At 60.9% G+C, this 54782-nt stretch carries 57 protein-coding genes and 3 pseudogenes (2 of these 60 running past the window's edge); 34 read left to right on the top strand and 26 right to left on the bottom strand.

The annotated features are described in order from the left end of the window. Positions 1-560: the 5' portion of a hypothetical protein gene (locus tag PSJE_RS24460; RefSeq protein WP_090456826.1), read on the bottom strand. 520 nt of this gene lie to the left of the window's left edge; only the first 560 of its 1080 coding nucleotides appear in the window; the start codon lies at positions 558-560; its stop codon lies beyond the left edge, outside the window. Between the two features lie 234 nt (positions 561-794). Here PSJE_RS24460 and PSJE_RS24455 point away from each other — a divergent pair, with 234 nt between their 5' ends. Genes PSJE_RS24455 through PSJE_RS24440 form a run of 4 tightly spaced genes read left to right on the top strand, consistent with a single transcriptional unit; the run spans position 795 to position 3408 of the window. Continuing rightward, the gene (locus PSJE_RS24455; protein ID WP_090456824.1) at positions 795-1103 is read left to right on the top strand and encodes a PepSY domain-containing protein; all 309 of its coding nucleotides are present in this window, start codon (positions 795-797) and stop codon (positions 1101-1103) included. Further along, positions 1103-1423: a PepSY domain-containing protein gene (locus PSJE_RS24450; protein ID WP_090456822.1), complete on the top strand. Its 321-nt coding sequence runs from the start codon at positions 1103-1105 to the stop codon at positions 1421-1423. The genes PSJE_RS24455 and PSJE_RS24450 overlap by 1 nt, the downstream gene beginning before the upstream one ends. Before the next feature lie 3 nt (positions 1424-1426). Next, positions 1427-2095: a response regulator transcription factor gene (locus PSJE_RS24445; protein ID WP_057714001.1), complete on the top strand. Its 669-nt coding sequence runs from the start codon at positions 1427-1429 to the stop codon at positions 2093-2095. Then, complete coding sequence (locus PSJE_RS24440) at positions 2092-3408, top strand: sensor histidine kinase (RefSeq protein ID WP_090456820.1); 1317 nt, start codon at positions 2092-2094, stop codon at positions 3406-3408. The genes PSJE_RS24445 and PSJE_RS24440 overlap by 4 nt, the downstream gene beginning before the upstream one ends. 180 nt (positions 3409-3588) lie before the next feature. On the opposite strand, the gene PSJE_RS24435 is transcribed toward PSJE_RS24440, so the two are convergent. The 3 genes and pseudogenes from PSJE_RS24435 to PSJE_RS32310 form a co-directional block, all read right to left on the bottom strand. Next, positions 3589-5265 carry an MFS transporter gene (locus PSJE_RS24435; protein ID WP_090456818.1) on the bottom strand — a complete coding sequence of 559 codons (1677 nt, stop codon included), beginning with the start codon at positions 5263-5265 and terminating at the stop codon, positions 3589-3591. A gap of 315 nt (positions 5266-5580) precedes the next feature. Next, a pseudogene (locus PSJE_RS32315) lies at positions 5581-6174 on the bottom strand (methyl-accepting chemotaxis protein); the annotation flags it as partial. Between the two features lie 264 nt (positions 6175-6438). Beyond that, positions 6439-7509, bottom strand: a pseudogene (locus PSJE_RS32310) (methyl-accepting chemotaxis protein); the annotation flags it as partial. A gap of 580 nt (positions 7510-8089) precedes the next feature. Here PSJE_RS32310 and PSJE_RS24420 point away from each other — a divergent pair. From PSJE_RS24420 to PSJE_RS24405, 5 genes and pseudogenes are all read left to right on the top strand, one after another. Further along, the gene (locus PSJE_RS24420) at positions 8090-9406 is read left to right on the top strand and encodes a Na+/H+ antiporter family protein (protein ID WP_056722503.1); all 1317 of its coding nucleotides are present in this window, start codon (positions 8090-8092) and stop codon (positions 9404-9406) included. After that, positions 9306-10400, top strand: a pseudogene (locus PSJE_RS32305) (cache domain-containing protein); the annotation flags it as partial. The gene PSJE_RS24420 and the pseudogene PSJE_RS32305, both read left to right, overlap by 101 nt. Positions 10401-10484: 84 nt before the next feature. Then, entirely contained in the window at positions 10485-11306 is an 822-nt protein-coding gene (locus tag PSJE_RS32300) for a methyl-accepting chemotaxis protein (RefSeq protein ID WP_372884022.1), read from the top strand. A 154-nt stretch (positions 11307-11460) separates the two neighbouring features. After that, positions 11461-12213, top strand: a complete 753-nt coding sequence (locus PSJE_RS24410; protein WP_090456813.1) for a C1 family peptidase — start codon at positions 11461-11463, stop codon at positions 12211-12213. Positions 12214-12316: 103 nt separating this feature from the next. Next, positions 12317-12472 (top strand): metallothionein, encoded by a 156-nt coding sequence (locus PSJE_RS24405; protein ID WP_079246731.1) that lies wholly within the window; start codon positions 12317-12319, stop codon positions 12470-12472. A 27-nt stretch (positions 12473-12499) separates the two neighbouring features. On the opposite strand, the gene PSJE_RS24400 is transcribed toward PSJE_RS24405, so the two are convergent. Continuing rightward, entirely contained in the window at positions 12500-12778 is a 279-nt protein-coding gene (locus PSJE_RS24400) for a hypothetical protein (RefSeq protein ID WP_090456811.1), read from the bottom strand. A gap of 33 nt (positions 12779-12811) precedes the next feature. Further along, positions 12812-13039 (bottom strand): DUF6555 family protein, encoded by a 228-nt coding sequence (locus PSJE_RS24395; RefSeq protein ID WP_057714008.1) that lies wholly within the window; start codon positions 13037-13039, stop codon positions 12812-12814. Positions 13040-13184: 145 nt separating this feature from the next. Here PSJE_RS24395 and PSJE_RS24390 point away from each other — a divergent pair, with 145 nt between their 5' ends. The 5 genes from PSJE_RS24390 (at position 13185) to mnmH (ending at position 17540) form a co-directional block, all read left to right on the top strand. Then, entirely contained in the window at positions 13185-13964 is a 780-nt protein-coding gene (locus PSJE_RS24390) for an AraC family transcriptional regulator (RefSeq protein WP_057714009.1), read from the top strand. A 105-nt stretch (positions 13965-14069) separates the two neighbouring features. Continuing rightward, a complete protein-coding gene (locus PSJE_RS24385) occupies positions 14070-14243 on the top strand; it encodes a DUF1427 family protein (RefSeq protein ID WP_079246732.1) in 174 nt (57 codons plus the stop codon). A gap of 27 nt (positions 14244-14270) precedes the next feature. Next, positions 14271-15227, top strand: a complete 957-nt coding sequence (locus PSJE_RS24380; protein ID WP_090456809.1) for a quinone oxidoreductase family protein — start codon at positions 14271-14273, stop codon at positions 15225-15227. A gap of 175 nt (positions 15228-15402) precedes the next feature. Further along, positions 15403-16437 (top strand): selenide, water dikinase SelD, encoded by a 1035-nt coding sequence (gene selD, locus PSJE_RS24375; RefSeq protein WP_057714011.1) that lies wholly within the window; start codon positions 15403-15405, stop codon positions 16435-16437. Continuing rightward, positions 16437-17540 carry a tRNA 2-selenouridine(34) synthase MnmH gene (gene mnmH, locus PSJE_RS24370; RefSeq protein ID WP_057714012.1) on the top strand — a complete coding sequence of 368 codons (1104 nt, stop codon included), beginning with the start codon at positions 16437-16439 and terminating at the stop codon, positions 17538-17540. Before selD ends, mnmH begins: the two co-directional genes overlap by 1 nt. A gap of 137 nt (positions 17541-17677) precedes the next feature. On the opposite strand, the gene PSJE_RS24365 is transcribed toward mnmH, so the two are convergent. Further along, positions 17678-18349: a hypothetical protein gene (locus PSJE_RS24365; protein WP_057714013.1), complete on the bottom strand. Its 672-nt coding sequence runs from the start codon at positions 18347-18349 to the stop codon at positions 17678-17680. A 367-nt stretch (positions 18350-18716) separates the two neighbouring features. On the opposite strand from PSJE_RS24365, the gene PSJE_RS24360 reads away from it, so the two are divergent. Together PSJE_RS24360 and hemB are read left to right on the top strand one after the other, a co-directional pair. Further along, the gene (locus PSJE_RS24360) at positions 18717-19427 is read left to right on the top strand and encodes a glutathione S-transferase family protein (protein ID WP_090456807.1); all 711 of its coding nucleotides are present in this window, start codon (positions 18717-18719) and stop codon (positions 19425-19427) included. 152 nt (positions 19428-19579) lie between these two features. Continuing rightward, a complete protein-coding gene (gene hemB, locus PSJE_RS24355; RefSeq protein ID WP_090456805.1) occupies positions 19580-20554 on the top strand; it encodes a porphobilinogen synthase in 975 nt (324 codons plus the stop codon). Between the two features lie 136 nt (positions 20555-20690). Here the strand turns inward: hemB and PSJE_RS24350 are convergent, their stop codons facing one another. Continuing rightward, a complete protein-coding gene (locus PSJE_RS24350; protein WP_090456803.1) occupies positions 20691-22226 on the bottom strand; it encodes an FAD-dependent oxidoreductase in 1536 nt (511 codons plus the stop codon). 137 nt (positions 22227-22363) lie between these two features. Here PSJE_RS24350 and PSJE_RS24345 point away from each other — a divergent pair, with 137 nt between their 5' ends. After that, a complete protein-coding gene (locus tag PSJE_RS24345) occupies positions 22364-23455 on the top strand; it encodes a DUF1615 domain-containing protein (RefSeq protein ID WP_090456802.1) in 1092 nt (363 codons plus the stop codon). A gap of 77 nt (positions 23456-23532) precedes the next feature. On the opposite strand, the gene PSJE_RS24340 is transcribed toward PSJE_RS24345, so the two are convergent. Next, on the bottom strand, positions 23533-23973 hold the full coding sequence (locus PSJE_RS24340; RefSeq protein ID WP_090456801.1) for a phage infection protein: 441 nt from the start codon (positions 23971-23973) through the stop codon (positions 23533-23535). Positions 23974-24234: 261 nt separating this feature from the next. Between PSJE_RS24340 and PSJE_RS24335 the strand changes: the two genes are divergently transcribed. Further along, a complete protein-coding gene (locus PSJE_RS24335; protein ID WP_057714019.1) occupies positions 24235-24858 on the top strand; it encodes a glutathione S-transferase family protein in 624 nt (207 codons plus the stop codon). A gap of 133 nt (positions 24859-24991) precedes the next feature. On the opposite strand, the gene PSJE_RS24330 is transcribed toward PSJE_RS24335, so the two are convergent. Next, positions 24992-25432 (bottom strand): CBS domain-containing protein, encoded by a 441-nt coding sequence (locus PSJE_RS24330; protein WP_007976812.1) that lies wholly within the window; start codon positions 25430-25432, stop codon positions 24992-24994. Positions 25433-25676: 244 nt separating this feature from the next. Between PSJE_RS24330 and PSJE_RS24325 the strand changes: the two genes are divergently transcribed. Further along, a complete protein-coding gene (locus PSJE_RS24325; protein ID WP_167362874.1) occupies positions 25677-28037 on the top strand; it encodes a DNA polymerase II in 2361 nt (786 codons plus the stop codon). On the opposite strand, the gene PSJE_RS24320 is transcribed toward PSJE_RS24325, so the two are convergent. Together PSJE_RS24320 and PSJE_RS24315 are read right to left on the bottom strand one after the other, a co-directional pair. Beyond that, positions 28002-28472: a DUF1810 domain-containing protein gene (locus tag PSJE_RS24320; protein ID WP_090456797.1), complete on the bottom strand. Its 471-nt coding sequence runs from the start codon at positions 28470-28472 to the stop codon at positions 28002-28004. The two genes, PSJE_RS24325 and PSJE_RS24320, sit on opposite strands and share 36 nt — an antisense overlap. Positions 28473-28501: 29 nt before the next feature. Continuing rightward, positions 28502-29323, bottom strand: coding sequence for an aldo/keto reductase (locus tag PSJE_RS24315; protein ID WP_090456795.1), 822 nt, complete (start codon positions 29321-29323; stop codon positions 28502-28504). 207 nt (positions 29324-29530) lie between these two features. On the opposite strand from PSJE_RS24315, the gene PSJE_RS24310 reads away from it, so the two are divergent. Beyond that, positions 29531-30280: a hypothetical protein gene (locus PSJE_RS24310; protein ID WP_057716584.1), complete on the top strand. Its 750-nt coding sequence runs from the start codon at positions 29531-29533 to the stop codon at positions 30278-30280. 216 nt (positions 30281-30496) lie between these two features. After that, the gene (locus PSJE_RS24305; RefSeq protein ID WP_090456794.1) at positions 30497-31282 is read left to right on the top strand and encodes a sulfite exporter TauE/SafE family protein; all 786 of its coding nucleotides are present in this window, start codon (positions 30497-30499) and stop codon (positions 31280-31282) included. A gap of 20 nt (positions 31283-31302) precedes the next feature. Here the strand turns inward: PSJE_RS24305 and PSJE_RS24300 are convergent, their stop codons facing one another. Next, the gene (locus PSJE_RS24300) at positions 31303-31671 is read right to left on the bottom strand and encodes a VOC family protein (RefSeq protein WP_057714024.1); all 369 of its coding nucleotides are present in this window, start codon (positions 31669-31671) and stop codon (positions 31303-31305) included. 180 nt (positions 31672-31851) lie between these two features. Between PSJE_RS24300 and PSJE_RS24295 the strand changes: the two genes are divergently transcribed. Next, entirely contained in the window at positions 31852-32403 is a 552-nt protein-coding gene (locus tag PSJE_RS24295) for a DUF4174 domain-containing protein (RefSeq protein WP_057714025.1), read from the top strand. Positions 32404-32551: 148 nt separating this feature from the next. Here the strand turns inward: PSJE_RS24295 and ampC are convergent, their stop codons facing one another. From ampC to PSJE_RS24280, 3 genes are all read right to left on the bottom strand, one after another. Further along, a complete protein-coding gene (gene ampC / locus PSJE_RS24290) occupies positions 32552-33691 on the bottom strand; it encodes a class C beta-lactamase (protein ID WP_090456793.1) in 1140 nt (379 codons plus the stop codon). Positions 33692-33821: 130 nt separating this feature from the next. After that, positions 33822-35165, bottom strand: coding sequence for a glucarate dehydratase (gudD, locus tag PSJE_RS24285; protein WP_090456791.1), 1344 nt, complete (start codon positions 35163-35165; stop codon positions 33822-33824). 24 nt (positions 35166-35189) lie between these two features. Continuing rightward, positions 35190-36536 (bottom strand): MFS transporter, encoded by a 1347-nt coding sequence (locus PSJE_RS24280; RefSeq protein WP_090456789.1) that lies wholly within the window; start codon positions 36534-36536, stop codon positions 35190-35192. Between the two features lie 278 nt (positions 36537-36814). Between PSJE_RS24280 and PSJE_RS24275 the strand changes: the two genes are divergently transcribed. After that, positions 36815-37525, top strand: coding sequence for a FadR/GntR family transcriptional regulator (locus tag PSJE_RS24275; protein WP_090456787.1), 711 nt, complete (start codon positions 36815-36817; stop codon positions 37523-37525). A gap of 132 nt (positions 37526-37657) precedes the next feature. On the opposite strand, the gene PSJE_RS24270 is transcribed toward PSJE_RS24275, so the two are convergent. Continuing rightward, positions 37658-38569 carry a DMT family transporter gene (locus PSJE_RS24270; protein ID WP_057714030.1) on the bottom strand — a complete coding sequence of 304 codons (912 nt, stop codon included), beginning with the start codon at positions 38567-38569 and terminating at the stop codon, positions 37658-37660. Positions 38570-38665: 96 nt separating this feature from the next. Between PSJE_RS24270 and PSJE_RS24265 the strand changes: the two genes are divergently transcribed. Further along, complete coding sequence (locus PSJE_RS24265; protein ID WP_090456785.1) at positions 38666-39529, top strand: LysR family transcriptional regulator; 864 nt, start codon at positions 38666-38668, stop codon at positions 39527-39529. Positions 39530-39724: 195 nt separating this feature from the next. On the opposite strand, the gene trhP is transcribed toward PSJE_RS24265, so the two are convergent. Next, the gene (gene trhP / locus PSJE_RS24255; protein WP_090456784.1) at positions 39725-41047 is read right to left on the bottom strand and encodes a prephenate-dependent tRNA uridine(34) hydroxylase TrhP; all 1323 of its coding nucleotides are present in this window, start codon (positions 41045-41047) and stop codon (positions 39725-39727) included. 164 nt (positions 41048-41211) lie between these two features. On the opposite strand from trhP, the gene PSJE_RS24250 reads away from it, so the two are divergent. Further along, positions 41212-42273 (top strand): AI-2E family transporter, encoded by a 1062-nt coding sequence (locus PSJE_RS24250; protein WP_090456782.1) that lies wholly within the window; start codon positions 41212-41214, stop codon positions 42271-42273. Here PSJE_RS24250 and PSJE_RS24245 read toward each other — a convergent pair. The 3 genes from PSJE_RS24245 to PSJE_RS24235 all read right to left on the bottom strand — a co-directional run bounded on the left by PSJE_RS24245 (position 42270) and on the right by PSJE_RS24235 (position 43481). Next, positions 42270-42461 (bottom strand): hypothetical protein, encoded by a 192-nt coding sequence (locus PSJE_RS24245; protein ID WP_057714034.1) that lies wholly within the window; start codon positions 42459-42461, stop codon positions 42270-42272. The two genes, PSJE_RS24250 and PSJE_RS24245, sit on opposite strands and share 4 nt — an antisense overlap. A gap of 115 nt (positions 42462-42576) precedes the next feature. Continuing rightward, positions 42577-42771 (bottom strand): hypothetical protein, encoded by a 195-nt coding sequence (locus tag PSJE_RS24240; RefSeq protein WP_008052996.1) that lies wholly within the window; start codon positions 42769-42771, stop codon positions 42577-42579. Positions 42772-43127: 356 nt separating this feature from the next. Further along, the gene (locus tag PSJE_RS24235; RefSeq protein WP_057714035.1) at positions 43128-43481 is read right to left on the bottom strand and encodes a hypothetical protein; all 354 of its coding nucleotides are present in this window, start codon (positions 43479-43481) and stop codon (positions 43128-43130) included. 246 nt (positions 43482-43727) lie between these two features. On the opposite strand from PSJE_RS24235, the gene PSJE_RS24230 reads away from it, so the two are divergent. Then, positions 43728-44519, top strand: coding sequence for a shikimate 5-dehydrogenase (locus PSJE_RS24230; RefSeq protein WP_090456780.1), 792 nt, complete (start codon positions 43728-43730; stop codon positions 44517-44519). Between the two features lie 9 nt (positions 44520-44528). Continuing rightward, positions 44529-45047 carry a cupin domain-containing protein gene (locus PSJE_RS24225; RefSeq protein WP_090456778.1) on the top strand — a complete coding sequence of 173 codons (519 nt, stop codon included), beginning with the start codon at positions 44529-44531 and terminating at the stop codon, positions 45045-45047. A gap of 195 nt (positions 45048-45242) precedes the next feature. On the opposite strand, the gene PSJE_RS24220 is transcribed toward PSJE_RS24225, so the two are convergent. Then, positions 45243-45887, bottom strand: coding sequence for a YceH family protein (locus PSJE_RS24220; RefSeq protein ID WP_057714038.1), 645 nt, complete (start codon positions 45885-45887; stop codon positions 45243-45245). 172 nt (positions 45888-46059) lie between these two features. Between PSJE_RS24220 and PSJE_RS24215 the strand changes: the two genes are divergently transcribed. The 7 genes from PSJE_RS24215 to PSJE_RS24185 are packed head-to-tail and all read left to right on the top strand — an operon-like array spanning position 46060 to position 51732. Next, on the top strand, positions 46060-47232 hold the full coding sequence (locus tag PSJE_RS24215) for an acyl-CoA dehydrogenase family protein (protein WP_090456776.1): 1173 nt from the start codon (positions 46060-46062) through the stop codon (positions 47230-47232). Beyond that, the gene (locus PSJE_RS24210; protein WP_090456774.1) at positions 47229-48422 is read left to right on the top strand and encodes an acyl-CoA dehydrogenase family protein; all 1194 of its coding nucleotides are present in this window, start codon (positions 47229-47231) and stop codon (positions 48420-48422) included. Before PSJE_RS24215 ends, PSJE_RS24210 begins: the two co-directional genes overlap by 4 nt. A gap of 13 nt (positions 48423-48435) precedes the next feature. After that, positions 48436-49218, top strand: a complete 783-nt coding sequence (locus PSJE_RS24205) for an SDR family oxidoreductase (RefSeq protein ID WP_090456772.1) — start codon at positions 48436-48438, stop codon at positions 49216-49218. 2 nt (positions 49219-49220) lie between these two features. Further along, positions 49221-49679, top strand: a complete 459-nt coding sequence (locus PSJE_RS24200) for a MaoC family dehydratase (RefSeq protein WP_057714042.1) — start codon at positions 49221-49223, stop codon at positions 49677-49679. A gap of 29 nt (positions 49680-49708) precedes the next feature. Further along, a complete protein-coding gene (locus PSJE_RS24195) occupies positions 49709-50911 on the top strand; it encodes an acetyl-CoA C-acyltransferase (RefSeq protein WP_090456770.1) in 1203 nt (400 codons plus the stop codon). Beyond that, positions 50912-51301: a steroid Delta-isomerase gene (locus PSJE_RS24190; RefSeq protein ID WP_090456768.1), complete on the top strand. Its 390-nt coding sequence runs from the start codon at positions 50912-50914 to the stop codon at positions 51299-51301. Next, the gene (locus PSJE_RS24185; RefSeq protein WP_090456766.1) at positions 51298-51732 is read left to right on the top strand and encodes a nuclear transport factor 2 family protein; all 435 of its coding nucleotides are present in this window, start codon (positions 51298-51300) and stop codon (positions 51730-51732) included. Before PSJE_RS24190 ends, PSJE_RS24185 begins: the two co-directional genes overlap by 4 nt. A 673-nt stretch (positions 51733-52405) precedes the next feature. Here the strand turns inward: PSJE_RS24185 and PSJE_RS24180 are convergent. The 4 genes from PSJE_RS24180 to PSJE_RS24165 form a co-directional block, all read right to left on the bottom strand. Beyond that, entirely contained in the window at positions 52406-53242 is an 837-nt protein-coding gene (locus PSJE_RS24180; RefSeq protein WP_235863926.1) for an IS3 family transposase, read from the bottom strand. Then, on the bottom strand, positions 53239-53544 hold the full coding sequence (locus PSJE_RS31755) for an IS3 family transposase (protein ID WP_008047186.1): 306 nt from the start codon (positions 53542-53544) through the stop codon (positions 53239-53241). Before PSJE_RS31755 ends, PSJE_RS24180 begins: the two co-directional genes overlap by 4 nt. 284 nt (positions 53545-53828) lie before the next feature. Continuing rightward, complete coding sequence (locus tag PSJE_RS24170; RefSeq protein WP_090456764.1) at positions 53829-54323, bottom strand: SRPBCC family protein; 495 nt, start codon at positions 54321-54323, stop codon at positions 53829-53831. A 13-nt stretch (positions 54324-54336) separates the two neighbouring features. Further along, a protein-coding gene (locus PSJE_RS24165) for an SDR family oxidoreductase (RefSeq protein ID WP_090456762.1) crosses the window boundary here: on the bottom strand, positions 54337-54782 show its 3' portion. 331 nt of this gene lie beyond the right edge of the window; the window shows 446 of its 777 coding nt (coding positions 332-777); its start codon lies off the right edge, out of view — the gene reads right to left on this strand; the stop codon is at positions 54337-54339.

Here is a 54782-nt window from a genome sequence, read left to right as displayed (position 1 = left end):
TCGTGGATGATCAGGCGTTCGAAGTGTCGTGCCAGCCGCGCCCGGCCGCGCAGGTTGTCGGCGATGACCGACGACAGGCCCAGCCCGAGGCGGCCGCGATGATCGTCGGCCAGCAGGCCGTGGCTTTTGACCACCATGATGTTCAGGCGGTAATGGTTGTTGTCGAGGATCGAGGCATCGCGCCCGTCGAGCAGGTCATTGAGCATGCGCTGTGAGCTCTGGCTGATCTGCGCCATGGTCACGCCCTTGGCAAAGTGTTGCTCGGTGTAGAGCTGTCCGAGACGCCGGATGCCCTCGGCGGCGTCCGGCAGGCAGGCGCTGGCGAAGCGCCAGGAACCCACCGATGCGCCAATCAGCGAGCGTTCCCGCGGTGCCGCCGGCAGCCACTCGCCGAACAGCGCCAGGTCCAGCCCCTGAATCCCCAGCGCCTTCGGACCGCCAGCCGCGCCAGGCAAGGTGCCGACGTCGGCGGCGTTCAAGCCGCTGTCACGAATGCGCGCAAAGGCACCTGGACCGGCCTTGAGGGTCAGGGAGGGGAACTTGATGTGGATGGCGGTCATTAAAGTCTCGATGTCGGGCCGACAGAAATTATAAACACGATCACTGTAGGAGCGAGCCTGCTCGCGATAGCGGTGTTGCAGTCACATCATTGTTGGATGTGCCGCCGCCATCGCGAGCAAGCTCGCTCCCACAAAGGAGGGCGGTGTTGCCAATGATGGCAATTCAGTTTCAATTAAGTTCATCCGGTTAAGGTGGCGCCCACAGGCAGTACCTGAAGAAATACGGAGACACCCATGAAAACCCTGACCGCCCTGTTCACCGCGTCGATCCTCGGCATGACCGCAAGCCTCGCCCACGCCCGGGAACTTGGCCCGGATGAAGCGCTGAGATTGCGCGACGCTGGTACCATTGTGTCGTTCGAGACACTCAATGCCAACGCGGTGGCCAGGCATCCGGGTTCCACCGTCAGTGAAACCGAGCTGGAACAGCGTTATGGCAAATACCTGTACAAGGTCGAGCTGCGCGATCCTCAGGGCATCGACTGGGATGTGGAATTAGACGCTGTCAGCGGGCAGGTTCTCAAGGATCATCAGGATTCGTAATGAAGGTGTTTTTATTCAAGCGATGCACCGGTAGCCGGATGGCGCTGTTGCTTCTGGCGTTTTGCTCGGCAGTGTTGGCCCGCGACCTGGATCAGGATGAGGCCTTGAGCCTGCGTCAACAGGGCGTGATCCTGCCGCTGGAGCAACTGCTGCAGCAGGCGATGGATCACTACCCCGGTGCGAAGCTGCTGGAAGCCGAGCTCGAAGAAAAACACGACGTCTACATTTATGAAGTCGAGCTGCTGACCCCTGAGGGCGTGGTCCGCGAACTGGGCATCGACGCCACCACCGGCCGTTTACTCAAAGACAAGGAAGACTGATCCATGCGTTTGCTCCTGGTGGAAGACCATGTGCCCCTGGCCGACGAACTGCTGGCCGGCCTCAATCGCCAGGGGTATGCGGTGGACTGGCTGGCCGATGGTCGCGATGCGGTACATCAGGGCAGCACCGAGCCTTACGACCTGATCATCCTCGATCTCGGTTTGCCCGGCGTGCCGGGGCTTGAGGTGCTGGCGCAATGGCGCGCGGCGGGGCTGGCCACGCCGGTGCTGATCCTGACGGCCCGAGACTCCTGGGCCGAACGCATCGAAGGCCTCAAGGCCGGCGCCGACGACTACCTGACCAAGCCATTCCATCCCGAAGAGTTGTTTTTGCGCATCCAGGCGTTGTTGCGCCGCTCCCATGGCCAGGTCAACCAGCCAACGCTCAAGGCTGCCGGGTTGCATCTGGACGAAGGTCGCCAGTGCGTTGTGCGCGACGGTGCGGACATTCAACTGACCGCCGCGGAGTTTCGCCTGTTGCGTTATTTCATGCTGCACCCCGAGCAGATCCTCTCCAAAAGCCACCTCGCCGAACACCTCTACGACGGTGAAACCGAACGCGATTCCAATGTGCTGGAAGTCCACGTCAACCACTTGCGCCGCAAGCTCGGCAAAAGTGTGATTGAAACCCGTCGCGGCCAGGGTTATCTGTTCGGCGGGCAAGCCCGGTGAGATCGATCCAGCGCCGCTTGAGCCTGGGCCTGATCAGCGTGATGGTGGTCGTTGGCCTGGTGCTGGCGCAAACCAGCCTGTGGCTGTTCGAATTGGGGTTGCAGCGCTACCTCGAAGCCGGGTTGCGCAATGACAGCGAGAACCTGCTGGCGGCACTGGTGCGCGGGCCGCAAGGCTTGCAACTGGATGAGCGACGCCTGTCACCGGCTTATCAACGGCCGTTCTCCGGGCATTATTTCCGCATCGATTTCGCCGACGGCCATTGGCGTTCCCGTTCTTTATGGGATCAGGAACTGCCGGTGCTCGATCACCCCGGCCTGCATGGCAACTTGCAACTGGGTCCGGAAGGGCAACAGTTACTGGTGCTGCGTACGGACTATCGACGTTCGGGGTTGCCGATCTCCATCAGCGTCGCCGAGGACTACACGCCAATTCGCGAAAGCTTCCGGCGCATGCAACAGCTCGGGTTTGGCCTCGGTTTGACGGCGTTGCTGCTGATTCTGCTGCTGCAACGGATTACCGTGCGCCGGGCCTTGCGTCCGCTGGAGCAGGCCCGCGAGCAGATTGCGCAGCTTCAACAGGGCCAGCGTTCGCAACTCGATGATCAGGTGCCGGTGGAACTGGAACCACTGGTGGCGCAGATCAACCATTTGCTGGCCCACACCGAGGACAGCCTCAAGCGCTCACGCAATGCCCTGGGCAACCTCGGCCACGCCTTGAAAACTCCGCTGGCGGTGCTGTTGAGCCTGGCTTCAAGCGAGCAACTCGACGCGCACCCGCAATTGCGCAAGGTCCTCAAGGAGCAACTGGAGCAAGTCCAGCAACGGCTCAATCGGGAACTCAATCGTGCGCGGTTGTCCGGCGATGCGTTGCCGGGGGCACTGTTTGATTGCGATGCGCAACTCCCCGGGTTGCTGGCCACCCTGAACATGATCCATGGCGAACACCTGGTGCTGAGCTACCGCGCACCCACCGGCCTGCAATTGCCCTGGGATCGCGAAGACCTGCTGGAACTGTTGGGCAATCTGCTGGATAACGCCTGCAAGTGGGCGGATGCCGAGGTTCGCCTGAGTGTGGCCGAGACTGCAGAGGGCTTTGAACTCAACATGGAAGATGACGGCCCGGGCATTCCCGAAGAGCGTCGCGATCAGGTGTTCGGCCGAGGAACGCGGCTGGATGAGCAAACCCATGGGCATGGTTTGGGGCTGGGCATCGTGCGCGACATTGTCGATAGCTGGGGCGGCAAACTGTCGTTGCTGGAAAGCGAATGGGGCGGGCTGAAGGTCGTCATCGAGTTGCCTAAACATACTTGAAGTCACACCAGGAATCCTGTGGGAGCGAGCTTGCTCGCGATGGCAATCTGTCTGACACATTGATGTTGAATGTGCTGACGCTATCGTCGGATCGCCGCCCGGAGCAAGCTCGCTCCCACAGTGGTTTTTCATGGCCGCCGATTATGAGTACACCCGGTTCCACAGGGTGAGGTGTCAGGTTTATGTGTGATGAATCTCCCGATCCTTGGTTTCCGGCATGAAGAAAATACCCAGCACCGCCGTCATCACCGCGATGACAATCGGATACCACAGCCCGTAGTAGATATCCCCCGTGGCCGCCACCATGGCGAACGCCACCGTCGGCAGGAAGCCACCAAACCAGCCATTGCCGATGTGGTAGGGAAGCGACATCGAGGTGTAGCGGATGCGTGCCGGGAACAGTTCCACCAGCCAGGCGGCAATCGGCCCGTAGACCATGGTCACGTAGATCACCAGGATCGTCAGCAGTAGCAACACCATTGGGTAGTTGGTCTTGGCCGGGTCGGCCTTTTCGGGGTAGCCGGCGTCCTTGAGGGCGGTGGCGAGGGTGGTGGCAAAGGCGTCGTTCCTGGCCTTGAAGTCGGCGGCTGGCATGCCGGTGCCCTCGAAGCTCTCGATCACTTTATCGCCAATGCGCACCTGCGCAACGGCGTCTGGCTCGGCGTCCGCGTTCTTGTAGGGGATGGCCCTTTTGGCCAGCACGGTCTTGGCCAAGTCACAGGAACTGGTGAATTTGGCCTTGCCCACCGGGTCGAACTGGAACGAACACTGGGCGGGATTGGCGACGACCGTGACCGGATTCTTCTCCTGCGCGATGAACACGTCGGGGTTACCGTATTGGGTCAGCGCGTGGAAGATCGGGAAGTAAGTCAGTGCCGCGATGATACAGCCCGCCATGATGATGCCCTTGCGCCCGATACGGTCGGACAGGCTGCCGAAAATGACGAAGAACGGCGTGCCGATCAACAGGGAGCCGGCAATCAGCAGGTTCGCGGTTTGCGGTTCGATCTTCAGCGTCTGCAACAGGAAGAACAGCGCATAGAATTGCCCGGTGTACCAGACCACCGCCTGGCCGGCGGTGCCGCCGAGCAGGGCCATGATCACGATCTTCAGGTTCTCCCAGCGTGCGAAAGATTCAGTCAGCGGCGCCTTGGAAGACTTGCCTTCGGCCTTCATTTTCACAAACACCGGCGACTCGTTGAGCTGCAAGCGGATGTACACCGAGATAATCAGCAGCAGGATCGACAGCAGGAACGGAATCCGCCAGCCCCAGGCTTCGAAGGCTTCAGTGCCCAGCGCGGTACGGCAGGCGAGGATCACCAGCAGTGACAGAAACAGGCCGAGGGTTGCGGTGGTCTGAATCCACGAGGTGAAGTAGCCGCGCTTGCCCTTGGGGGCATGTTCGGCCACGTAGGTCGCGGCGCCGCCGTACTCACCGCCCAGCGCCAGGCCTTGCAGCAGGCGCAGGCTGATCAGGATGATCGGGGCGGCCACGCCGATGGTCGCGTAGCCGGGCAGCAAACCCACCACGGCCGTGGAAATACCCATGATCACGATGGTGATGAGAAACGTGTGCTTGCGCCCGATCATGTCGCCCAACCGGCCGAACACGATGGCGCCGAAGGGCCGCACGGCGAAGCCGGCGGCAAAGGCGAGCAGGGCGAAGATGAAGGACGTCGTTTCGTTGACACCGGCGAAGAAGTGCTTGGCGATGATCGCCGCGAGGGAGCCGTACAGGTAGAAGTCATACCATTCGAACACGGTGCCCAGGGACGAGGCAAAAATGACCTTGCGTTCCTCCTTGGTGAGCCCGTGATGGGGCGCGCTGCCCGTGGTTGCATTGTCGATTGCTGCCATGAGTATTCTCCGTCTTGCTTTTGTTGTAGGCCGGAGTTCCCACCAACACTTACCGTACCCAGGCCCTGGGGCTGAAGTCATTGGATTACGTGGCTTGCATTCAGATTGACGCCCGAAGGCGCTGCAAGGTTCCATGAAGCATAATCGGCATGCGGCAGATATCCACTTGCCATCATTTGATTGAGCAGCACGGAAGAATAAATGTGGGAGCGAGCTTGCTCGCGCTGGCGGTGGCACATTCAATATCAATGTGTCTGATAATCCGCCATCGCGAGCAAGCTCGCTCCCACAGGTATTTTGTTCGGCCAGCAGGGTTTAAACGCGGAACTGATCCATCAGGCTCTGCTGCTGGTTCGCCAGGCTATTGAGCGACTGGCTGACCCGCGCCGATTCATTGGCCTGGCCCGACAGCGACTCGGTCACGTCGCGGATGGTCGCCACGTTGTTGTTGATCTCCTCGGCCACCGCGCTTTGCTCTTCGGCGGCACTGGCGATCTGCATATTCATGTCGTTGATCACGGTCACCGCGTCACCGATCTGGCGCAGCGCCGTCACGGCCTGGCCAACCTGCTCGACACTGCCCTGGGCCTGACGATGGCTGTTGTTCATCGAACCCACCACCTCCTGGGTGCCGTTTTGCAGTTGTTCGATCACCAGACGGGTTTCTTCCACGGACTCCTGGGTACGTCGCGCCAGGTTGCGCACTTCATCAGCCACCACGGCAAACCCGCGCCCGGCCTCACCGGCACGGGCCGCTTCGATCGCGGCGTTGAGGGCCAGCAGGTTGGTCTGCTCGGCAATCGCACGGATCACTTCCAGTACGGTGCCGATCTTCTCGCTGTTGGCGGCCAGACCTTCGACCTGAACCATGGCCGCGCTCATGTCGGCGGCGAGGTTGTCGATGCTGGCGGTGGTGCGGTCGATCACGGTCAGGCCCTGACGGGTTGCCTGATCGGCATCGCGGGCGGCGTGGGCCGCCTGCGCGGCGCTGCGGGCGACGTCCTGGGCGGTGGCGCTCATTTCGTGGGAGGCGGTCGCCACCTGGTCCACCTGGCGGTACTGCTGCTCCATGCCGGCGCTGGTCTGTGCGGCGATGGCGGACGACTGATCCGCGGTGCTGCGGGCGTCCTGCACCGAGCGCTTCACTTCGGCAATGATCGGTTGCAGCTTGTCGAGGAAACGGTTGAACCAGCCGGCCAACTGGCCCAGTTCATCCTGCTTGTCGTAGGCCAGGCGGCGGGTGAGGTCACCTTCGCCGCTGGCGATGTCTTCGAGCATGTGCGCCACGCCGAGGATCGGTCGGGTGACGCTGCGGGCCATCAGCCACACCAGCAGCAGGCCGAGCAGCGCGGCGAGCCCCCCCAGGCCGAGCTCGACCAGGGTACCGGCGGTATTGCTGTCATCGAGTTGCTTTTTCAGGGCTTCGGCCGGGCCGACCAGGACTTTCTCCGGCACGTCGAGCAGCACGCCCCAGGATTTACCGTCGGGAATCGGCTGGAAGGGTGCCAGCACTTTCAGTTGCTGATGGCTGTGCAGGCTGGCGGTTTTGCTGCTGGCGGCGAGCATGCGCAGCAGTTCGGCGCCATTGGCCTTATCCACGGCCTCCAGGCGCTGGCTGAGTTTGCCGGCGTCCGGGCTGTAGCCGGCGAGCAGGCCGGCCGGGCTGATGATGCTGACGCTGGTCTGGCCGTCATAGAGCTTCTTGCTCGCGCCCAGGCTGACCGCTTGCAGGCTGTTGAGGTTGATGTCCACGGACAGCGAGGCGATCACCTTGCCGTTGACCATCAGTGGGAAAACGATGCTGGTCATCAGCACGTTCTGACCGTCGATTTCATAGAAGTAAGGTTCGATCACGCACGGCTTGAGCGTGGTGCGCGGGCAGGTGAACCAGGCGTTGGCCGCTTCGCCGCTGGGGCCGGTGCTGGTGTCGGCCATGTCCCTTTCCGGCAACGCCATGGAGGTTACCTTGCCCGGCGTCGGCTGCGACCAGTAGAGGGCGAAACGACCCTTGTCGTTGCTGCCAAGCTCGGCCTGACCGGCGAACAGTTCGTCCTTGCCGTCCAGCCCATTGGGTTCGAACACCAGGGACAGGCCGAGCAGGTCCGGGTTGGCTTGCAGGGCCGACTTGACCTGGCGGGTCAGGTCTTCGCGCAGGTCGAAGGCATCGAGAAAGCGCTTCTCGGCCTGGTCACGCAGGAACAGCACCTGCCGGGAGAAGCCGTGGCCGTACTGATAGGCGTCCATGAACTGCTGGCGTATCCCCAGCGCCTGGTTTTCGCCCTGGGACTCGATCCGGGCCTGGGCCGCCTCTGTCAGCATCTCCATACTCGAGGCTTTCACCAGCTCGGAGCTGTGCTCCATGCGGTACAGCGAAAGACCCACCAGCAGGGTCACGATGCCCGCCAGGCACAGCCCGGCCAGCAGGGTGATTTTCCATTGAATGGAAAGTTGTCTGAGCGACATGGAGACGTCCTTATTCGATAAATATCTGAGACTTTGCACTGTAACGGCCGGGATTTTGGTTTCTTTATCCCGTCTATCGGCGATCAACCACTTCCCCCTTGTAGGAGCGAGCATGCTCGCGATGGTCGTCAACGATGACGATGGAAACCTGATCCCCCCCGGTGCTCTCAGGTGCATCGCGAGCTAGCTCGCTCCTACAGGTCATGACATGTCGTTACATATCGACAGCGTCGAGGTGCTTTGACAAGGAGGTGACGCTGCGGCACAGTGCGCGCCCTCTAATAAAACCCATTCCTTAATCCGCTGGTGGCTCTTCGCAGACTGCCGGACGGAGTCTTTTCGTTTGTATCGAGGTAATGAAATGAATGCAGTAATTGCCGCGGTCGGCATCATGCTGATCCTCAGCCTGTCCCGCGTGCATGTGGTGATCGCCCTGATCGTCGGTGCGCTGGTCGGTGGCTTGACCGGTGGCCTGGGAATCGAGGCGACGCTCAAGGCTTTCAACAGCGGCCTCGGTGGCGGGGCGACGGTGGCGTTGTCCTACGCCTTGCTCGGTGCTTTCGCCGTGGCCATTGCCAAGTCCGGCATGGCCCATGCGCTGGCCGACAAGGCCCTGGCCATGGTCGATCGCCAGCACGCCAGCGGCGGTGGCCAGGTCAAGTGGCTGCTGATTGGCCTGCTCTGGGTCGTGGCCATCGCCTCGCAGAACATCTTGCCGATACATATCGCGTTTATTCCGTTGCTGGTGCCGCCGCTTCTTTATGTGCTGACCAAGCTGCAACTGGACCGTCGACTGATCGCCTGCGTCATGACCTTCGGCCTGATCACGCCCTACATGTTCCTGCCGGTGGGCTTCGGCAACATCTTCCTCAATGAGATCCTGCTGGCCAACGTCGCCCGCAGCGGCGTGGACATCAGCGGCATCAACGTGACCCACGCCATGGGCATTCCGGCCCTGGGCATGGTGGCGGGCCTGCTGATCGCGTTTGTCAGCTACCGCAAGAAGCGTGTCTACGACCTGGCGAAGATCGAACAGGTCGAGCAAGTGGCGGTGCAATACAACCCGCTGAGCCTGATGGTGGCCGGCGTGGCCATCGCGGCGGCGTTCATCATTCAGTTGTTGCTCGATTCGATGATCATCGGTGCGCTGGTCGGCTTCCTGATCTTCTCGGTGTCGGGCATTGTCAAATGGCGTGACACCGACGACCTGTTCACCGAAGGCATGAAAATGATGGCGATGATCGGCTTCATCATGATCGCCGCCTCGGGGTTTGCCGAAGTGATGAAGGCCACCGGTGAGGTGCAGACGCTGGTCGAGTCGTCGGCGTCGTACATCGATCACAGCAAAGGCATTGGCGCCTTGCTGATGTTGCTGGTGGGGTTGCTGGTGACCATGGGCATCGGCTCATCGTTCTCCACCGTGCCGATCCTGGCGGCGATCTTCGTGCCGCTGTGCGTGCAACTGGGCTTCAGCCCGTTGGCGATCGTGTGCATCGTCGGCACGGCCGGTGCCCTGGGCGACGCCGGTTCACCGGCTTCCGACTCGACCCTGGGCCCGACTTCCGGCCTGAACATCGATGGCCAGCACCATCACATCTGGGACACCGTGGTCCCGACCTTCCTGCATTACAACCTGCCGTTGCTGGCGTTCGGCTGGGTGGCTGCGATGGTCCTGTAACCAATTCCCTTCTGATTACCCTGGATCAAAATGTGGGAGCGAGCTTGCTCGCGATGGCGGTGAAACAGTCAACATCTATTTGGCTGACAGTCCGCTATCGCGAGCAATCTCGCTCCCACAGGGGGCTCTACTGTTCCGATTGACTGCGTTCAACTTTTGCCCTGGCGTGCCGTTAAAGCTTTTAACCACGCCAACAAAAATCAAAGGAGTGAACGTCATGCGCATGAGCCTCAAGGCCAAAGTCCTGTCCCTTGCCGTCCTCCCGGTGTTGCTGTTTGCGCTGGTCATCAGCCTGACCACGCTGTTCATTCTTCAGGATCAGGCGCGCAAGGAAGTCGAGCAGACCCGCGAGCGCCTGCTCAGCGATGCCAAGGCAACCTTGCAAAGCTACGTGGCCGTGGCCATGACCACGATCAAACCGCTCTACGACGCCGCCGCCCCCGGCGATGAGGCGGCGCGGGCCCAAGTGATCAAGCTGCTGTCGAGCATCACCTACGGCAAGGACGGTTACTTCTTCGGTTACGACTCCAACACCGTGCGCCTGTTCAAGGCCAACAGCCCCGAGGGCGTGGGCCAGAGCTTCAAGGACAACCGCGACCCGAACGGTGTCTACGTCAACCGCGACCTGGTGAAAGTCGCCAAGGACGGTACGCACTACCTGCAATACAGCTCGCCATTGCCTGGCAACACCCAGGTGCTGGTGCCCAAGCTCGGCTACACCGAATACCTGCCGAAGTGGGACATGGCGGTCGGCACCGCGGTCAACCTCGACGGCATCGAAGCACAAGTGGCCGTGGTCGAAGCCAAGGTCCAGGAGCGCATGCAAGGCATGGTGCTGAGTATCGTTGGCGTAGCAGTCGTGGTGCTGTTGGTGATCGCTGCTGCCGGGATGTTGTTGGCCAACACCATTCTGCGTCCGCTGCATCTGATGAAAGCCAACCTCGACGACATCGCGGCGGGCGAGGGCGATCTGACCCGCCGCCTGACCATCACCAGTCAGGACGAGCTCGGTGAACTGGCCGGCTCGTTCAACCGTTTCGTCGACAAGATCCACGGCCTGGTACGGCAGATCACCGAAATGACCTCGCAACTGACCGGACTGGTGAACCAGGTGTCCGACCAGGCCAACCGTTCGGACCAGGCCATGGAACGCCAGCGTCACGAAACCGATCAGGTGGCCACAGCGATCAACGAAATGTCGGCGGCGGCCCAGGAAGTGGCCAAGAGCGCGCAGAACGCCGCGGTAGCAGCCCAGCAGACCGACGAAGAAGGGCAGGCGGCCAAGCGTGTTGTGGCCGGCAGCATCGAGAAGATCCATGCCCTGGTGGACGACATCCGCAGCAGCGGCGTGTCCCTGGACAGCCTGCAAAAAGACGTGTCGTCGATTGTCAGCGTGCTCGGGGTGATCCGCTCGATTGCCGAGCAGACCAACCTGCTGGCGCTCAACGCGGCCATCGAAGCCGCCCGCGCCGGCGAGGCCGGGCGCGGCTTTGCGGTGGTGGCCGATGAAGTGCGGGCGCTGGCCAGCCGCACGCAAATCAGCACCCAGGAAATCCAGGGCATGATCGACCGTTTGCAGGCCGGCACCCAGTCGGCGGTGGAGGCGATGCGTCGCTCCAGCGAGGCCGGCGACGGCACCTCGGCCCAGGCCAACGAGGCGGGGGCTTCGCTGGACACCATGGCTCAGCTGATCGCGACCATCAACTCGATGAACGCACAGATTGCCAGTGCCGCCGAAGAGCAGACCGCCGTGGCCGAAGAGATCAATCGCAGCGTGCACCAGATTGCCGTGGCGGTGGACAGCGTCGCCGACGAAACCCAACTCGGCGCGCAAACCTCTCGCAGCCTGGCCGACCTCGGTCAGCGCCTGGGTAGCCTGGTCGGGCAGTTCCGTATTTGACAGTTATGGTTAACAACGCGAAATGGTGTGGTTTTTATAACTAAACAGTATTGAACAACTGTCATATTTGACAGTTGTTGCCGTTGGCTTATTGGTCTTTCATTTCAATGACATAGCGAGGTAACTGCAAACCATATAGAAACAGGGGCTAAGTATGAGGTTTTGGCAACTCTCATGTTTCATCCTGGTTGGCGGCTGTGCCGTTACCGTGACGGCACAGGCTCTGGATATACCAAGCTCAGTGGACTGGCGTACCCAGGGAGCTGTTACCAGAGTCAAGCAATTGGGGACTTGTGGCTCCGGTTATGCTTTTTCAGCGGTGGGTGCCCTGGAGGGCGCATTGTTTTTGCAAACCGAAAGACTGGTCGAGCTTTCCGAGCAGCAGATTCTTGATTGCAGCAGTGAGCAAGGTAATCAAGGATGTGATGGCGGGCTGATGGATTACACCTATGACTACGTCAAGCAACACGGTATTCAGTCAGAAGAATATTACCCTTACACAGGCGGCGGGGGACGCTGTGATGCAGGCATGATCAAGGCTGTCGCCGCCAATACGGTGACCTATACGAATATTCCTCGTGGCGACGAGGAGGCACTGCGCCAGGCCGTAGCCAAAGGGCCGGTATCGGCGGCGATTGACGCTTCCGACAACTTTAAAAAATACTCCGGCGGGGTATTGAATGATGAAGATTGCGATGAAAATGATTTGAATTACGCCGTGCTTATTGTTGGTTATGGCACCGAAGATGGCGAGGATTATTGGCTGGTGAAAAATAGCAGGGGGCCGGAGTGGGGGGAGGCCGGGTATATAAGGATGTCCAGAAACAAAGATAATCAGTGTGGCATCGCCTCTTACGCGTCATTCCCAGTCCTCGCGAAACGGATAATTCATCAAGGACTCAAGTAGTGCGCGATTCGCGCTGTTGCGGTGTTGCAGTCGACCCCTACACTGAAAAGCACGGGTTGTTTTCATCTCCCCCCGACGACCACTACCCACAGGAGTCAAACCCATGACTGAGCGTATATGCGATTGTCCGAAGTGTTCCTGCAAACTCGGCGAGCACCCGATCGTGCGTCACGGCAAGCACTATTGCTGTGAAGCCTGTGCCAAGCATCACGAGCACGGCGAGGAGTGCGCCTCCCAAGGCTGCAAGTGTGCCCACTGAAAACCACGGCATACGCAAAAGTGGAGCCTAGTCCGGCTCCACTTCCAGCCTGAGGCTGTCATCTTCCAGGCGTTCGCTGTGGCGGACGGTGCCTTGCAAGCGCCGCCCTTCGACCCGCAGCACCAGGGTCTTGGCTTGCTCCAGATCTTCCGGCAGAGGCACCGGGACGCGTATGGCGAAGCAGAATGGGTCATTTTCGACCTGTTCCAGTCCGATTCGGCACTCGGTGCTCCTGGTGATGCGGCCGCTCGGCGTGTCCAGATCGTAGTCCAGTTGCACAGGGCTGTTGACGGGTGTTGCGCTCATATCCCTTCCCCCGAACCTGATGGTTACCGGATATTAGTTCGCCGGCCGCCACTTGACGTTTTCCACGCCGAATTTTTCAGCCATCGGCTTGCTGGTTTTTTGCACCTTCTCGCGTCCGAATCGGGGGATTCGCCCCACCCCCGCGTCACAACTCGCCCAATGCCAGGCTTCTGCGTTATCCATTTTTTCCAGTCGGATGATGAATGATTTCGGAGCACCATGGAGGGTGTACTCGATGACGAATAATTTTGCACTGTTCATAAAGCCCCGGTTCCTCCCTGTTGTACATAAAAGGATCGCGCGCCATCAGAAAAATTCACTCGGATTGTCAGATACCGGCGGTTGCTGGCGACACGTTCGGCGCCTCGTTACCATGAAGCCTTCCCGTACCCAATGAACATAGACCATGGCCCTCGCCGCACCACCTGACCTGAGTGACACCGATGTGCCTGTGCAACCGCTGGCCCGCACCTATCCGCGCGGGTTGTACATCGAGCCCCATGAGCACGTCTGGGGCCAGTTGCTGTATGCGATGAGCGGGGTGATGTGGGTCGAGACGCCGCATGAGGCGCTGGTGGTGCCTCCGCAACGGGCGGTGTGGTTGCCGCCCGGCGTGCCGCATGGCATCCGTGTGGTATCGGACCTGCAAATGCGCAATATCTACCTGCGGCCGTCCCTGGCGGCGACCCTGGATGACAGCGTTCAGGTGATCGAGGTCGGCGGTTTGCTGCGCGAACTGATCGTCGGGCTGGTGGAGCAGGGTAACGACGGGGCGCCCGAGTATTACGACGCGCTGGTGGGCCTGGCGCTGCTGGAACTCAAGCGGGCCAGGCGTTCGCTGCTGAAAATTCCGCTGCCGGACGATTCCGACCGACGGCTGATGAACCTGTGTCAGGCGGTCATGGCCGCGCCATCACTGGACATTCCTTTCGAACAACATGCGGATAATGCCGGAGCCAGCGTGCGCACCCTCGCGCGGCTGTTCAAGGACGGTTTGGGCATGGGCTTCGCCGAGTGGCGGCGTCAGGTGCAATTGGCGACGGCGGTGGCCGAGCTGATCCAGGGCGTACCGGTCAGCGCGATTGCCCGGGAGCTGGGATATTCGCCGAGCAGCTTCAGCGACATGTTTCGTCGTGAGCTGGGCGTTGCCCCTTCGCAGTTTCCTGCGGCGCAACGCCAGGACTGATTTCGTCGAAGCCAGGCTTTGGCCGAAATTCAGAAGCACTTGACCGATGGTCAAAGGCGTCGCCCCCTAGACTTGGCGCATACCTCAATTGCCCCGGAGTCTGCGATGAACTACCTCGTGTCATTGGCCATCGGTCTGGGCGTCGGTCTGCTCTACGGCGCCCTGGATTTTCGTTCCCCCGCACCCCCGGCCATCGCCCTGGTGGGCCTGCTCGGCATGCTCGCTGGCGAAAAGCTCTGGCCGATGGGGCGGGGGCTGGTGGCTGGCTGGATCTCCTGAACCCTTTTCGACTCGATGGATACGCCCATGAAAGCTCTGCAATTCGATAAAACCGGTGATCTCTCGGCCCTGCGCTACGTTGAGGTGCCTACCCCCGTTCCCGGCGCCGATGAAGTGCTGGTCGAGATCAAGGCCGCTGGCCTCAACCCCAGCGATGTGAAGAATGTGCTGGGACGTTTTCCCTACACCACCTTGCCGCGGATTCCCGGTCGTGACTTTGCCGGTGTTGTCGTGGCCGGCCCGCTGGCGATGATCGGTCGGGAAGTCTGGGGCACGGGCAAGGAACTGGGCTTTTTCGCCGACGGTTCCCACGCGCAGTTCGTCAAGCTGCCGGCCAACGGCGTGGCGCTCAAACCTACGCATCTGAGCTTTGCCCAGGCCGCCAGCCTTGGCGTGCCGTACACCACGGCGTGGGATGCGCTGGAGCGCAGTCTGGTGACGGCCGAAACCCGATTGCTGGTCATCGGTGGCGGGGCAGTCGGCAGTGCCGCGCTGGCCTTGGCCAAGGTGCGCGGTGCCCGGGTGTTGGCGGCCGCGCGGCGTCCGGAGCAGGTCAAGGATTTGCAGGACCAGGGCTACCAGACCCTGCAACTGGATAAACCCGAAGACCTGGGCGCACAGGTCAACGCGGTGTATGCCGGCGGCGCCGACGTGATTTTCGACACCACCGGTTTCTGGCTGCCGGCCTCGGTAGCGGCCCTGGCCACGTTCGGCCGCATCGCGATCATCGCGGCACCCGTGGACGGTCACGTGCAGTTGCCGGCCCTGGCGTTGTATCGCAAGGGTGGCTCGGTTGTGGGGATCAACTCGTTGCTGTACGGGGTGCAGGCGTGTGCGGCGATGCTCGAACAGTTCGGCCGGTTCTTCGATCAAGACCTGTTGCCGTTGCCCCAGGGCTTGTTCGAGTCGCCATTGGCCGAAGGCCTGGAGCGTTATGCCGAGGTGAATCAGGGCAGTGGTGACAAAGTGATTTTGCTGCCGTAACCGCAATCAATGTGGGAGCGAGCCTGCTCGCGAAGGCGATGGCACATCCAGCATGGATGTGCCTGACACACCGCTTTCGCGAGCAGGCTCGCTCCCACAAGGTCCATGGCCACGCAACGCCTTGCGCATGCCTCGCTCTGCTAGAATCGGCCCATTGACCCAATGAGGTACCCCTATGAGCGAGCCGATTCGCCTGACTCAGTACAGCCACGGCGCTGGATGCGGTTGCAAGATTTCTCCCCAGGTGCTGGAAGTGATCCTGGCCGGCAGTGGGGCGCAGAACCTCGACCCGAAACTTTGGGTCGGCAATGCCTCGCGCGATGATGCGGCGGTGTATGCAATCGATGATGAACGCGGCGTGGTCTCGACCACCGACTTTTTCATGCCGATCGTCGACGATCCCTTCGATTTCGGTCGAATTGCCGCCACCAATGCCATCAGCGACATCTATGCGATGGGCGGCGATCCGTTGATGGCGATTGCGATTCTGGGCTGGCCGGTGAACGTGCTGGCCCCGGAAGTTGCCCGGGAAGTGATACGCGGCGGTCGTTCGGTGTGTGACGCGGCGGGCATCCCGTTGGCGGGTGGGCACTCCATCGACGCGCCAGAACCGATCTTTGGCCTGGCCGTCACCGGTCTGGTGGAAAAGCGCCACATGAAGCGCAACGACACCGCCACGGCCGGTTGCCTGCTCTACCTCACCAAGCCCTTGGGGATCGGCATCCTTACCACGGCCGAGAAAAAGGGCAAATTGCGCAACGCCGACATCGGCCTGGCCCGGGACTGGATGTGCACCCTGAACAAACCCGGCAGCCGTTTCGGCAAGCTCGACGGTGTGACCGCGATGACTGACGTCACCGGTTTCGGCCTGCTCGGGCACCTGGTGGAAATGGCCGACGGCAGCCAGCTCACGGCGCGCATTGAGTATGACCGCGTACCGCGCCTGCCGGGGGTGGAGTATTACCTGGAACAAGGCTGCGTACCGGGCGGGACTCTGCGCAATTTCGACAGCTACGCCAGCAAGCTCGGACGCCTTCAGGAGCTGCACAAACGTGTGCTTTGCGACCCGCAGACCAGCGGTGGCCTGCTGATTGCCGTGACGCCTCAAGGCAACGAGCAATTCCTCTCGGTGGCCGCCGAACTGGGCCTGAGCCTGGAACCGATCGGTGAACTGGTCGAGCGACAGAGCAACGCAGTCGAGGTGTTTTGATGTTCGTCGACTGCACTGATTACCGCGACATCTTCCTCAACGACCGGCCAATGATGGATGCCCGCGCGCCGGTCGAATTCAACAAGGGGGCGTTTCCCGGCGTGATCAACCTGCCGTTGATGAATGACCATGAACGCCAGCGGGTCGGCACCTGCTACAAGCAGCACGGCCAGCAAGCGGCCATCGTGCTGGGGCATCAACTGGTGTCGGGCGCGGTCAAGGCCGAACGCATCCAGGCCTGGGCCGATTTTGCCCGGGCGCATCCGGATGGCCTGCTGTATTGCTTTCGCGGCGGCCTGCGCTCGCAGATTGTCCAGCAATGGCTCAAGGACGAGGCCGGCATCGACTATCCACGGGTGGGCGGTGGCTACAAGGCTATGCGAACCTTCCTGCTGGACACCCTCGATCAAGCCGTGACCCAGTGCAATTTCGTCTTGCTGGGCGGGATGACCGGCACGGGCAAAACCGAGGTGCTCACGCAACTCGACAATGCCGTGGACCTTGAAGGTCATGCCAACCATCGCGGCTCCAGTTTCGGCAAGCGCGCCACGGGCCAACCCTCGAATATCGACTTCGAAAACCGCTTGGCCGTAGACGTACTGAAAAAACGCGCCCGGGGCATCGAGCAGTTCGTACTGGAAGACGAAAGCCGTGCGGTGGGCAGTTGTGCCTTGCCGTTGCCGCTTTACCAGGGCATGCAGCAGTTTCCGATGGTGTGGCTTGAAGACAGCCTGGAAGGGCGGGTCGAGCGGATCCTGCGCGATTACGTGGTGGATCTGTGCGCCGAATTCATCGACGTGCATGGCGAGGAGGGCTTTGCGCTGTTTTCCGAACGCTTGCTGGCAAGCCTGAACAATGTGCAGAAGCGCCTGGGTGGCGAACGTCATCGGCGCATGCTGGTTTTGATGGAGGATGCGTTGGCCGAGCAGGCCCGCAGTGGCGCGGTGGATCTGCACCGGGGCTGGATCGAAGGCCTGCTGTGCGAGTATTACGATCCGATGTATGCGTTTCAGCGGGAGAAGAAAGACGCGCGGATCGAGTTTGTCGGGGAGCGGGGGGCGGTTCTCGAGTATCTGCGTGAGCGAGTGAATCAACGAAAGTGATGTAGGTTTAACTGGCCCTATCGCGAGCAAGCTCGCTCCCACAGGGTTCAGTAGTGCTCATGCCTTCGTGATCACACTGCAAATCCAATGTGGGAGCGAGCTTGCTCGCGATGAGGCCGGATCAGGCATTACAGGTTTCAGGTCGGACAGGTTTCGGCACCATTATCCAGGCCTTGCTTGTACACATGGCTCTGCAAGCTGGCCTTGCCGTTGTGCCAGGTCAGGGTGAGTACATACAGCGAGTCGTAGTCGCTGGACTCCCAGTCATCCGTGATGGTCATTTTTTTGCCGGTGGCGTCGCCGGCAACCTTGTTGATCAGCTCCGGCAGATAGCCGTGGGACCAGGCCGTGTAGATGACCGCATTGTGGTACTTGTCGTGCAGCAGTTCATCGGCCAGGTCACTGGTGTCATTGGCGGAAAAGTTGATGTTCACCGGCAGACCAAGCTTGATGGCGCTGGGGCTGATGGTCATCAGTGGGCGGATGTAACTGTAGGAATTGTCGAGCTCGCCTTCCTCGACGTTACGCGTCGGGTTCGCCGCAAACACATAGTTGGCCTTGCCGAACTTTTCCGGCAGCAGCGTGGCCAGGTCGATGGCGCGGTTCAGTCCCTGGCAATTGAGCTGGCCCAGGCCTCCGGCGGGTTTTTCCCCGTGGCGCAGGAAGACCAGCGTCTGGGTGCCATCCATCGGTTGGGCGCGACTCAGGCCGGACTCCAGCGTCAGGCACACCGCGCTAACCACCAATAAGGCGGGCAACAAAAGGTAAGCGCGATGTTTGAAGCGTTTGGCAAAATTAAACAGATTCATGTGTAAAGGGTCTTCAGCGCAATTCGGTTAAGGCTGACAAACCTCTACACCACGATTGTCCTGCGTCGGGTGTTTTCCATGTCATTGAAGCCGGTCCGTCATCAAAGAGGTGGTTCTCAGAGTCCCCTGAGCCCGTTTGGTTCGATTCCGGCCGAGTGGGCGGCAATGTACCGGTAACCTTCACGGGTTTGCAGCGAAGGTTATCGACAGGATGTTGCACAATTGTGGACACGCTACACCGGATGGCGTTGAAACCGTCGTGATTTCTTTTGATCTCGCCTATCAGCGAGATCGATGGCTTCAAGGGATCGCTGAGCCGATATCTACATTATGATCGTCACTCTCAATGTCTTCGTGGATCGTGCCCATGACCGATTTGTCCGCATTCCCCATCACCCGCAAATGGCCTGCCCAGTATCCGGAGTGGATTCAGCTGTACTCCTTGCCGACCCCCAACGGCGTCAAGGTCTCGATCATGCTCGAAGAGATCGGCCTGCCGTATGAACCTCACCGGGTAGGCTTCGACACCAACGACCAGATGTCCCCGGAATTTCTTTCCCTGAATCCCAACAACAAGATTCCGGCGATCCTCGACCCCCACGGTCCGGACGACCGGCCGCTGGCGCTGTTCGAGTCGGGCGCGATTTTGATCTATCTGGCCGACAAGAGCGGGCAACTGCTGGCCCAGGAATCGGCACCGCGCTATGAAACGATTCAGTGGCTGATGTTCCAGATGGGCGGTATTGGTCCGATGTTCGGCCAGCTCGGGTTTTTCAACAAATTCGCCGGCAAGGACTACGAAGACAAGCGTCCCCGTGACCGCTACGTCGAGGAAAGCAGGCGCCTGCTCAAGGTGCTGGACGATCGTCTGCAAGGGCGTGAATGGATCATGGGCGAGCGCTACACCATCGCGGACATTGCCATTTTCCCGTGGGTGCGCAACCTGATCGGCTTCTATGAAGCCGGCGATCTGGTGGGCATCCAGAACTTCCCTAACGTCACGCGGGTGCTGGAACGCTTCCTGGCGCGACCGGCGGTGGTGCGCGGGCTGGAAATCCCGAAACCAATCTCGAATTAAACCTCTTGCCTGTAGGAGCGAGCGTGCTCGCGAAAAACGTAAGGGCAACGCGAACATTCAGACAATGCGCGTTATCGTTTACGACCATCGTCGGAACGCCGCCCGGAGCAAGCTCGCTCCTACATCTTGTCCTCTGAAATTCAGGAAAACCCATGTCCAGTCAGTTCCCCGAAGCACGCCCACGCCGTCTGCGCCGCAATGCGAGCCTGCGCAGCCTGTTCCAGGAGACCGAGTTCAGCCTGAACGACCTGGTACTACCGATTTTCGTCGAAGAAGAAATCGACGACTTCGTGCCGATCAACAGCATGCCCGGCGTGATGCGCATTCCCGAGTCGAAGCTGGCCGGCGAGATCGAGCGCTACGCCCGTGCCGGGATCAAGTCAGTGATGACCTTCGGCGTCTCCCACCACCTGGACAGCAGCGGCAGCGACACCTGGCGCGAGGATGGCCTGGTTTCGCGCATGTCGCGCATCGCCAAGGACGCGGTGCCGGAAATGATCGTAATGTCAGACACCTGCTTTTGCGAGTACACCGACCACGGCCATTGCGGCGTACTGCACAACCATGAAGTCGACAACGACCAGACCCTGATCAACCTCGGCAGGCAAGCCGTCGCGGCGGCCCGGGCCGGTGCCGACGTGATCGCCCCCTCGGCGGCCATGGACGGGCAAGTCCAGGCGATTCGCCGGGCGCTCGATGATGCCGGGTTTACCCAGACGGCGATCATGGCCTATTCGACCAAATTTGCTTCGGCGCTCTATGGCCCGTTCCGCGAGGCCGGCGGCAGTGCGCTCAAGGGCGACCGTAAAAGCTACCAGATGAACCCGATGAACCGCCGCGAAGCGATACGCGAATCGTTGCTCGACGAACAGGAAGGCGCTGATGCGCTGATGGTCAAACCGGCCGGTGCATACCTGGACATCATCCGCGACATCCGCGAAGCCTCACGCCTGCCGCTGTCGGCCTATCAGGTGAGCGGTGAGTACGCGATGATCAAGTTTGCCGCCCAGGCCGGGGCCATCGATGAAGACCGTGTGGTGCGCGAGAGCCTGGGGGCGATCAAACGCGCCGGGGCAGACCTGATCTTTACGTACTTTGCGATGGACCTGGCGCTGGCGGGGATCTAGGCACCAGCGCATATCCCCCTTGTAGGAGCGAGCTTGCTCGCGATGGTCGTTAACGATGACACGTGTTTACTGACTAAACGCGGCGCCCTTGAGTCCATCGCGAGCAGGCTCGCTCCTACAGGGAGATGTGGTGTTCTCAGGGCGCGCCGAAAAACGGCCGGATCCCGTGATCACGGAAATACCGTTCGATCACTTTCGGGTCCGCGCAAGTTTCGGCAATCGCCACATAGGTATCGGGCCGCAACAAATAAAAGCCGTTGCGCCCCAGGCCCGCGGCTTCGAACGCCGGTCGCCAGTCGAACACATGCAGTGGCAAATGGTGCTCGTGGCACCAGGCGATCATCTCGTCGCTGGTGTCGCCATAGACATGCACCTGCCAGGTCAGGCACTTGAGCGACTCAAAATTATCCCCCTCACCGTCATGGGCCCAGGGCAGGCGATCGCCACCATGCACGTGCCCGGCAACGCCCGTGCTCAGCGGCATTCCACGATAATTGAGGGTGATCTGCGACACCGTGCGAAACATGAATTCGCGAGAGGTTTCGAACGAGGTTATTTTCGGTATCAAGAACGGGGCCAGGCGTGTACGCAGCAAGTCGGCAATTCGCCCATCGGCAGTGACGAAGTTAAATACCCGGTCGGTGGTGGCCACCAGTTTGCGTGCAAACGCGATGCGCTCGGTTTCATAGGTGTCGAGCAGTCTGGCCTCTGCGCCGCCGCTCAACACGGCCGCCAGTTTCCAGGCCAGGTTGATGGCATCGCCAATCCCGGTGTTCATGCCCTGGCCGCCCGCCGGGCTGTGCACGTGGGCGGCATCCCCCAGTAAAAACGCCCGGTCTTTGCGGAAGTGATCCGCCACCCGATGATGTACGCGATAGGTCGAAAACCAGTTCAGTTGCTCGATCTTCACCTTCATGTGCTCGATGGCCCTGCTGCTGACATCCTCGAAGCGCAGGGTCTCGGCGTGTTCGGCGCGTTCGTCGCGTACCGTGCCGATCAAGCGCGCACGACCACTGCCGGCCAGCGGGAACACGGCGAGGAAGTCTGCCTCGTCGAGGTCCACATGCAGTTCGCCGTTGAATGTCGGGCCGCTGCCCTGTACGTCGGCGACGTAGAAAATCTGCTGGTAAGTCCCGCCGGGAAACCCGGTCTCCAGGGTTTTGCGCACAATCGACCGGGCACCATCGCATCCGGCCAGGTAACAGGCCTGGCAGATTTCCTGCTGACCGTCGGGCAAGTGCAGCGTGGCCGTGATGCCGTCTGCGGTTTGCTCGAAGTCCGCCAGTTCGGTGTTGCGTTCCACTGTGATACCGAAAGCGTTCAGGCGCTCGATCAGCAGCCGTTCGTGTTCGTCCTGGGGGAAAATCTCGAGAAACGAGTAGGGCGTCAGGCCTTCACCGATCTGAGACAGGGGCAGGCGCGCCACGGGCTCACCCTTTACCCAGAAATTGCCGGCCGTTACTTGATGTCCGTTTTGCACCACGGCGTCGTCCAGTCCGAGCTGGCGATACAACTCCAGCGTCCGTGCCTGGACGGCCAGCGCCCGGGACGTGGTGCCGGGGGCGGAGGTTTTGTCGACGATCCGCACGCGCACGCCGAGTTTGCTCAGCCACAACGCCAGGACCAGCCCGGTGGGGCCGGCACCGATGATCAACACGTCGCTGCGGTGCATGAACCTGTCCTCCTCGCTGTGTGAATCAAGTATGGTCCAGTCGGGGAGGGCGGCAACCGTCGGACTGCCACGGACGTAGCCGCTGACCTGCCATTGGTCGTATGGTTGGCCCGGACCAACGGATTAGATGGAACGACATGCAAATCAGATTGATCACAAGCGTCGCCGTGTTGCTGGTATTAACCGGTTGCGGCAGCCAACGGACCCAGGAACCGGTGGCGCGCAGCCCGGCCGAAGTGAAGGCCGAGATTGTGCGTTTGCTGCCGGCCAAGGCTGCCGATCGCCAGGGTTGGGCCACGGATATCCAGGTGGCGTTTACCGCGCAAGACATCTCGCCGACCACGCAAAACCTGTGCTCGGTGCTGGCGGTGACTGAACAGGAATCGACCTTTCAGGTCGATCCGAGCGTACCGGGCCTGGGCAAGATCGCCCGCGACGAGATCGACCGCCGTGCCGCCAAGGCACATATTCCCGGGCTGTTGGTGAGCGGTGCGTTAATGCTCGACTCGCCCAACGGCAAAAGCTACAGCAGCCGCCTGAATGCCGCGCGCAGTGAAAAGGAACTGAGCGCTGTTTTCGATGACTTCATCGGCATGGTGCCGATGGGCAAGACCCTGTTCGGTGGCTTCAACCCGGTGCATACCGGCGGGCCGATGCAGGTCAGCATTGATTTTGCCGAGCAGCAGGCCAAGGGCTATCCGTACCCGGTGAAGGGCTCGATTCGTCATGAAGTGTTCACCCGACGCGGCGGCATGTATTTCGGCATTGCGCATCTGCTCGGGTATCCGGTGAGCTACCCACAGCCGTTGTACCGCTTTGCGGACTTCAACGCGGGTTGGTACGCCAGCCGTAACGCCGCGTTCCAGAACGCGGTGAGCCGGGCTTCCGGTATCTCGTTGGCGCTGGATGGCGACCTGGTGCGCCACGGTTCGATCATGCCCGGCACCACGGAACTGGCCGTGCGTACCCTCGGCAAGCAACTGGACATGCGCAATCCGACGATCCGGGAACAACTGGAAGAGGGGAACACCCTGGCGTTCGAAGACAGCAAACTCTATCGGCGGGTTTTCGAACTGGCCGAACGGGCCGAGGGCCGGCCGTTACCCCGTCAAGTGTTACCCGGGATCGTGCTGCAAAGCCCGAAAATCACCCGCAAACTCACCACCGCGTGGTTCGCCAAGCGAGTCGATGAACGCTACCAGCGCTGCATGGCGCGGGCAGGGCAGTAATCGCGGCGCAAAAAAAGCATAAAAAACCCGGCGGGTGAGGCCGGGTTTTCATTGAGTCCTGCGGTCAGGCACTGCATTCAGACAGCGCGGCTTTCGATCAAACGATCCGAACCACCTTCGGCGACGCGGTTTTGCAGGAGCTTGTCGGAGCCACCTTCAGCGACGCGGTTTTGCAGGAGCTTGTCGGAGCCACCTTCGGCGACGCGGTTTTGCAGCAGTTTGTCGGAACCGCCTTCAGCGACGCGGTGTTGCAGCAGTTTGTCGGAACCGCCTTCGGCGACACGGTTTTGCATCAACTTGTCGGAGCCACCTTCAGCGACACGGTTTTGCAGGAGCTTGTCGGAACCGCCTTCGGCGACGCGGTTTTCGATCAGGCGATCCGAACCACCCTCGGCCACACGGCTTTCAATCAGACGATCCGAGCCGCCTTCAGCGACTACAGGTTGAACAGAGTTTGCGGCGAAAGCGTTAACTGCGAAAACCGAGAAAGCGATGCTGAGGAGGGTTTGGCGTTTCATGATGGTGTGCTCCGGGGTGCTTATGGGTTGGTATGGAGCAGATGTTACGCCGGAGATTTTTTAAGAGAACTTCATTGAGGTGATGGTGAACATCGACGGCAATGATAGGACCGACGCCAAACCCCAAGTGAACGTGATGGTGCGATCGTCGGATGGTCGTGGTGTGGCGGGTGGTGGCTTCTACACTGGTTAGCTGGCGCGATCCTCAGCCGCGACGCTTGATGCGGCACTGCAGAGGTTACGGTATGCAAGGAGACGTTTATGTACCAGCTCTACGGCCATCAGAACTCCGGGGCGGCGGCCATCGAAGCCGCCCTTGAGCTCTGTGATGTTCCTTATCGCTTCATCGATGTCGAGACGTCCGCGGAGGCGGCCCAGGCGCTGGAGAAGCTCAACCCGCTCAAACAGATTCCGACCTTGCAGCTACCCGATGGCGCTGTCCTGACCGAGAGCGCGGCGATCCTGATCCACCTCGGGCTCACCTTTCCCGCATCGGGATTGTTGCCGCAGGATCCGGCCGAGCGGGACCAGGCCATTCGCGGCATGGCGTACATCGTCAGCAATTGCTATGCGGCCATCGGCATCATCGATTACCCCGAACGCTGGCTGGCCGAGGCGGATGAGTTGTCCAGGCAGAACCTCATGGAGGGCGCCCGCCGGCGCCTGCACTGGAGTTGGGAGGTGTTTGCCGATCAGTTTTCGGGTGAGTTGTACCTGGGCAGCGAAAAACCAGGGGGCCTGGATGTGCTGGCGGCGGTGATCTCGCGATGGGCGGGTAGCCGGGAACATTTGCGCAACGCCCGGCCGGGTTTTTTCGCCTGGCTGGAACGCATCGACCGCCACCCGGCACTGGCACCGGTGTTCGCCCGGCATTGGCCGGCTTGAAAACACCACATACCCTGTGGGAGCGAGCTTGCTCGCGATGACGGCCTGACATTCGACATCAATGTCGGCTGACAGGACCCCATCGCGAGCAAGCTCGCTCCCACAGGTTTTCGGGTGAATGTTGAGTCCGGCTTTATTCCCCGCGAATGTACTGTTCCAGCTGGCGAATCAGTTCAGCCTGTTCGGCAATGGCTTCCTTGACCAGGTCACCGATCGACAGCAGGCCGATCAATTTGCCGCCTTCGACCACCGGCAAGTGACGCAGGCGTCTATCGGACATGATGCCCAGGCAGGTATCCACGGTTTGATGGGTGTCGACGGTAATCACCGGTGACACCATGATGTCGCGCACCGGCGTGCCCACCGAAGAGCGGCCGTGCAACACCAGTTTGCGCGCGTAATCCCGTTCGCTGATGATGCCCAGCACTTCATCATTTTCCACCACGAGCAAGGCGCCGACGTTTTTCTCGGCCATCTTCATCAGCGCTTCGAGCACCATGTGGTCGGGTTTGATCTGGTGCACTTCCTGATTCTTCTGATCTTTGAGCTTGAGCAGTTGGGCGACGGTTTTCATGGTGGTTACTCGGGTGTTGTCGTTGTTCTTGAAGAATCGTAGACGCAAGCGTTCAGGGCAAGGGCGAAAGCGGCAGATAACACGCAAAAAACGTCATTTGGCGGTTTTTCTTTGGTAAACCCCACATTCCGGCCAACGAACCACCTGTGGGATCGGTGTCTGCCTGACAGGCCTGCGGCAAACGCGCTATCACGACTGATGACGGGTAGAATCACCCTCTGAATCAGTTTCGAGGTTTGCAGTGGTGGATCTACAGCAGGGCTTCGTCCTGACCCGGCATTGGCGCGACACCCCGGCCGGTACGGAAGTCGAATTCTGGCTGGCGACCGACAGCGGTCCCCGGCGTATCCGCCTGCCTCATCAACCGTCGGTGGCGTTCATCCCGGCTGCGCAGCGTCAGCCCGCCGAAAGTGTTTTGCATGACGAGAAAAACGTCGAGCTCAAGCCCCTGGCTCTGCAGGATTTCGAACATCGCCCGGTCCTCGGTCTCTATTGCCAGCAACATGGCCAGTTGATGCGCCTGGAAACCGCGCTGCGCCGGGCCGGTGTCGAGGTGTTCGAAGCCGACGTGCGCCCGCCGGAACGCTACATGATGGAGCGCTTCATCACCGCGCCGGTGCGCTTCAGTGGCACACCGGATGTCGAGGGCCTGCTGCTCGATGCGCAGATGAAACCCGACCCCGATTACCGGCCGAGCCTGAAACTGGTGTCCCTGGACATCGAGACCACGGCCCAGGGCGAGTTGTACTCCATCGCCCTGGAAGGCTGCGGCGAGCGCCAGGTGTACATGCTCGGTCCGCCCAATGGCGATGCCAGCCAGGTGGATTTCCAGCTCGAATACTGCGAGTCGCGCACCCTGTTGCTGAAAAAGCTCAACGACTGGTTTGCCCGGTTCGACCCCGACGCGATCATCGGCTGGAACGTCGTGCAGTTCGACTTACGGGTGCTTCACGAACACGCCCGGCGCCTGGCGGTGCCGTTGAAACTGGGGCGTGGCGGCGAGGAAATGCAGTGGCGCGAACACGGCAGCGGTAATCACTACTTCGCATCTGCGGCTGGCCGCCTGATCATCGACGGTATCGAGGCCCTGCGTTCGGCGACCTGGAGTTTCCCTTCGTTCAGCCTGGAAAACGTCGCGCAAACCTTGCTCGGCGAAGGCAAGTCCATCGACAACCCGTACCAGCGCATGGACGAAATCAATCGCATGTTCGCCGAGGACAAACCGGCGCTGGCCAAATACAACCTCAAGGACTGCGAACTGGTCACGCGGATTTTTGCCAGGACCGAGTTGCTCACCTTCCTGCTGGAGCGAGCCAGCGTCACCGGTTTGCCGGCCGATCGCATGGGCGGTTCGGTGGCGGCGTTCACGCACCTGTACATGCCGCTGATGCACCGTCAGGGTTTCGTGGCGCCGAACCTCGGTGGCAAGCCACCCGAAGCCAGCCCCGGCGGTTTTGTCATGGATTCGCAGCCGGGACTGTACGAGTCGGTGCTGGTGCTCGACTACAAAAGCCTCTACCCGTCGATCATCCGTACCTTCCTGATTGACCCCGTGGGACTGATTGAAGGGCTCAAGCACCCGGACGACAGCGAGTCGGTGCCGGGATTTCGTGGCGCGCGCTTTTCCCGCACCCGGCATTGCCTGCCGTCCATCGTCGCCCGGGTGGCCGAAGGCCGGGAAACCGCCAAGCGCGAACACAACGCGCCGCTGTCCCAGGCGCTGAAAATCATCATGAACGCGTTCTACGGTGTGCTCGGCTCCAGCGGTTGTCGTTTCTTCGACACGCGCCTGGCGTCGTCCATCACCTTGCGCGGGCACGAGATCATGCTGCGCACCCGCCAGTTGATCGAAGCCCAGGGGCATGCGGTGATTTACGGCGACACCGACTCGACGTTCGTCTGGCTGCGTCGCGCCCATGGCCAGCAGGAGGCGGCGCAGATCGGCCACGCGCTTGTGGCGCACGTCAATCAGTGGTGGCGCGAGCACGTGCAGCAGGAATACGGCCTGCAAAGCGTTCTCGAATTGCAGTTCGAAACCCACTACAAGCGCTTTTTGATGCCGACCATTCGCGGCGCCGAGGAAGGCAGTAAAAAGCGCTATGCCGGGCTGGTCACCCGGGAGGACGGCAGCGACGAAATGGTCTACAAAGGCCTGGAAACCGTGCGCACCGACTGGTCGCTGCTGGCCCGGCAGTTCCAGCAGGAACTGTATTCGCGGATCTTCCTGCGCAAGCCCTACCAGGATTATGTGCGTGACTACGTGCGCAAGACCCTGGCCGGTGAATTCGATGACCGGCTGATCTACCGCAAACGCCTGCGCCGCAGCCTTGATGACTATCAGCGCAACGTACCGCCCCATGTGCGCGCGGCGCGCCTGGCCGACGAGTACAACGACCGGCAGGGACGCCCGCGGCAGTATCAGAACGGCGGCTGGATCAGCTACGTGATCACCGTCGCCGGCCCCGAACCGCTGGAAGTGCGCAGCGCGCCCATCGATTACGACCACTACATCACCCGGCAGCTGCAACCGGTGGCGGACGCGATACTGCCGTTTGTCGACGACGACTTCTCAACCCTGATTGGGGGGCAACTGGGCCTGTTTTGAGTCCATCAGCGACAGGGTCCAATCATCCAGGATGCCGTGGAAGTACTGGTTCAAGGCTTGCTGGAAAAGGTTGTCGGCATCGGCGACCTGGGCAAACAGGGTCATCGAGGAATGAAACTTCAGGTCGTCGGGATGACCGAAAATCCCCGCTACCGAGCGCTCCCGGATGTTCAGCACTTCCTGGGTGCAGGTACGCAGCCGGGCGCCCAGCAACGGATGATCAAGGTAGGCCAGGGCTTCCTCCCGCGAGCGGATGGCAAAGCGGCGCGACATCTCGCTGTCGCCGAGTCCGGCAAACTGCGGAAAAATGAACCACATCCAGTGACTACGCTTGTGTCCGTTGTTCAGCTCGTTTTGAACCCGGTCGAATACCGGGTCCTGAGCCTGGAGAAAACGTTGCAGATTGAACGGGTCCAGGTGGTCGGTGCTTCTCATGGCGAAGCTCTCTGACAGGCTGCGGTGGTTCAGACCATGGCCAGCCGCTGTTTGCGTTGTGGCGCGTGAAACGCTTGGTCCAGCGCCTCCAGATCCCCGGGCTCAAGCTGCAACGTGGCGGCCTGGGCGTTGAGGCGTACATGTTCGAGTCGGACCGCCTTGGGGATGGCGATCACTCCTTCCTGACGCAGTATCCAGGCCAGTGCCACCTGAGCCGGTGCGACGCCGTGACGGGCAGCCACCTGCTTGAGCGCGACCTCCAAAAGCATTTTACCGCCTTGGCCAATCGGGCAGTAAGCCATGACCGGCGACCGCCGTTGTTGGCTCCAGGGCAGCAAATCAAATTCTATGCCCCGTTGCTCCATGTTGTAGAGCACCTGATTGGTGGCACAGGCCGGGGCGTCCAGTTCCAGCAGGTCGTCGAGGTCGAAGTTGGACACGCCCCAACGGCCAATCTTGCCGGCTTCGCGCAAGCGCTCGAAGGCGTCGACGGTTTCTTCCAGGGGATACTGACCGCGCCAATGCAGCAGATACAGGTCGATGTAATCGGTGCCAAGCCTGCGCAGGCTTCGCTCGCAAGCCTGGGGAATGCCCTGGCGACTGGCGTTGTGCGGGTACACCTTGCTGACCAGAAAGACGTTGTCGCGCTGGCCGGCAATGGCATCGCGCACCACTTCCTCGGCACCGCCTTCGGCGTACATTTCCGCAGTGTCGATCAGGGTCATGCCCAGCTCGATACCCAGGCGCAGTGCCGCGACTTCTTCCGTGTGCCGTGAACGGTCTTCGCCCATCTGCCAGGTCCCCTGGCCGATGACCGGGACCCTGGTGCCAGCCAGTTCAAGCGTGCGCATGCAAGCCTCCTTTATGAATGCCGATGGTTATTTCAGTGGGCACCAGAATAGTCCATCGGCTCCGCCGCAGGCTGCGAACTCTTGAGCTGCACCTTGCCGGTGATCGATTGCTCTGTGCCGATACTGCACTTTTTCGAAATGTCCGGCTCTATCCATGGCAGCCTGCGGCGATCCCCACCGCCGGCCCATGCCCAAGTCCAAGAACCCATGGCTCGAGTTTCACCCACGATCACCACTAAAATCCGCCGTCATTGCCTGCTGCTTGCAGGTCTGTCGATGCTCTACGTCACCGGTTGCAGCCAGCAGCAGGGCGGCGACATCATCAACCAGATGCGCGAAGGCAAACCCCAGGAGTTCCTGCAGACCAGCGTCGACCGCATGGCCACCCTGACCATGCGCGACAACCTCAACAGCCTTTACCTGCTGATGAGCAAGCTCTATCTGCGTAACCCCGACGAGCTGAAAAAATCCGGTTTCCTCGATGCCCGCACCGCCGGCAAGCAAGTGCGCATGGCCATTGAGCTGCAGCAACCATTGCCGACCCTGGGCGGCAAAAAGGACCTCGCGGCCCTGCGTTTTGCCATGAGTCCGGAGTTTCTGGGCGACCGGGTCGGGGCGTTCATCTATGCCATCGGCAGCATGCTGGTGACCGCCCATGGCAATCGCCTCGAGTTCTACATGACCGATACGATCAACCCGGTATTTGTCAGCAATGCCGCACGCAATATCGAAATCGCCACCTGGATCCTCAGCCAGCGACAGAACAAAGAGGGCCAGCCCTTGCTGTTCTCCAACGAAATCTCGGAGGAGGGCAGCAACCTGAGCTTTGCCGTCGAGTTCGGCAAGATCGTCGCCCGGCTGGACCTGCTGACCCGGATGCTCGATGAACGCTACCGGCGCATCGGCGTGAACTATGCCCAGAGCCTGCTGTTCCTGAATTTCCTGCCGGTGCAGTGAATCTGGCACGCAACCCTGTGGGAGCGAGCTTGCTCGCGATGACTGAGTGTCAGTCGCCATGATGCCAACTGATACACCGCCATCGCGAGCAAGCTCGCTCCCACAGGGTGACATGGTGCTTCCGGCATAAAGATAGATCGCATCGATATAACTGGTTATAAGAAATATCGCTATGCTGCGGGCCAGATTTCCCCTGCGATCTTTGTGGAAGTATTCATGGATTTAGTGAACATCGGGTTGGTCGTTGCCGGGCTGGTTGTCGGCTTCATCGTCGGCATGACTGGCGTAGGTGGCGGGTCGCTCATGACCCCGATCCTGCTTGGGTTCGGCATCAACCCGGCGACGGCGGTCGGTACCGACCTGCTGTACGCCGCCATCACCAAGTCCAGCGGCGTACTGGTTCACCGCAAGAACAACAACATCGACTGGGCGATCACCGGCTGGCTGACCTTGGGCAGCGTGCCCGCGGTGGCGATGACGCTGTGGTTCCTCAGTACCCTGCACAGCGCCCCCGAGTCGATGAACGCGATCATCAAGCAGGCCCTTGGGTTCGTGTTGTTCGCCACGGCTCTGGCGATCCTGTTCAAGAAGCGCCTGCTCGACTTCGCCCACAAACGTGCGGGTGGCAACTACAACCCCAGCGGATTGCGCTTGAACGTGATGACAGTCATCACCGGGCTGGTCCTTGGCGCCATGGTCGCGCTGACGTCCATCGGTGCCGGTGCACTGGGCACCGTGGCACTGTTCATTCTCTATCCGATGCTGCCGACCCGCCGCCTGGTGGGGACTGAAATCGCCCACGCCGTGCCGCTGACCCTGGTCGCGGGCCTTGGCCACGCCAGCATGGGCAACATGGATTGGCACGTCCTGGGTTACTTGCTGGTGGGCTCGTTGCCGGGGATTTACCTGGGCAGCCACCTGACCGGGCGTATCTCCGACGAATTGCTGCGCCCTTGCCTGGCGACCATGCTGTTGCTGATCGGCTACAAACTGGCGTTCTGAATCAAGCCGCCACGCCAGCTTCATTCGCGGGTGAATATTTCCAGCAGATGCCCGTCCGGGTCATCGAAATACACCCGCCGTCCTCCCGCGTAATCATTGATCTCCCTCAGTCGCTGCTTGCCCGGGTCGGCCCACCATGGCTGACCGTTGGCTTGCAGGCGTGCGAAGGCCGCATCGAAGTCCTCATCGCCAATCAGGAATGCGTAGTGCTGAGACGCAATCGGCGGCTCGTTGTCGTAGAAATCCAGTGATACGCCGTTATCCAGTTTGACGATCAGCATGGGGCCGAAGGGCTCGGGGGCAGGCAGGCCAAGGAGGCCAGTCAGGAAATTCGCCGAAACCTGCTTGTCCCGGCACCAGACGATGGTGTGATTCAACTGAGTACTCATGGGCAAGTCCTCACAAGGGATCAGGCTGGTTGCCATGAGTCTTCAGATTAGCCCAGTCTGTTGCGCAATGACCGCCCTGACCTAAGCTTGGGGCAAGGCGAACAATATTTGCGGTATGTCACCCGGAACGATCGCCGCGATGCGCAATCATTAGAGCGTGAATATCAAAAGGAGATGCGCATGCTCATCAGGTCACTGACACTGGCTACTTTGCTGGCGATTGCCGGCACCTCGTTCGCCGCCGATGGCGACTCACCGCTGGACATGGACAAGGGCAGGGCCCGGCCACTGATCGTCATCGCTCCGAGCACGGTTGATCCGACCTGGGTCAGCCTGAAAAAGTCCCTGGATGAGCCGGCCAACCGCAAGGGCTTCACCGACCGCAACATGGTGCTCTACACCGTACTCAACCTGATGGGCCAACGCGACGGCAAGGACCTCGGGCCACAGGACACGGCGGCGCTGATCCGCTCGCTCAAGCTGGGGGCCGGCGCCAAGACCAAGGTTATTCTGGTCGGCAAGGACGGCGAAAAGAAACTTGAACAATCGGACGCCATCAAGCTGGAAGATGTTTTCAGCGCTGTCGATCAGCTGCCGGCGGCCGAGAAAGAATTTACCGCGACCGTGGCCGCTCCCGTCACTGAAGCCGAGCCGGCGGCAAAAGGCGCCAAAGGTACAAAACCTGGCAAACCGGCCAAGCCCGCCAAGCCGCCTGAAATGCCGGATGATTGATCCTCTATCTGGCGACGATGGCAGGCTTTTCTGTGGGAGCGAGCTTGCTCGCGATAGCGTCGTAACAGTCGATACAAATGTTGAATGTCAGACCTCCATCCTCGGAACACCGCCCGAAGCAAGCTCGCTCCCACAGATGGATCAGCAACTATCGGGTAAGGGCACTCAGTATCTGATGAGCGATCCTGACCCGTTGCGCATTGGGATAATTCTTGTTGGCCAGCATCACGATGCCGATGTCCTTCGAAGGCACGTACGCCACGTAAGCACCGAAGCCACCGGTTGAGCCTGTCTTGTTGATCAGCACGTTTTCCGGCTGCCCCTGCGGCGGGTTCAGCCACTGGACTTCATGGGCTTGCATGGCCATTGGCGTGGAGTTGCCGTCCAGCAAGCGATCCAGTGTGATCGGGTATCGATACATCTCCCAGCCCAGGCCCTGGGTCATATCGCCAACGGTGTAGTAACCGCTGTGAGTCAAGGCGATGGCTTGCTGCAACGGCTTTTCCAGGGACGCCGGTTTCATGTTCGCGCCGACATAGCTCAGCAAGTCTGCGGCGCTGGTCTTCACCCCATACGCCTCGGAATCCAGCGCGCCCGGACCCACCCGTACCGGTTTGCCGTCCTTGTTGTAGCCCTGGGCGTAGAGCGCCATCTGATCCTGCGGCACATGCACATAGGTGTGCTGCAAGCCGAGTTTTGGCAGCAGGGTCTTCTCCATCAGGTCATCAAACGGCTGGCCCATGCTGTGGGCGGCGAGGTAGCCGAACAGGCCCAGACTGGGGTTCGAATACAGTCGGTGGCTGCCGGGGGTGTAGAGCGGTTTCCATTGTTTGTAGTAGCCGAGCATTTTGTCGGCCGAATCAGATTCAGCAGGAAATTGCAGGGGTAAACCGCCAGCGCTGTAGGTGCCCAGTTGCAGCACACTGATGTGGTCGAAAGCACTGCCGCGCAAGGCCGGCAGGACCTGGCTGGCCTTGTCGGTCAGGGACAGCTTGCCGGTGGCCTGGGCGTAGGCGGCGAGGGTGGCGGTGAAGGTTTTGCTGACGGAGCCGATTTCGAACAGGGTGTCCTGTGTGACGGGATTGCCGGTTTCTATCGAGGCGACGCCATAGTTGAAGTAATGCGCCTGGCCGTTGACGGTGACCGCCACGGCCATGCCGTGGATACCCTCGGCCTGCATTACCGGTTGTACAGCGGCGTTTACCACTGTCTCGACTTGATCCTGTGCAACGCACTGGGCCGCGGCGAATATCGCCATGCAAGCGGCGATGGTTTTCAGCCTGTCCATATTGGTTTCATCCGTCGTTGATTCAGTTGCGCGTCATTTTAGGGGCTCAAGCGCCATGCTCCGAGCGCTTTTTAAAATCGGCCGCCATCAGGCGGCCACGCGCAACCGTTGATTCGACGCACTTGGCGATTCAACGCACCAGGCAAGGCCGCTTGTTGTCGAACTTCCAGCCGGGAATCAGGAACTGCATCGCCACGCTGTCATCCCGCGCCCCCAGGCCCATGCCTTTGTACAGCTCGTGAGCCTTGGCGACCTGATCCATATCCAGCTCGACCCCCAGCCCCGGTTTCTGCGGCACCAGCACGCAGCCGTCGACGATTTGCAGCGGGGCCTTGGTCAGGCGCTGACCGTCCTGCCAGATCCAGTGGGTGTCGATGGCGGTGATCTCGCCCGGCGCCGCTGCCGCGACATGGGTGAACATCGCCAGGGAAATGTCGAAGTGGTTGTTAGAGTGAGAACCCCAGGTCAGGCCCCATTCGTGGCACATCTGCGCCACGCGCACCGAACCCTGCATCGTCCAGAAGTGCGGGTCGGCCAGGGGAATATCGACCGACTGCAACTGGATCGCATGGCCCATCTCCCGCCAGTCGGTGGCGATCATGTTGGTCGCGGTTTTCAAACCCGTGGCGCGACGGAATTCGGCCATGACTTCTCGCCCCGAGTAACCGTTTTCTGCCCCGCACGGGTCTTCGGCGTAGGCCAGCACGCGGTGCTGATCGCGGCACAGGCGGATGGCTTCTTTCAGTGACCAGGCGCCATTCGGGTCGAGGGTGATGCGCGCATCGGGGAAGCGTTCGGCGAGGGCCGTGACCGCTTCGATTTCGGCGTCGCCGCTGAGCACGCCGCCCTTGAGCTTGAAGTCCTTGAAGCCATAACGCGCGTGAGCCGCCTCGGCCAGGCGGACCACCGCATCGGCGGTCATGGCTTTCTCGTGCCGCACGCGGAACCAGTCGTTGTCGGCGTCCGGTTCGCAGCGGTAGGCGAGGTCGGTTTCGTTGCGATCACCGACGTAAAACAGATAGCCGAGCATCTTCACTTCATCGCGCTGCTGGCCTTCGCCGAGCAGGGCGGCCACCGGTACGTCCAGGTGCTGACCGAGCAAATCGAGCAATGCGGCTTCCAGGCCGGTGACGGCGTGAATGGTGATGCGCAGATCGAAGGTCTGCAAACCGCGGCCACCGGCATCGCGGTCGGCGAAGGTCTGGCGTACCTGATTAAGGATTTTCTGATAACTGCCAATCGGGCTGCCGACCACCAGGCTGCGCGCGTCTTCGAGGGTCTGGCGAATGCGCTCGCCCCCCGGCACTTCGCCAACGCCGGTGTGGCCGGCGTTGTCCTTGAGGATCACGATGTTGCGGGTGAAAAACGGGCCGTGGGCGCCGCTCAGGTTGAGCAGCATGCCATCGTGGCCGGCGACGGGAACCACTTGCATGCTGGTGATGACCGGGGCTTTTGCGGTGTCTTGTGGGTTCATTTTCCAATCCTTAAAAAGCAGAATTCAGGCGTGGTCGGGAGCGGGTTCGCCCAGCGCCACGGCAGGTGCGGGTTTTGGTGTGTTGCGGGCAGCAAACACGATGAGGGCGGCGATGATCGAAGTCGCGGCCAGGCCGTACAGCCCGCCCTGAATGGAACCGGTGCGTTCTTCCAGCAGGCCGAAAGTGGTCGGCGCAACGAAGCCGCCGAGGTTGCCCACCGAGTTGATCAACGCGATGACGCCAGCGGCAATGCGCGCATCCAGATAGGCCTGGGGAATCGGCCAGAACAGCGACGAGGCGGATTTGAAGCCCAGTGCTGCAAAGCAGATGGCGACAAAGGCGAAGACCGGCCCGCCGGTGGTGGACATGAACATCCCGGCCGCGGCGATCAGCAGGGCAGTGGCGACCCAGGCTTGCTGGTGTTTCCATTTGGCCGACAAGGAAGCGAAGGCGTACATGCCGACAATCGACAGCAACCACGGAATCGAGTTGAACAGCCCGACCTGGACATCGCTCAGATCGCCCATCTTCTTGATGATGCTCGGCAGCCAGAAGGTCGCGGCGTAGATGGTCAGCTGGATAAAGAAGTAGATCAGGCAGAACAGGATGATCTGGCGATCCTTGAGCAGTTTGCCCAGCGACGGCTTGATGGGCGTGGCGGCTTCCCGGGCCAGTTGTTCGTCGTCGATGGCCTTGACCAGTGCGTCCTGCTCTTCGCGGCTCAGCCATTTGGCGTCGTGGGGCCTGGAGTCCAGCCAGAACCAGACGAACACGCACAACCCCACCGAAAACATGCCCTCGATGAAGTACATCCACTGCCAGCCGTGCAGGCCCAGCCCTTCGATTTGCAGGAGCAAACCGGACAGGGGGCCTGAGATCAGTGACGCGAGCGCCGAGCCACTGAGGAAGATGGCAATCGCCTTGCCTCGCTCCACGCCGGGCAACCAGCGGGTGAAGTAGTAGATCACCCCGGGAAAGAACCCGGCTTCGGCCACGCCCAGCAGAAAACGCAGGATGTAGAAGTGGGTTTCGTTCTGGATGAACGCCATGCCTGCGGCGACCAGGCCCCAGGTCAGCATGATCCGGGTCAGCCAGATGCGTGCGCCGACTTTCTGCAGAAGGATGTTGGAGGGCACCTCGAACAGTGCATAACCGATGAAGAACAGACCGGCACCCAGGCCGTAGGCGGCCGCGCCAATGCCCAGGTCGTGCTCCATGTGGGTGCGGACGAAACCGATGTTCACGCGATCAATGTAATTGACGATGAACATGATGACGAACAGCGGCAAGACGTGTCTTTTGACTTTGGCGATGGCGGACTTCAGCGCTGAATTGGCGTCGTCGTGCATCCCGGAGATGGATGTATTCACTGCGTTTTCTCCCACTCGTTATTTTTATGCGGGGTGAAGCTGGGTGTTGCGTTGTTGCTAGACATCATACAACTAGGTTTTTTGAACTTGCAACCATGTTTGCCCAATGAAATGGCGGCAATTCAGAGGTTTTTAATTCTGTTGGTGGTGCTAAGTGGCCTTTTAAGCGACTCAATATGGGCTTTTGTTGAGTGTTGTCATACAAGTTAAGCGAGATTTTTCGGAATTCTCGCCCGGCGCGGTGCTACGATTCGATAGCCCTGATTTCGGACACGCCCATGCAAGAAGACCTCGAAGCACCTGCCCGCAAGCGCAGCCACAACCTGGCCCATGATCTGGTGGAGAAACTGACCCAGCGCATTCTGCTCGGCCAGATGTTGCCCGGCGACAAGCTGCCGTCGGAAAACACCATCGTTCAGGAGCACGGGGTCAGTCGCACGGTGGTGCGCGAGGCGATCTCGAAGTTGCAGGCCTCGGGGCTGGTGGAAACCCGGCATGGGATTGGCACGTTTGTGATCGAGCGCGCTCCGGAGCAGGGGCTGCGGCTGAATGTCGATACGGCGTTGGGGGTGCGCAGTATTCTGGAGTTGCGCATGGGTCTGGAAACCCAGGCGGCGGCGCTGGCGGCAACTCGCCGCACCGATCTGCAACTGGCGCAGATGCGTGAAGCGCTGGACGACTATCAAAACCTGCTGGCCAACAACGACAGCTGTGTCGAAGCGGACCGGCGTTTTCATCTGCTGATCGCCGAAGCCACCGGCAACGTCTGCTTCACTGAAATCATGCAGCACCTGGGCAGTGCGATGATCCCGCGCACCCGGGTCAATGCCGCCGAGCGTGGTGCGGTGGACTTGAGCAAGCTCGGTCAGTTGGCCAACCTGGAGCACGAGGCGATTCTCAACGCCATCAAACGCCAGGACCCGGATGCGGCGCGGGCGGCGATGTGGCTGCACCTGACCAACAGTCGCGACCGGTTTTCGCCCAGCTGATGGTCAGTGATACCGCGTCATCGTTCATCGCGGGCAAGCCACGCTCCCACACCGATTGTGTGAGCACCGCATTTCCCCTGTGGGAGCGAGCTTGCTCGCGATAGCGCCGGACCTGACAGCGAAAAACCTGAGTCAGACCCTGACAGTTTGAACAACCACAGCCCGCCGCTCCAGATTCAACGCCAGCACACTTGCCAACACCACCAGCCCGCCGACCACGATCATCAATGTCGGCCGCTCACCCAGCGCATAGGACGCAATGACCATCGCCGTCGGCGGCGTCAAATACAGCGTCATCGTCGCCCGGCTCAAATCGACATGCGCCAGCACATAAGCCCAGGCCAGGTACGCCAGGGCACTGGGGAATATCCCCAGGGCAATCACTGCAAACTGCACGCGCAGCGGCGCCTGGGCGACTTGATCCGCCAGACCGGGCAAGTAGACCAGCAACAGCACCGTCCCGGACCACACCGTGTAACACACCAGCGTCAGCCCGTCGTATCGCCCGGTGTGATGCTTTTGCAGGGCAAAGTAGAGACTCCAGGACACCGCCGCCAGCAGGATCAGCAAGCCGTGGGCATCAATGCTGCCCAAGCCATGATCGCCCGCCACCACAATCATCACGCCAAACAACCCGAGCAGCACACAACCCCAGCGCCACAGGCTCACCTGATCCTTAAACACGAAGCGCGCGATCAACGTACTGAACAGCGGCGTGGTCTGGGCCAGAACGCTCGAAGCGCCAGCGCTCACACCCTGTTGCCCGAAGTTGATCGCCACGTGGTGCAGGCTCACAGCAAAGAAGCCCAGGCCGAACATCAGGGGCAGATCTCGCAGGCTCGGCAGGCGAATGCCCTTGAACATCGCGACCACGGCCATGAACACAGAGGCCAACAGGAAGCGCAGGAGCGCCAGGTGCACCGGGTCGTAGGCTTGCAAGCCGATATGGATGCCGGTCGGGGAGTAGCCCCAGCACGCCACGACAAACGCCATGGCCAGAATGATTTTCCAGGGTGAAACGGGGGAGGGGGTGAGCGGCGTCATGGTCGTGCACCTGTGGGTGGATGCACCGAGTATCAGAAAACGGATCGTTCGCCACAACTGACATATACTGCGCTAACCGTTCACTATAGGTGATGTATGGAGCTGGCTCAGATTCGCATGTTCAAGACCGTGGCCGATGTCGGCAGCATCGCCCGCGCGGCCGAGCTGTTGCATTGCGTGCCGTCGAACATCACGGCCCGGATCAAGGCCCTGGAGGCCGAACTGGGTGTCGCGCTGTTTTTGCGTGAGGGTCGAGGGCTGCGCATCAGCCCGTCGGGGCAAACCTTCCTGGCCTACGCCTCGAAAATTCTTGCCCTCACCGCCGAGGCCAAGCGCGCGGTCGATCCTTCGGCCGAACCCTCGGGGCCGTTGCGCATCGGAGCCATCGAGTCGTCGGCCACCGGGCGATTGCCGCGCCTGCTGGCGAAATTCCACAAGCGTTTCCCACAGGTGGCGCTGGAGTTGACCACCGGCTCCTGGGGGCAGTTGCTCGACGACACACTCAACCACAAGCTCGACGGCGCCATCGTGGCGGTGGATGTCGAGCGTTCGCACCTCAAGCGCACGCCGATGTACCGCGAGGACTTGCTGCTGATCGCCTCGACCTCCCTGGGGCCGCTGCGGGACATCAGTGATTTGCAGGACCAGACCGTGTTCATGTGGCCCCAGGGCTGTCCGTACCGGGCGGCGCTGGAGCATTGGTTGTTGCGAAAGGGGCAGGCGCTGCCGATTGTCAGCCTGGCCAGTTATGGCGCGATTGTCGGTTGCGTCAGCGCCGGGGCCGGCGTGGCGCTGGTGCCTAAGGGGATCTTTGACCAATACGCCAAAGGTGCAGGGTGCGCAGGGTTTGAGTTTCCCGAGCTGACCGCCGTCGATAACCTGTTTTACTGGCACGAAAACGCCGGGGTGCACCCGGCGCGTGAGGCGTTTGTGGCGATGCTCCGCGAGGAATTTGCGTAATCATTGATCGCTGTAGAAATGGGGTAAGGCAGCGTTTGTGGCGAGGGGGCTTGCCCCCGATCGGCGGCGAAGCCGTCGTAATCCCGACGAAAGTACTTGTACAGAAAAACCGCGTCTTCTGGATTTAGGGCTGCTTCGCACCCCAGCGGGGGCAAGCCCCCTCGCCACAGGTTCACATGGCACTGTTGCTGATGTTCAGCCCCTCACATCCCGCATCAACAACCCAAACTCCAGCTCCACCGCATCCGGTATCGGCAAATACACCGTATGCCCATCCCCCGGCGCAACGTCGATCGCTTCACCCTTGGCGTTCTGCAACTGATGCAGATCGAAGTGGAAGTTGCCCTTGGGCGTCATCAGCTCCATGTGATCGCCCAGGCCGAAGCGGTTTTTCACCTTGACCTCGGCCAGGCGATCCCGCCGCTGTCCGGTCAGTTCACCGACAAACTGCTGGCGCTCCGACACCGAGCTGCCGTTCTGGTAGTTCTGGTATTCGTCATGCACATGCCGGCGCAGAAAACCTTCGGTGTAGCCACGCTGGGCGAGGGACTCCAGGTCGGTCATCAGGCCGCGGTCGAAGGCCCGGCCCGCCACCGCATCGTCGATGGCCCGGCGATAAACCTGGGTGGTGCGCGCGCAATAAAAGTGGGATTTGGTCCGGCCTTCGATTTTCAGGGAGTGCACGCCCATGTGGGTCAGGCGTTCGACATGCTGCACGGCGCGCAGGTCCTTGGCGTTCATGATGTATGTGCCGTGTTCGTCTTCGAAGGCGGGCATCTGTTCGCCGGGACGATTGGCTTCCTGCAACAGGAACACCTGCCCGGTGGGCGCGCCGATGCCCAGGGTGGGTTCCGGCTGATACAGCTGCACGATCTCGCCGAGCGGGTTTTCCGTGGCCGGTTGCGCCGAGTATTTCCAGCGGCAGGCGTTGGTGCAGCTGCCCTGATTGGCGTCGCGCCTGTTCATGTAGCCCGACAGCAGGCAACGACCGGAATAGGCCATGCACAACGCGCCGTGCACGAACACCTCCAGTTCCATGGCCGGGACTTGCTCGCGGATCTCGGCGATTTCTTCCAGGGACAGCTCTCGGGACAGGATGATCCGGCTCAAGCCTTGCTGCTGCCAGAACTCGACACTGGCCCAGTTCACCGTATTGGCCTGCACCGAAAGGTGGATCGGCATCTGCGGGTAGTGCCGGCGCACCAGCATGATCAGGCCGGGGTCGGACATGATCAGCGCATCCGGGGCCATGGCGATCACCGGTTCAAGGTCCTTGAGGAAGGTCTTGAGCTTGGCGTTGTGCGGCGCGATGTTCACCACCACGTAGAAGCGCTTGCCCCGGGCCTGGGCCTCGCGAATGCCGAGGGCCAGGTTGGCGTGGTCGAATTCGTTGTTGCGCACCCGCAGGCTGTAGCGCGGCTGGCCGGCGTACACGGCATCGGCGCCGTAGGCGAAGGCGTAACGCATGTTTTTCAAGGTGCCGGCGGGGGCGAGCAGTTCTGGCGCGGTGAGGTTCATGGCGGTGTCGGTCGCAAAAGCCGCACAGGGTAAATGTCCTGTGCCAAGGGTTTATTGACCTGGATCTATGCCTGATCAACAAACCGATGGCACTCGCGCGAGCCGTGGCGGACTAAACATCAAGGCGAAAGTTTTTCGTCCTGACTGGCTGGCATGGATTGGACATGAACGAAACGACCCCACAAGACAAATCGCTGACGGTGTTGCTGGTGCTGGTGAGCGCTGCCTTCATCTGGATCCTGCTGCCGTTTTACGGCGCGGCGTTCTGGGCGGTGATCCTGGGCATCCTCTTTGCGCCACTGCAGGGCCGGCTGCAAGTGAAGTTCGGCTGGCAACGCAACCTCACGTCGCTGTGCACATTGAGCATTTGCCTGGTGATTGCGATTCTGCCGGTAATCATCATCAGCGCCTTGCTGGTTCAGGAGGGCGCGTCACTCTACAAAAACGTCGAGAGCGGCGAACTCGACATTGCCGGGTATGTGTCGCAGTTCAAGCACAGCCTGCCGCCGTATTTCCAGCATCTGCTGGATCGCTTCGGCATGGGCGAGTTGAACGGGCTGCGCGAGAAAATCGTCAAGAGCGCGATGACCGGCGGGCAGGTGCTGGCCTCTAAGGCGTTCAGTTTCGGCCAGGGCACGTTCGAGTTCATCGTCAGCTTTTTCATCATGCTGTACCTGCTGTTCTTCTTCCTGCGTGACGGTGCGGAACTGGCGCGCAAGGTGCGTGCGGCGGTGCCGTTGCAGGAACAGCAGAAACGCCGTTTGCAGCTCAAGTTCAATCGTGTGGTGCGGGCCACGGTGAAAGGCAACCTGCTGGTGGCCATCACCCAAGGCGCGCTGGGCGGTCTGATTTTCTGGTTTCTGGACGTTCCCAGCGTGTTGCTCTGGGCGGTGTTGATGGCGTTTCTGTCGTTGCTGCCGGCGGTGGGGGCGGGAATAGTCTGGGTGCCGGTGGCGGCGTTTTTCCTGCTCACCGGGGCGATCTGGCAGGGCGTGGTGCTGGTATTGTTCGGGGTTTTGGTGATCGGTCTGGTGGACAACCTGCTCCGGCCATTGCTGGTGGGCAAGGACACCAGGATGCCGGACTACATGATCCTGGTCTCGACCCTGGGCGGCCTGGCGATTTTCGGGCTGAACGGTTTTGTCATCGGCCCGTTGATCGCGGCCCTGTTCATGTCGAGCTGGGACATTTTCATCGAAACCAAACCGCGGGTGCAGCTGCCTTAGGCGCTGAACCTGCCGGACTGGCCGCTGCCGATGCGTTGCGACAGCTCACGGGCGGCGGGCAGCGAAGTGAGCGGGCCGCTGATCTGTACGCCGTCCTGCACCAGGTACCAGCAGGCGAGCATGCCCAGCTCTCTGAGCTGTGCGGGGACGGCGCTGCCGATAACGGACATGATCTGAACCTTGGACATGAAAAGTACCTCCATCAATCTGTGGAGTTACTTTAAGGTCCGGGTACCTTGAGGGGTAATCAACGTTTTCGATAGTGGTCATTGATGCCAGAGGGGGTAAACGACCGTTGGTCGGTCAGCTGACCACCTGATCGAGCATATGAACCACTTCCTGCTCGTTGAGCAGGCCCTTGCGCACCAGGCTTTGCGTCAGCAGCGAGAGAAACTTGGCGCTGCGATGACCTTCCAGGTGCTTGAGTTCGGTCAGTGCGTTGTAGACCTTGCTGGAGGTGCACAGACCGACGATGCGGTGCGGGTTTTGCGTTGGCATGTGGTCGTCCTTGTTGTTATGAACCTGTTTTCGACGGACAGCACCGAGCTTGCGGAACTGACATGACAAAAATATGACCGTTTTGTGCTGCGGGGCAGAAATCGGGTCAAGTCCATCTTGCCTGTTTCTGCCACGGACACTGTTCCGATAGCGACCTTGGCGAGATTTATCCAGACCTGGACCGAAAAACGGGCATAAAAAGGTATGGTCAGGGGTTCTGTAGGAGCGAACTTGCTCCGGGCGGCGTTCCGACGATGGACTCAAGATCGCTGTGTTTTAGTCAGTAAACACACGGCATCGTTAACGACCATCGCGAGCAAGCTCGCTCCTACAGTGGATCAGGCCGGTTGAGTCTGTTACCAGCGACCGTAATGTCGGCCGTAGTAGCCGCGTGGCGGGCCGTAGTAACCACGGGGTGGTCCGTAGTAAACCGGGGCCGGGCGGTAGTAGATCGGTTGTTGCACGTAGACCGGGGCCGGTTGGTAGTAAACCGGAGGCGGTGGTGCGTAATAAACCGGCGCGGGCTGGTAGTAGACCGGTTGCGGCGCGACATAGACCGGGCGGTTGGCGTTGATCAGAGCCGAGCCGACGATGGCAGTACCGACGATCGCTCCAAATACCGCCGCGTCATTACCATGCCCGGCTTGCGCCTGACCTGCGATAGCGAGGGTGCCGATCAGCAAGGCTACTGTGGGGACTTTACGGATCATGATAGTACCTCGGTTCTTCAACCCGGCGCTTGTGTCTGCAATAGACCCAAGGATTGTCGCGGGGATACTTCTAAGACAGCGTTTTTCTGAAAAACAGCACGGCCGCGAGGTAAATTTTGTGTAAGGTCTGTACCGACTTTCTTACCGACCCGTGTAGGCCCGTGCGAACACGCTTACATGATCGATCAGAACCCGATGGAGGGCTAATCCCGTCCATCCGAAAAGTGCATTTGAAGGAGCTTGCCCATGCAGATGAACCCCAACAAAGACACCCAGTTGTGCATGTCCCTTTCAGGGCGCCCGGGGAACTTTGGCCTGCGTTTTCACAATCATCTGTATGAACAACTGGACTTGAATTTTTACTACAAGGCCTTTGCCAGCCAGGACCTGACGGGTGCTGTTGCCGGCATTCGCGCCCTGCGGATTCGTGGTTGTGGCGTGTCGATGCCGTTCAAGGACGCCTGCATAGCCCTGGTGGATGAACTCGACGCATCTGCCGCCGCCATTCAATCGATCAACACCATCGTCAACACCGACTACATCGCCGTTGCCCAGTTGCTGGAAAAACACCAGGTGCCCAAGGACTCGACCTTTGCCTTGCGCGGCAGCGGCGGCATGGCCAAGGCCGTGGCGAGTGCCTTGCGCGATGGCGGCTATGAAAACGGCCTGATCGTGGCCCGCAACGAGCGCGCCGGGCAGGCGCTGGCGCAGTCTTTGGGGTATGAGTGGCAGGCCGAACTGGGGAGTCGTCGCCCGCGGATGCTGGTCAACGTCACCCCGATCGGCATGACGGGAGGACCGGAGGCCGATCAACTGGCCTTTGAGGCTGATGTGATCGAAAAAGCGGAAACTGTCTTCGATGTGGTGGCGATACCCTCGGAAACACCGCTGATCGTGCGTGCCCGTGCCGAAGGCAAGCGGGTCATCACCGGGCTGGAAGTGATCGCGATCCAGGCACTGGAGCAATTTGTGCTCTATACCGGTGTACGGCCGACGGACGAGCAATTCCAGAAGGCCGTAGCGTTTGCCCGCAGCTAGGAGGTGTCCATGCATCCCCCCATTCTCAATCTGGATTCGATCGAACTTGAGCCGCTACCCGAAGCGTTTGCGCCGACCGGTGAAACCGCCGGTCGCTATCAACAGCGCCTGGCCCTTGTCGGTCAGCAACTGGGGGCGCAAAAACTGGGTTATCGCCTGTATGTGCTGGAGCCAGGCAAGCGCGGCAGTCCGTTTCACAGTCATCGGGTCAATGAGGAAATGTTCTACGTCGTGGCCGGGGAAGGGCAGGTTCGCCTGGGATCCGAACGGTTTCCAATCCGTGCCGGTGATGTGATCGCCTGTCCACCGGGTGGGCCTGAAAAGGCGCACCAGATCATCAATACCAGTAAAGGCGAGTTGCGGTACCTGGCCGTCAGCACCCAGCAATCACCGGAAATCTGTGAATATCCGGATTCCGGTAAATACGCCGTGATGGATGACTTCAAGGTGGATGCCGAGGGTAATGCGTCAGGCTTTGTTGCGGTGGCCCGGCAGGCGGACGGGGTGGATTACTGGGACGGCGAGTAACCACGAGCACCGTCAAACCACTGTAGGAGCGAGCCTGCTCGCGATGGACGTCAACGATGACGCGTGCTGTCTGAATGAGCGCGTCGTCTGGACGTTTTTCGCGAGCAGGCTCGCTCCTACAGGGGTTGTGTCAATCACACATGCCCGTCGGTCCACGATCCATTGTGGGAGTGTTGTGTCAGGTAAACATCCAGGTTATTCGAGCCGGGCCAGTCTTTCTTCCAGCGCCGCAATTCGCGCTTCCAGTTCTTCGATCCGTTCAACCGAAACCCCGCTGCCGCCACGCTCGGCCGGGTTTTGCCGTGCCGCCATGATCGCTTCGATATCCGCCGGGTCGCCCAGGGCGTGGGTGTAACGGTCTTCGCGTTGGCCGGCCTGACGCGGAATCAGCACGGCCAGACCCCGGGCAATCAGGCGTTCGAGTTGATGCACCACCTGTTCGGTGTCTTCGAATTCATGCATGCGGCCGCTGCGGGTTAGCAGTTCATTGACGGTCTGCGGGCCGCGCAAAAACATCAGCCCGGTCAGGATGACCTGCGCCGGCACCAGTTCCAGAGCCTTGTCGACCTTGTGTTCCCAGCGGTCGGCGCGGCTGCCCATCACCAGTCTGGCGAAGCCGCGTCCTTCGAGGGCGCGCAGGCTCTGACCGACCTGGCCCGGCGTCAGGTTCATCACTGGCTCGCGGCTGGTTTTCTGGTTGCAGGCAATCACCAGGGCATTGAGGGTCAGGGGATAGGTTTCCGGGCTGGTGGCCTGTTTCTCGATCAACGAACCCAGAATGCGGATTTCCGTGCTGCTGAGCCGTGGCTCGTCGAAAGTCGTCTCTTGCTCAGTGCTCATGGTTCTGCATCCTTAGCCGATTCATGTTTTTCACTTGCGTAGGCGCACTTTGACATCGCCCGTTCGGACTAGGCAAGGCTAACGATTCTGCCGCGTCCGGGCGGCGCCAAACTTCATGCTCAAAGGGGTGTTGCGCCACGCGCGCCCCGCCAAACGAGCAGAAGGCGCCGCGATGGAGTTTGCATTCAGCGACGAACAGGAAATGATCCGCGCATCGGCCGAGGGTTTCCTCGCCGATGTCTCGGATTCTGCCGCCGTGCGCGCGGCAATGGTCAGCGAACGGGGGTTCGACGAAGCCCTCTGGCAGCGTCTGTGCCAGGAAATGTACTGGCCGGCCATTCATATCCCCGAAACCTATGGGGGCCTGGGCCTCGGCTTTGTCGAGCTGACGATCCTGCTGGAACAGATGGGCCGGCGTTTGCTGTGCTCGCCATTTTTCACCACCGCCTGCATGGCCACCCCTGCGCTGTTGCTGGCGGCCAATGATCAACAGAAGCAGCGCTGGTTGCCGTCGATTGCCGATGGCAGCGTGACCGCGACCCTGGCGTTCAGCAGTGCCAACGGCTGGTCCGCCGACGATGTCCAGGCAACGGTGGTGGCTGAGGGCGACGGGTTCGTCCTCGACGGCACCCTCAAGCATGTGCTCGATGGCCATGGCGCTGACCTGTTGATCATTGCCGCACGGCAACCCGGAACCACTGGCGAAATGGGCATCAGCCTGTTTGCCGTGAACGCCGTATGCGCAGGCATCGAACGGCAAATGCTGCCGACCATGGACCAGACCCGGCGCCAGGCGCGGATCCAGCTCAAGGGCCTGTACCTTGAAGCCGACTGCCTGCTGGGTGAGCTCGGGAACGGCTGGTCGCACCTTGAGCGAGTCCTGCAACTGGCCTGCATCGGCCTGGCTGCCGAGCAGACCGGCGGCGCGCAGCAGGTACTCGACCTCAGCGTGGCCTACATGCAGGAGCGCCAGCAGTTCGGTCGCCCGATTGCCAGTTTCCAGGCCCTCAAACACCGCGCCGCCGACATGATGCTGCAAGTCGAATGCGCCCGTTCGGCCAGTTATTACGCCGCGTGCGTGGCCCAGGAAGTCCTCGATCCCCAGGGTGATCCGCAGGTCGCGGCCGAACTGCCGCTGGCGGCGGCGCTGGCCAAGGCGCAGTGCTCCGAGACCTACTTCTCCTGCGCCTCCGAGTCGATCCAGTTGCACGGCGGTGTCGGTTTCACCTGGGAATACGACCCGCACCTCTACTTCAAGCGCGCCCGCGCCAGCGAGAGTTTCCTCGGGCTACCGGCCTGGCATCGCGAGCGCATTGCTTCGGTGATTCTGGGAGAGCAGCCATGAAAATCAGTTTCAGCGAGCAGGACGAACGCTTCCGTCGGGAAGTCGCCGACTGGATGAGCGCCAACCTCTGCGGCGAATTCGAAGCCCTGCGTTTTCGCGGTGGTCCAGGCGATGAGCATATGTTTCCCGAAGAGCGCAAAGCCTGGGAGCGCAAACTCGCCGAGGGTGGCTGGACCTGCGTCGGCTGGGCACCGGAGCATGGCGGGCGCGGCCTGTCGATCACCCAGCAGGTGATCTTCAACGAAGAATACGCCCGCGCCGGCGGCCCCGGCCGCATGGGGCATATCGGCGAAGGCCTGGCCGGGCCGACCATCGCCGCATTCGGCACGGTCGAACAGCAACAGCGTTTTTTACCGGGGATCGTCAACGGTACGTCGTTCTGGTGCCAGGGCTATTCAGAGCCGGGCGCCGGTTCCGACCTGGCCAACGTCAAGACCCGCGCAACGCTGGATGAAGCCACCGGCAGTTGGATCATCAATGGCCAGAAAGTCTGGACCTCCCTGGCCCACGAATCGGACTGGTGCTTTGTCATCGCCCGCACCGAGCCGGGTAGCGTCGGCCATCGCGGTCTGTCGTTCCTGCTGGTGCCCATGGCCCAGACAGAAATAACCGTACGCCCCATCGAGCAACTCACCGGCACCTCGGAATTCAACGAAGTGTTCTTCGACGATGCCCGCACCGACGCCACCAACATCATTGGCGCGCCGGGCGAAGGCTGGAAGATCGCCATGGCGCTGCTGGGCTTCGAGCGGGGTGTGTCGACCCTCGGCCAGCAGATGCAGTTCCAGAACGAACTCAACGAAATCATCGCCATCGCCAAGTCCAATGGCGCCGACCGCGATCCGATCCTGCGTCAGCGCCTGGCCGAAGCCTGGAGCGGGTTGCGGATCATGCGCTACAACTCGCTGCGCATGCTCTCGGGTAGCCAGGACGGTTCGCTGCGCAAAGAGGCGACCATCTACAAGCTGTTCTGGTCGACCTGGCACGCCAGCCTCGGCAAGTTGGCGATGGACGTCCTCGGCGCCGAGGCGGAATTGCTCGAAGCCGCGCCTTACCAGTTGACCCGTTTGCAGTCGCTTTACCTGTTCAGCCGAGCCGACACCCTCTACGGCGGCAGCAACGAAATCCAGCGCAACATCATCGCCGAGCGTGCCTTGGGCATGCCCAAAGAGCCGCGTCCGCGCGCCTGAAAGGAGAGAGTTCATGTCTGTACCTCAATATGTTGAAGGTCGCGGCCTGCTGCGCGGCAAGTCTGTGCTGATCACCGCCGCCGCAGGCGCCGGGATCGGTTTTTCCGCCGCCGTGCGTGCCGCCGAAGAAGGCTGTCGTGCGCTGATGATCAGCGATATCCATGAAGGCCGGTTGGCCGAAGCGGTGCTGAAAACCCGCGAAACCACCGGGCTGCAACACGTGTTCGGCCAGGTCTGCAACGTTGCCGACGAAGCCCAGGTACAGCAGCTGATCGCCTGCGCCGAGCGTGACCTGCAAGGCGTCGACGTGTTGATCAACAACGCCGGGCTTGGCGGCTCGCGCTTGCTGGTGGACATGGTCGATGAAGAGTGGAATCGGGTCATCGACGTGACGCTCACCGGCACCATGCGCATGACCCGCGCCATGCTGCCGAAAATGATGGAGCGGCGTGCCGGAGTGATCGTCAACAACGCCTCGGTGCTGGGCTGGCGCGCGCAGAAAGAACAGGCGCACTACGCCGCCGCCAAGGCTGGCGTGATGGCGCTGACCCGCTGCGCAGCGGTCGAGGCGGCTGACTACGGCATCCGCATCAACGCGGTCAGCCCGAGCATTGCCCTGCACGATTTCCTGCGCAAATCCGCGCCCCAGGCAGTGCTCGATCAACTCGCCGCCAACGAAGCGTTCGGCCGCGCCGCCGAAGTCTGGGAGGTGGCCAACGTGATGATGTTCCTGGCCAGCGACTACAGCTCCTACATGACCGGCGAAGTGTTGTCGGTGTCCAGCCAGAGGGCGTGACCATGCCACGTATTTTCGACACGCCGATGGCCTTGTTCGACGCCGTGGGCCAGGAGCTCGGTGTCAGCGAATGGCTGCTGCTGGGTCAGGACCGAATCAATCTGTTTGCCGACGCCACGGGCGATCACCAGTGGATTCACGTCGATCCGCTCAAGGCCGCCAACGGTCCGTTTGGCGCCTGCATTGCCCATGGCTACCTGAGCCTGTCGCTGGTCAATCTGTTCTTGCCGCAGATCGTCGAGGTCCGTGGCCTGGCCATGGGCGTCAATTACGGCTGTGAGCGGGTGCGCTTCCCCTCGGTGGTGCGCGTCGGCTCGCGGGTGCGCGGCAGTGCGCAACTGATCGCGGTCGAGGAAGTGAAGGGCGGCGTACAGGCGACCATCCGCGTCAGCGTCGAAATCGACGGCGAGGAACGCCCTGGCTGCGTGGTCGACACCATCAGTCGTTATTACCCGGCCTGACCTTCAACAGCATTTTCGAGGAATCCAGCATGAAAGAAGCCGTCATCGTTTCCACGGCCCGCACCCCGATCGGCAAAGCCTTTCGCGGTGCGTTCAATGACACCGAAGCGCCGCAACTGGGCGGACATGTGGTGCGCGAAGCCGTGCGCCGTGCCGGTATCGAACCGGATGAAGTGGACGACGTGATCATCGGCGCCGCCGCGCAGCAGGGTACGCAGTCCTATAACCTGGGGCGTCTGTGCGCGATTGCCGGAGGCTTGCCGGCATCGGTTGCCGGGATGGCCGTCGAGCGCCAGTGCTCGTCGGGACTGATGAGTATCGCCATGGCCGCCAAGGGCATCATGTGCGACGAAATCGACATCGCCGTGGCCGGTGGCCTGGAGTCGATTTCCCTGGTGCAGAACAAGCACAAGAACCTGTATCGCAATCAGTCGGGTTCGGTGATCGAGCTGGACCCGCACGCCTACATCCCGATGATCGAAACCGCCGAGATCGTCTCCGCGCGCTACGGCATCTCCCGAGACGAACAGGACGAATACAGCTACCAGAGCCAGTTGCGTACCGCACAGGCCCAGAGCGCCGGACGCTTCGACCGGGAGCTCGCGCCGCTGACCAGCCGCAAGGCACTGTTCGACAAGGCCACCGGCGAAACCAGTTATGAAACCGTCACCTTGCTGCGCGATGAGTGCAACCGCATCGACACCACTCTCCAGAGCCTGAAGGCGCTGGAGCCGGTATGGCCGGGTGGTCAGTGGAGCGAAAAGGGTCGTTTCATCACCGCCGGCAACGCCTCGCAGTTGTCCGACGGTGCGTCGGCCTCGGTGTTGATGAGCGCGAAAATGGCCGAGAAACGTGGCCTGGAACCGCTGGGGATCTATCGCGGCATGGCCGTCGCCGGCTGCAATTCCGACGAGATGGGCATCGGCCCGATCTACGCGATTCCGAAACTGCTCAAGCGTCATGGCCTGACCATGGACCACATCGGCCTCTGGGAGTTGAACGAAGCGTTCGCCTGCCAGGTGCTGCATTGCCGTGACACCCTGGGCATTCCGGCCGAGCGCCTCAACGTCAACGGCGGGGCGATCGCCATCGGCCATCCGTTCGGCATGTCCGGGGCGCGGATGGTCGGCCACGCATTGGTCGAAGGCCAGCGTCGCGGCTTGCGTTACGTGGTGGTGAGCATGTGCATCGGTGGCGGCATGGGCGCTGCTGCTCTATTCGAGGTGGTCTGAATGATCAGCGCACAACATATCCAGACGACAATGGCGCGTTACGTGGAGTTGGTGGATGCCGGCGACATCGACGGCATCCTCGCGCTCTATGCCAAAGACGCCACCGTTGAAGACCCGGTCGGCCAGGCGCCGTTGCAGGGCATCGACGCTATCGCGCGCTTTTACCGTGAAGGACTGGGGGCGATGAAAGTCTCCGCAACCCAGACCGGCCCGGTTCGCGCGACCCTCAACGGTTGCGGCGCGATGCCGTTCCGGGTCGACATGGAGTGGGGCGGGCAACCGTGCTCGCTGCATGTGATCGACGTGATGGAATTCGATACCGACGGCAAGGTCCGCTCGATGAAAGCCTACTGGAGTGAGGTCAATGTGACGACGCGAGGTGCAGCATGAACCTGGAGCAGCGGATCGCCCGCCTGGAAGCGCTGGAGGATATTCGCCAGCTCAAGCATCGCTACCTCAACGCCTGCGACCTCAAGCAGGTCGAGGTGATTGCCGACTGCTTTGCCGAAGGTGAAGTACTGATCGATTACGGCCCGTTGGGGACCTTTCGTGAGCGCAACAGTTTTGTCGCGCTGTACCGCGAACTGGCTTGCCATGAGCGGGTGATCGACCTGCATCACGGCGCCAACCCGGAAATCGATGTGCTAAGCGAAGATGAAGCCCAGGGCCGTTGGGCCCTGTGGTATTTCAACCTGGATGGCGAGAGCGGGGCGACGCGGCAGTTGGGTGGGTTCTATCAGGACCGTTATCAGCGTATCGCCGGGCAATGGAAGATTGTCGCCACCCGTTTTACCGCTCACTCGGAAGTGGCGCGTTCCTGAAGGTTGCTCACTCCAGAGGTGGCTCCTGTAGGCGCGAACCTGCTCGCGATGGCGGAATGTCAGACAGCATTGATGTTGGATGTGCCGACCTCATCGCGAGCAAGCTCGCTCCCACAATTTTTGTGGTGACGCCGGCATTGCGAGCACACCCCAATCCCCTGTGGGAGCGAGCTTGCTCGCGATGGCGGCATGTCAGGCAACATCAATGTTGAATGTGCCGACCTCATCGCGAGCAAGCTAGCTCCCACAGTTTTTGTGGTGACGCCGGCATTGCGAGCACACCCCAATCCCCTGTGGGAGCGAGCTTGCTCGCGATGGCGGCATGTCAGGCAACATCAATGTTGGATGTGCCGACCTCATCGCGAGCAAGCTCGCTCCCACAATTTTTTTGTGGTGACGCCGGCATTGCGAGCCCCCAATCCCCTGTGGGAGCGAGCTTGCTCGCGATGGCGGCATGTCAGGCAACATCAATGTTGAATGTGCCGACCTCATCGCGAGCAAGCTAGCTCCCACAGTTTTTGTGGTGACGCCGGCATTGCGAGCACACCCCAATCCCTGTGGGAGCGAGCTTGCTCGCGATGGCGGCATGTCAGGCAGCATTGATGGTGGATGTGCCGACCTCATCGCGAGCAAGCTGAACTGGTCAAGTAATCCCGGACACCGGTTACGGTGTTTATGCCGCTTTTTGCTCCATGGCTATTGGCGACAGATAGTTGTTGTAGCTGTGGAGCCTGGTGCGGTTGTAGTACATGAAGAAGCGCACCATATCGGTTTTGGCTTCCTCGATCTTGCTGTAGCCACTACGAGGCACCCATTCTGATTTCAGCGTGCCGAAAAATCGCTCTGTTGGAGCGTTGTCCCAGCACTGCCCGCGATGGCTCATGCTTTGCAATATGTCACGACGCTTCAGTTCTTCTTGAAACTTGCGGCTGGTGTACTGACAACCCTGATCCGAGTGAAACATCAGCCCCGCAGGGCACGTTCGAACCTCTGCCGCCATGCGTAGCGCCTTGCTGACCAAGTTGGCGTCATTGACCAGCGAAAATGCCCAACCGATGACCCGGCGAGCAAACAAATCGATGACGATGGCCAGATGAACCCAGCGCTCGCCCACCATCAAGCTGGTCACGTCGCCACACCAGACCTGATCGACTGCAGCCGGTTTGAAGTTGCGCTTGAGCCGATTGGGCGCGACAAACGCTTCCACTCCTTTGGATCTGAATGGGTGAGGCTGGCGTTGTTTACTGACAATGTTGGCCTCCCTCATCAGCGCTCGGACAAGGCCTCTTCCAACTGCAATGTTTTGGGACTTCAGGCCCTTGCTGATCATTCTGGAGCCCATGGCTTCGCGGCTTTCGCTGTGCAGTTCAACCACTTTGAGCTTGAGCTCTTCGCGCCTGATCCGCGGTTGGGCTCGCCGCTGAAGCCACTCGTAAAAGCTGCTGCGCTTCACATCGAAAACACGACACACGACAGCTGTCGGGAACGACTCTCTTAGTTCCGCAATCATCGAAAACGATCGGGATCCGACATCAAGAGAGCGGTAGCCTTTTTTAAGATCTCGGCTTCCATTTCCATGCGCTTGATCTTGGCCTTTAGTTCCTGGATCTGGCGCTGATCTTCGGTAATCGCCTTGGTGCCTTTGACTGGCTGCCCCTCGCGCTCCTTGCGAACCTGATCGACCCAACGCCGTAAAGCGGTGGGCCCGATATCCAGCGATGCACAAACGTCTGGAACCGGGCAGTTATCATCAAGCACCATGCTGGCAGCATGCAGCTTGAACTCGCGGGTATAGACCTTTCTTTCGTTCATGGAACCTCCAAGTTGGCGAAATCATATCGCCCTTAAGAGGTGTCCGGAATTATTAGGCCAGTTCAAGCTCGCTCCCACAATTTTTGTGATGACACCGGCATTGCGAGCCCCCAATCCCCTGTGGGAGCGAGCTTGCTCGCGATGGCGGTGTGTCAGGCAGCATTGATGTTGAATGTGCCGACCTCATCGCGAGCAAGCTAGCTCCCACAGTTTTTGTGGTGACGCCGGCATTGCGAGCGCCCTCAATCCCCTGTGGGAGCGAGCTTGCTCGCGATGGCGGTGTATCAGGCAGCATTGATATTGGATGTGCTGACAGCCATATCCGGATTCTGCGTTCGGCCGGTTTCGTAGTAGGCCTTGAGGTTCTCGGCAATCTGCCGAACGACCTTGTTGAAAGCCTTGGCCAGCAACCCTTCAAACAGCTTGCCACCGCGCAGGCTGTAACTCATTTGCAGAGTGATGCGGGTCGCGTTGCCTTCGGCTTGCAAGGCATAACTGAAACTCGCTTCGCGAAACGGAAAGGGCGAGTCATTGCCGCCCTTGTGCAACCGCAGTACGAACCCCGTGCCTTCCTGCCACTGCACCACGCTTTCATCCAGATACTGACCGCCCTTGCGCAACACCCGGCGACTGGCGCCGATACCTTCCGTTGCGCCAGGATGAAACTGGCAACCGGTCAGGTCTGGTACATAGTGCGGGGCAAGGCTCAGGTCGCGTAGTTTGGTCCATGCGGCTTGTCGCGTGAGGTTCAGCACAACGCTGTGGCTGGCTACGGGCATGTCGAAAGTCCTCTTATGGATGGGATTGAGCCGCATCGAGAAATGCCGGGCGTTCTCCCGCGCCATGCACCGCGATGTCCGCGCCGCTGACGTAACGGGCCAATGTCGATGCCAGGTACAGGCAGGTATCGCCAATATCCTCCGGGGTCGCCAGGCGTTGCAACGGAATGGTCGCCGCCACCCTGGCAATGCCCGCGTCGTCACCATAATGCATGGCCGCCTGCTCGGTGAGAATCAGCCCGGCGGTCACGGCGTTGACCCGCACCTTGGGCGCCCATTCCACCGCCAGCGAGGTCGTCAGGTTGAGCAAGCCGGCCTTGGCCGCGCCATAAGCGGCGGTGCCGGGGGAAGGGCGGGTGGCGCTGACGCTGCAGATGTTGATGATCGCGCCACCGTCGGCCTGGGCCTGCATCACCTGGTTGGCCTGCTGGCACAGGTTCAGTGGCGCAATCAGGTTCA

It is taken from the genome of Pseudomonas jessenii (genome assembly GCF_002236115.1).
Lineage (GTDB): Bacteria > Pseudomonadota > Gammaproteobacteria > Pseudomonadales > Pseudomonadaceae > Aquipseudomonas > Aquipseudomonas jessenii.
Note: the sequence above shows the minus strand (reverse complement) of the source record. Positions and strands in the feature narration are given on the sequence as shown.

What these genes read in the sequence shown, in the direction of transcription:
- PSJE_RS24230 (WP_090456780.1), top strand. Translation starts at nt 43,728, where the DNA reads ATGCAGATGAACCCCAACAAAGACACCCAGTTGTGCATGTCCCTTTCA.
- PSJE_RS24405 (WP_079246731.1), top strand. Translation starts at nt 12,317, where the DNA reads ATGACTGAGCGTATATGCGATTGTCCGAAGTGTTCCTGCAAACTCGGC.
- PSJE_RS24185 (WP_090456766.1), top strand. Translation starts at nt 51,298, where the DNA reads ATGAACCTGGAGCAGCGGATCGCCCGCCTGGAAGCGCTGGAGGATATT.
- PSJE_RS24180 (WP_235863926.1), bottom strand. Translation starts at nt 53,242, where the DNA reads ATGATTGCGGAACTAAGAGAGTCGTTCCCGACAGCTGTCGTGTGTCGT.
- PSJE_RS24445 (WP_057714001.1), top strand. Translation starts at nt 1,427, where the DNA reads ATGCGTTTGCTCCTGGTGGAAGACCATGTGCCCCTGGCCGACGAACTG.
- PSJE_RS31755 (WP_008047186.1), bottom strand. Translation starts at nt 53,544, where the DNA reads ATGAACGAAAGAAAGGTCTATACCCGCGAGTTCAAGCTGCATGCTGCC.
- PSJE_RS24310 (WP_057716584.1), top strand. Translation starts at nt 29,531, where the DNA reads ATGGCTCGAGTTTCACCCACGATCACCACTAAAATCCGCCGTCATTGC.
- PSJE_RS24250 (WP_090456782.1), top strand. Translation starts at nt 41,212, where the DNA reads ATGAACGAAACGACCCCACAAGACAAATCGCTGACGGTGTTGCTGGTG.
- PSJE_RS24265 (WP_090456785.1), top strand. Translation starts at nt 38,666, where the DNA reads ATGGAGCTGGCTCAGATTCGCATGTTCAAGACCGTGGCCGATGTCGGC.
- gudD (WP_090456791.1), bottom strand. Translation starts at nt 35,165, where the DNA reads ATGAACCCACAAGACACCGCAAAAGCCCCGGTCATCACCAGCATGCAA.
- PSJE_RS24335 (WP_057714019.1), top strand. Translation starts at nt 24,235, where the DNA reads ATGTACCAGCTCTACGGCCATCAGAACTCCGGGGCGGCGGCCATCGAA.
- PSJE_RS24240 (WP_008052996.1), bottom strand. Translation starts at nt 42,771, where the DNA reads ATGCCAACGCAAAACCCGCACCGCATCGTCGGTCTGTGCACCTCCAGC.
- PSJE_RS24195 (WP_090456770.1), top strand. Translation starts at nt 49,709, where the DNA reads ATGAAAGAAGCCGTCATCGTTTCCACGGCCCGCACCCCGATCGGCAAA.
- PSJE_RS24225 (WP_090456778.1), top strand. Translation starts at nt 44,529, where the DNA reads ATGCATCCCCCCATTCTCAATCTGGATTCGATCGAACTTGAGCCGCTA.
- PSJE_RS24380 (WP_090456809.1), top strand. Translation starts at nt 14,271, where the DNA reads ATGAAAGCTCTGCAATTCGATAAAACCGGTGATCTCTCGGCCCTGCGC.
- PSJE_RS24210 (WP_090456774.1), top strand. Translation starts at nt 47,229, where the DNA reads ATGAAAATCAGTTTCAGCGAGCAGGACGAACGCTTCCGTCGGGAAGTC.
- PSJE_RS24270 (WP_057714030.1), bottom strand. Translation starts at nt 38,569, where the DNA reads ATGACGCCGCTCACCCCCTCCCCCGTTTCACCCTGGAAAATCATTCTG.
- PSJE_RS24410 (WP_090456813.1), top strand. Translation starts at nt 11,461, where the DNA reads ATGAGGTTTTGGCAACTCTCATGTTTCATCCTGGTTGGCGGCTGTGCC.
- PSJE_RS24350 (WP_090456803.1), bottom strand. Translation starts at nt 22,226, where the DNA reads ATGCACCGCAGCGACGTGTTGATCATCGGTGCCGGCCCCACCGGGCTG.
- trhP (WP_090456784.1), bottom strand. Translation starts at nt 41,047, where the DNA reads ATGAACCTCACCGCGCCAGAACTGCTCGCCCCCGCCGGCACCTTGAAA.
- PSJE_RS24450 (WP_090456822.1), top strand. Translation starts at nt 1,103, where the DNA reads ATGAAGGTGTTTTTATTCAAGCGATGCACCGGTAGCCGGATGGCGCTG.
- PSJE_RS24320 (WP_090456797.1), bottom strand. Translation starts at nt 28,472, where the DNA reads ATGAGAAGCACCGACCACCTGGACCCGTTCAATCTGCAACGTTTTCTC.
- PSJE_RS24340 (WP_090456801.1), bottom strand. Translation starts at nt 23,973, where the DNA reads ATGAAACGCCAAACCCTCCTCAGCATCGCTTTCTCGGTTTTCGCAGTT.
- PSJE_RS24235 (WP_057714035.1), bottom strand. Translation starts at nt 43,481, where the DNA reads ATGATCCGTAAAGTCCCCACAGTAGCCTTGCTGATCGGCACCCTCGCT.
- PSJE_RS24395 (WP_057714008.1), bottom strand. Translation starts at nt 13,039, where the DNA reads ATGAACAGTGCAAAATTATTCGTCATCGAGTACACCCTCCATGGTGCT.
- PSJE_RS24305 (WP_090456794.1), top strand. Translation starts at nt 30,497, where the DNA reads ATGGATTTAGTGAACATCGGGTTGGTCGTTGCCGGGCTGGTTGTCGGC.
- PSJE_RS24455 (WP_090456824.1), top strand. Translation starts at nt 795, where the DNA reads ATGAAAACCCTGACCGCCCTGTTCACCGCGTCGATCCTCGGCATGACC.
- PSJE_RS24385 (WP_079246732.1), top strand. Translation starts at nt 14,070, where the DNA reads ATGAACTACCTCGTGTCATTGGCCATCGGTCTGGGCGTCGGTCTGCTC.
- mnmH (WP_057714012.1), top strand. Translation starts at nt 16,437, where the DNA reads ATGTTCGTCGACTGCACTGATTACCGCGACATCTTCCTCAACGACCGG.
- PSJE_RS24200 (WP_057714042.1), top strand. Translation starts at nt 49,221, where the DNA reads ATGCCACGTATTTTCGACACGCCGATGGCCTTGTTCGACGCCGTGGGC.
- hemB (WP_090456805.1), top strand. Translation starts at nt 19,580, where the DNA reads ATGTCCAGTCAGTTCCCCGAAGCACGCCCACGCCGTCTGCGCCGCAAT.
- PSJE_RS24400 (WP_090456811.1), bottom strand. Translation starts at nt 12,778, where the DNA reads ATGAGCGCAACACCCGTCAACAGCCCTGTGCAACTGGACTACGATCTG.
- PSJE_RS24205 (WP_090456772.1), top strand. Translation starts at nt 48,436, where the DNA reads ATGTCTGTACCTCAATATGTTGAAGGTCGCGGCCTGCTGCGCGGCAAG.
- PSJE_RS24420 (WP_056722503.1), top strand. Translation starts at nt 8,090, where the DNA reads ATGAATGCAGTAATTGCCGCGGTCGGCATCATGCTGATCCTCAGCCTG.
- PSJE_RS24275 (WP_090456787.1), top strand. Translation starts at nt 36,815, where the DNA reads ATGCAAGAAGACCTCGAAGCACCTGCCCGCAAGCGCAGCCACAACCTG.
- selD (WP_057714011.1), top strand. Translation starts at nt 15,403, where the DNA reads ATGAGCGAGCCGATTCGCCTGACTCAGTACAGCCACGGCGCTGGATGC.
- PSJE_RS24315 (WP_090456795.1), bottom strand. Translation starts at nt 29,323, where the DNA reads ATGCGCACGCTTGAACTGGCTGGCACCAGGGTCCCGGTCATCGGCCAG.
- PSJE_RS24330 (WP_007976812.1), bottom strand. Translation starts at nt 25,432, where the DNA reads ATGAAAACCGTCGCCCAACTGCTCAAGCTCAAAGATCAGAAGAATCAG.
- PSJE_RS24345 (WP_090456802.1), top strand. Translation starts at nt 22,364, where the DNA reads ATGCAAATCAGATTGATCACAAGCGTCGCCGTGTTGCTGGTATTAACC.
- PSJE_RS24170 (WP_090456764.1), bottom strand. Translation starts at nt 54,323, where the DNA reads ATGCCCGTAGCCAGCCACAGCGTTGTGCTGAACCTCACGCGACAAGCC.
- PSJE_RS24245 (WP_057714034.1), bottom strand. Translation starts at nt 42,461, where the DNA reads ATGTCCAAGGTTCAGATCATGTCCGTTATCGGCAGCGCCGTCCCCGCA.
- PSJE_RS24215 (WP_090456776.1), top strand. Translation starts at nt 46,060, where the DNA reads ATGGAGTTTGCATTCAGCGACGAACAGGAAATGATCCGCGCATCGGCC.
- PSJE_RS24365 (WP_057714013.1), bottom strand. Translation starts at nt 18,349, where the DNA reads ATGAATCTGTTTAATTTTGCCAAACGCTTCAAACATCGCGCTTACCTT.
- PSJE_RS24295 (WP_057714025.1), top strand. Translation starts at nt 31,852, where the DNA reads ATGCTCATCAGGTCACTGACACTGGCTACTTTGCTGGCGATTGCCGGC.
- PSJE_RS24300 (WP_057714024.1), bottom strand. Translation starts at nt 31,671, where the DNA reads ATGAGTACTCAGTTGAATCACACCATCGTCTGGTGCCGGGACAAGCAG.
- PSJE_RS24360 (WP_090456807.1), top strand. Translation starts at nt 18,717, where the DNA reads ATGACCGATTTGTCCGCATTCCCCATCACCCGCAAATGGCCTGCCCAG.
- PSJE_RS24390 (WP_057714009.1), top strand. Translation starts at nt 13,185, where the DNA reads ATGGCCCTCGCCGCACCACCTGACCTGAGTGACACCGATGTGCCTGTG.
- ampC (WP_090456793.1), bottom strand. Translation starts at nt 33,691, where the DNA reads ATGGACAGGCTGAAAACCATCGCCGCTTGCATGGCGATATTCGCCGCG.
- PSJE_RS32300 (WP_372884022.1), top strand. Translation starts at nt 10,485, where the DNA reads ATGACCTCGCAACTGACCGGACTGGTGAACCAGGTGTCCGACCAGGCC.
- PSJE_RS24435 (WP_090456818.1), bottom strand. Translation starts at nt 5,265, where the DNA reads ATGGCAGCAATCGACAATGCAACCACGGGCAGCGCGCCCCATCACGGG.
- PSJE_RS24190 (WP_090456768.1), top strand. Translation starts at nt 50,912, where the DNA reads ATGATCAGCGCACAACATATCCAGACGACAATGGCGCGTTACGTGGAG.
- PSJE_RS24220 (WP_057714038.1), bottom strand. Translation starts at nt 45,887, where the DNA reads ATGAGCACTGAGCAAGAGACGACTTTCGACGAGCCACGGCTCAGCAGC.